48 protein-coding genes and 3 tRNA genes (1 of these 51 running past the window's edge) are annotated in these 57671 nt (G+C 40.5%); 25 read left to right on the forward strand and 26 right to left on the reverse strand.

Translation table 11 applies throughout. The features are described 5' to 3' along the window. Positions 1 to 141: 141 nt before the first annotated feature. Both MSI_RS15135 and MSI_RS15140 read left to right on the forward strand, forming a co-directional pair. On the forward strand, positions 142 to 558 hold the full coding sequence (locus tag MSI_RS15135; RefSeq protein ID WP_009105204.1) for an FHIPEP family type III secretion protein: 417 nt from the start codon (positions 142 to 144) through the stop codon (positions 556 to 558). A gap of 43 nt (positions 559 to 601) precedes the next feature. Next, positions 602 to 1225, forward strand: coding sequence for an FHIPEP family type III secretion protein (locus MSI_RS15140; protein WP_081481362.1), 624 nt, complete (start codon positions 602 to 604; stop codon positions 1223 to 1225). 49 nt (positions 1226 to 1274) lie between these two features. On the opposite strand, the gene MSI_RS06985 is transcribed toward MSI_RS15140, so the two are convergent. Further along, a complete protein-coding gene (locus tag MSI_RS06985; RefSeq protein WP_009105209.1) occupies positions 1275 to 1760 on the reverse strand; it encodes a hypothetical protein in 486 nt (161 codons plus the stop codon). Between the two features lie 182 nt (positions 1761 to 1942). On the opposite strand from MSI_RS06985, the gene MSI_RS06990 reads away from it, so the two are divergent. Both MSI_RS06990 and MSI_RS06995 read left to right on the forward strand, forming a co-directional pair. Continuing rightward, positions 1943 to 3106: a hypothetical protein gene (locus tag MSI_RS06990; protein WP_009105211.1), complete on the forward strand. Its 1164-nt coding sequence runs from the start codon at positions 1943 to 1945 to the stop codon at positions 3104 to 3106. A gap of 11 nt (positions 3107 to 3117) precedes the next feature. Further along, on the forward strand, positions 3118 to 3858 hold the full coding sequence (locus tag MSI_RS06995) for a metallophosphoesterase (RefSeq protein WP_009105213.1): 741 nt from the start codon (positions 3118 to 3120) through the stop codon (positions 3856 to 3858). 1549 nt (positions 3859 to 5407) lie between these two features. On the opposite strand, the gene MSI_RS07005 is transcribed toward MSI_RS06995, so the two are convergent. The 4 genes from MSI_RS07005 to MSI_RS07020 all read right to left on the reverse strand — a co-directional run bounded on the left by MSI_RS07005 (position 5408) and on the right by MSI_RS07020 (position 7299). Next, positions 5408 to 6766 carry a site-specific integrase gene (locus MSI_RS07005; RefSeq protein WP_009105215.1) on the reverse strand — a complete coding sequence of 453 codons (1359 nt, stop codon included), beginning with the start codon at positions 6764 to 6766 and terminating at the stop codon, positions 5408 to 5410. A gap of 225 nt (positions 6767 to 6991) precedes the next feature. After that, positions 6992 to 7066, reverse strand: a tRNA-Arg gene (locus tag MSI_RS07010). A 31-nt stretch (positions 7067 to 7097) separates the two neighbouring features. Next, positions 7098 to 7182: transfer RNA gene (locus tag MSI_RS07015), tRNA-Ser, on the reverse strand. Between the two features lie 31 nt (positions 7183 to 7213). Then, a tRNA-Ser gene (locus tag MSI_RS07020) sits at positions 7214 to 7299 on the reverse strand. Positions 7300 to 7469: 170 nt separating this feature from the next. Here MSI_RS07020 and MSI_RS07025 point away from each other — a divergent pair. The 4 genes from MSI_RS07025 to MSI_RS07040 all read left to right on the forward strand — a co-directional run bounded on the left by MSI_RS07025 (position 7470) and on the right by MSI_RS07040 (position 12316). After that, a complete protein-coding gene (locus MSI_RS07025) occupies positions 7470 to 8060 on the forward strand; it encodes a hypothetical protein (protein WP_009105216.1) in 591 nt (196 codons plus the stop codon). A 120-nt stretch (positions 8061 to 8180) separates the two neighbouring features. Next, complete coding sequence (locus MSI_RS07030) at positions 8181 to 9515, forward strand: SH3 domain-containing protein (protein WP_009105218.1); 1335 nt, start codon at positions 8181 to 8183, stop codon at positions 9513 to 9515. 22 nt (positions 9516 to 9537) lie between these two features. Continuing rightward, positions 9538 to 11520, forward strand: a complete 1983-nt coding sequence (locus MSI_RS07035; protein ID WP_009105220.1) for an ABC-F family ATP-binding cassette domain-containing protein — start codon at positions 9538 to 9540, stop codon at positions 11518 to 11520. Positions 11521 to 11536: 16 nt separating this feature from the next. Continuing rightward, positions 11537 to 12316, forward strand: coding sequence for an SAM-dependent methyltransferase (locus tag MSI_RS07040; protein WP_009105222.1), 780 nt, complete (start codon positions 11537 to 11539; stop codon positions 12314 to 12316). A 183-nt stretch (positions 12317 to 12499) separates the two neighbouring features. On the opposite strand, the gene gltX is transcribed toward MSI_RS07040, so the two are convergent. Further along, complete coding sequence (gltX, locus tag MSI_RS07045; protein WP_009105224.1) at positions 12500 to 14077, reverse strand: glutamate--tRNA ligase; 1578 nt, start codon at positions 14075 to 14077, stop codon at positions 12500 to 12502. Positions 14078 to 14221: 144 nt separating this feature from the next. On the opposite strand from gltX, the gene pta reads away from it, so the two are divergent. Further along, positions 14222 to 15253: a phosphate acetyltransferase gene (gene pta, locus MSI_RS07050; RefSeq protein WP_009105227.1), complete on the forward strand. Its 1032-nt coding sequence runs from the start codon at positions 14222 to 14224 to the stop codon at positions 15251 to 15253. A gap of 172 nt (positions 15254 to 15425) precedes the next feature. Here the strand turns inward: pta and MSI_RS07055 are convergent, their stop codons facing one another. Continuing rightward, positions 15426 to 17555, reverse strand: coding sequence for a SpoIIE family protein phosphatase (locus tag MSI_RS07055; RefSeq protein ID WP_009105229.1), 2130 nt, complete (start codon positions 17553 to 17555; stop codon positions 15426 to 15428). 118 nt (positions 17556 to 17673) lie between these two features. Between MSI_RS07055 and MSI_RS07060 the strand changes: the two genes are divergently transcribed. Next, positions 17674 to 18330, forward strand: coding sequence for a lactate utilization protein (locus tag MSI_RS07060; RefSeq protein WP_009105231.1), 657 nt, complete (start codon positions 17674 to 17676; stop codon positions 18328 to 18330). 165 nt (positions 18331 to 18495) lie between these two features. On the opposite strand, the gene MSI_RS07065 is transcribed toward MSI_RS07060, so the two are convergent. After that, positions 18496 to 19905: an OmpP1/FadL family transporter gene (locus MSI_RS07065; protein WP_009105232.1), complete on the reverse strand. Its 1410-nt coding sequence runs from the start codon at positions 19903 to 19905 to the stop codon at positions 18496 to 18498. 343 nt (positions 19906 to 20248) lie between these two features. On the opposite strand from MSI_RS07065, the gene MSI_RS07070 reads away from it, so the two are divergent. Both MSI_RS07070 and MSI_RS07075 read left to right on the forward strand, forming a co-directional pair. Next, complete coding sequence (locus tag MSI_RS07070; RefSeq protein WP_009105235.1) at positions 20249 to 21529, forward strand: O-acetylhomoserine aminocarboxypropyltransferase/cysteine synthase family protein; 1281 nt, start codon at positions 20249 to 20251, stop codon at positions 21527 to 21529. Positions 21530 to 21554: 25 nt separating this feature from the next. Continuing rightward, a complete protein-coding gene (locus tag MSI_RS07075; protein ID WP_009105237.1) occupies positions 21555 to 24077 on the forward strand; it encodes a homocysteine S-methyltransferase family protein in 2523 nt (840 codons plus the stop codon). On the opposite strand, the gene MSI_RS07080 is transcribed toward MSI_RS07075, so the two are convergent. Together MSI_RS07080 and MSI_RS07085 are read right to left on the reverse strand one after the other, a co-directional pair. Beyond that, on the reverse strand, positions 24074 to 24574 hold the full coding sequence (locus tag MSI_RS07080; RefSeq protein WP_009105239.1) for a hypothetical protein: 501 nt from the start codon (positions 24572 to 24574) through the stop codon (positions 24074 to 24076). The two genes, MSI_RS07075 and MSI_RS07080, sit on opposite strands and share 4 nt — an antisense overlap. Then, positions 24561 to 25457 (reverse strand): ParB N-terminal domain-containing protein, encoded by an 897-nt coding sequence (locus MSI_RS07085; RefSeq protein ID WP_009105242.1) that lies wholly within the window; start codon positions 25455 to 25457, stop codon positions 24561 to 24563. The genes MSI_RS07080 and MSI_RS07085 overlap by 14 nt, the downstream gene beginning before the upstream one ends. 162 nt (positions 25458 to 25619) lie before the next feature. Here MSI_RS07085 and MSI_RS07090 point away from each other — a divergent pair, with 162 nt between their 5' ends. Together MSI_RS07090 and rocF are read left to right on the forward strand one after the other, a co-directional pair. Continuing rightward, positions 25620 to 27551 (forward strand): long-chain fatty acid--CoA ligase, encoded by a 1932-nt coding sequence (locus MSI_RS07090; RefSeq protein ID WP_009105244.1) that lies wholly within the window; start codon positions 25620 to 25622, stop codon positions 27549 to 27551. A gap of 213 nt (positions 27552 to 27764) precedes the next feature. After that, positions 27765 to 28673, forward strand: a complete 909-nt coding sequence (gene rocF, locus MSI_RS07095) for an arginase (protein WP_009105246.1) — start codon at positions 27765 to 27767, stop codon at positions 28671 to 28673. Positions 28674 to 28712: 39 nt separating this feature from the next. Here the strand turns inward: rocF and MSI_RS07100 are convergent, their stop codons facing one another. Then, positions 28713 to 29606, reverse strand: coding sequence for a hypothetical protein (locus tag MSI_RS07100; RefSeq protein ID WP_009105249.1), 894 nt, complete (start codon positions 29604 to 29606; stop codon positions 28713 to 28715). Between the two features lie 80 nt (positions 29607 to 29686). Here MSI_RS07100 and MSI_RS07105 point away from each other — a divergent pair, with 80 nt between their 5' ends. The 7 genes from MSI_RS07105 to MSI_RS07135 all read left to right on the forward strand — a co-directional run bounded on the left by MSI_RS07105 (position 29687) and on the right by MSI_RS07135 (position 37495). Continuing rightward, positions 29687 to 32116, forward strand: coding sequence for a patatin-like phospholipase family protein (locus MSI_RS07105; RefSeq protein WP_009105250.1), 2430 nt, complete (start codon positions 29687 to 29689; stop codon positions 32114 to 32116). Positions 32117 to 32198: 82 nt separating this feature from the next. Then, on the forward strand, positions 32199 to 32789 hold the full coding sequence (locus MSI_RS07110; protein ID WP_009105251.1) for a biotin transporter BioY: 591 nt from the start codon (positions 32199 to 32201) through the stop codon (positions 32787 to 32789). 10 nt (positions 32790 to 32799) lie between these two features. Further along, positions 32800 to 33519, forward strand: coding sequence for an energy-coupling factor ABC transporter ATP-binding protein (locus MSI_RS07115; RefSeq protein ID WP_009105252.1), 720 nt, complete (start codon positions 32800 to 32802; stop codon positions 33517 to 33519). A 53-nt stretch (positions 33520 to 33572) separates the two neighbouring features. Then, a complete protein-coding gene (locus MSI_RS07120; RefSeq protein WP_009105253.1) occupies positions 33573 to 34295 on the forward strand; it encodes a hypothetical protein in 723 nt (240 codons plus the stop codon). A 70-nt stretch (positions 34296 to 34365) separates the two neighbouring features. Next, complete coding sequence (locus tag MSI_RS13970) at positions 34366 to 35841, forward strand: HD domain-containing protein (RefSeq protein WP_009105254.1); 1476 nt, start codon at positions 34366 to 34368, stop codon at positions 35839 to 35841. 16 nt (positions 35842 to 35857) lie between these two features. Next, positions 35858 to 36439, forward strand: a complete 582-nt coding sequence (locus MSI_RS07130; RefSeq protein ID WP_009105255.1) for a hypothetical protein — start codon at positions 35858 to 35860, stop codon at positions 36437 to 36439. A 3-nt stretch (positions 36440 to 36442) separates the two neighbouring features. Next, the gene (locus MSI_RS07135) at positions 36443 to 37495 is read left to right on the forward strand and encodes a GTP pyrophosphokinase family protein (protein WP_009105256.1); all 1053 of its coding nucleotides are present in this window, start codon (positions 36443 to 36445) and stop codon (positions 37493 to 37495) included. A gap of 37 nt (positions 37496 to 37532) precedes the next feature. Here MSI_RS07135 and MSI_RS07140 read toward each other — a convergent pair whose 3' ends face one another. The 12 genes from MSI_RS07140 to MSI_RS07195 form a co-directional block, all read right to left on the reverse strand. Next, positions 37533 to 38648 carry a bifunctional biotin--[acetyl-CoA-carboxylase] synthetase/biotin operon repressor gene (locus MSI_RS07140; protein ID WP_009105257.1) on the reverse strand — a complete coding sequence of 372 codons (1116 nt, stop codon included), beginning with the start codon at positions 38646 to 38648 and terminating at the stop codon, positions 37533 to 37535. A 2-nt stretch (positions 38649 to 38650) separates the two neighbouring features. After that, complete coding sequence (locus MSI_RS07145; protein WP_009105258.1) at positions 38651 to 39175, reverse strand: hypothetical protein; 525 nt, start codon at positions 39173 to 39175, stop codon at positions 38651 to 38653. 60 nt (positions 39176 to 39235) lie between these two features. Next, on the reverse strand, positions 39236 to 39550 hold the full coding sequence (locus tag MSI_RS07150) for a type II toxin-antitoxin system RelE/ParE family toxin (RefSeq protein ID WP_009105259.1): 315 nt from the start codon (positions 39548 to 39550) through the stop codon (positions 39236 to 39238). Beyond that, entirely contained in the window at positions 39550 to 39795 is a 246-nt protein-coding gene (locus tag MSI_RS07155) for a type II toxin-antitoxin system prevent-host-death family antitoxin (RefSeq protein WP_009105260.1), read from the reverse strand. Before MSI_RS07155 ends, MSI_RS07150 begins: the two co-directional genes overlap by 1 nt. 81 nt (positions 39796 to 39876) lie before the next feature. After that, a complete protein-coding gene (locus MSI_RS07160; protein WP_009105261.1) occupies positions 39877 to 40809 on the reverse strand; it encodes a phosphotransferase in 933 nt (310 codons plus the stop codon). 102 nt (positions 40810 to 40911) lie between these two features. Beyond that, a complete protein-coding gene (locus MSI_RS07165; RefSeq protein ID WP_009105262.1) occupies positions 40912 to 41124 on the reverse strand; it encodes a BrnA antitoxin family protein in 213 nt (70 codons plus the stop codon). 1 nt (position 41125) lies between these two features. Next, entirely contained in the window at positions 41126 to 41413 is a 288-nt protein-coding gene (locus tag MSI_RS07170) for a BrnT family toxin (protein ID WP_009105263.1), read from the reverse strand. Between the two features lie 70 nt (positions 41414 to 41483). Continuing rightward, positions 41484 to 41996 (reverse strand): NUDIX hydrolase, encoded by a 513-nt coding sequence (locus MSI_RS07175; RefSeq protein ID WP_009105264.1) that lies wholly within the window; start codon positions 41994 to 41996, stop codon positions 41484 to 41486. A gap of 93 nt (positions 41997 to 42089) precedes the next feature. Beyond that, a complete protein-coding gene (locus MSI_RS07180) occupies positions 42090 to 43754 on the reverse strand; it encodes an AIPR family protein (RefSeq protein WP_009105266.1) in 1665 nt (554 codons plus the stop codon). Between the two features lie 157 nt (positions 43755 to 43911). Further along, entirely contained in the window at positions 43912 to 44601 is a 690-nt protein-coding gene (locus tag MSI_RS13975) for a hypothetical protein (protein WP_009105268.1), read from the reverse strand. A 455-nt stretch (positions 44602 to 45056) separates the two neighbouring features. Next, positions 45057 to 49451, reverse strand: coding sequence for a carbamoyl-phosphate synthase large subunit (carB, locus tag MSI_RS07190; RefSeq protein WP_009105271.1), 4395 nt, complete (start codon positions 49449 to 49451; stop codon positions 45057 to 45059). Between the two features lies 1 nt (position 49452). Beyond that, a complete protein-coding gene (locus MSI_RS07195; protein ID WP_009105273.1) occupies positions 49453 to 50766 on the reverse strand; it encodes a carbamoyl phosphate synthase small subunit in 1314 nt (437 codons plus the stop codon). A gap of 413 nt (positions 50767 to 51179) precedes the next feature. Here MSI_RS07195 and MSI_RS07200 point away from each other — a divergent pair, with 413 nt between their 5' ends. Next, on the forward strand, positions 51180 to 51956 hold the full coding sequence (locus MSI_RS07200; protein WP_009105275.1) for an SDR family oxidoreductase: 777 nt from the start codon (positions 51180 to 51182) through the stop codon (positions 51954 to 51956). A gap of 281 nt (positions 51957 to 52237) precedes the next feature. After that, entirely contained in the window at positions 52238 to 53281 is a 1044-nt protein-coding gene (locus MSI_RS07205; protein ID WP_009105277.1) for an extracellular solute-binding protein, read from the forward strand. 48 nt (positions 53282 to 53329) lie between these two features. Here the strand turns inward: MSI_RS07205 and MSI_RS07210 are convergent, their stop codons facing one another. Further along, positions 53330 to 54307: a calcium/sodium antiporter gene (locus MSI_RS07210; protein ID WP_009105280.1), complete on the reverse strand. Its 978-nt coding sequence runs from the start codon at positions 54305 to 54307 to the stop codon at positions 53330 to 53332. Between the two features lie 58 nt (positions 54308 to 54365). Between MSI_RS07210 and MSI_RS07215 the strand changes: the two genes are divergently transcribed. After that, complete coding sequence (locus MSI_RS07215; RefSeq protein ID WP_192807745.1) at positions 54366 to 55640, forward strand: hypothetical protein; 1275 nt, start codon at positions 54366 to 54368, stop codon at positions 55638 to 55640. On the opposite strand, the gene MSI_RS07220 is transcribed toward MSI_RS07215, so the two are convergent. Continuing rightward, the gene (locus MSI_RS07220; protein ID WP_009105283.1) at positions 55637 to 56344 is read right to left on the reverse strand and encodes an MgtC/SapB family protein; all 708 of its coding nucleotides are present in this window, start codon (positions 56342 to 56344) and stop codon (positions 55637 to 55639) included. The two genes, MSI_RS07215 and MSI_RS07220, sit on opposite strands and share 4 nt — an antisense overlap. A gap of 16 nt (positions 56345 to 56360) precedes the next feature. Continuing rightward, complete coding sequence (locus MSI_RS07225) at positions 56361 to 57044, reverse strand: hypothetical protein (RefSeq protein WP_009105284.1); 684 nt, start codon at positions 57042 to 57044, stop codon at positions 56361 to 56363. A gap of 58 nt (positions 57045 to 57102) precedes the next feature. Between MSI_RS07225 and MSI_RS07230 the strand changes: the two genes are divergently transcribed. Then, positions 57103 to 57671 carry the 5' portion of a dicarboxylate/amino acid:cation symporter gene (locus MSI_RS07230; protein WP_039924518.1) on the forward strand. The gene runs 667 nt beyond the window's last position, so 569 of the gene's 1236 nt are visible here — the first part of the coding sequence; its start codon is at positions 57103 to 57105; its stop codon lies beyond the right edge, outside the window.

The raw sequence follows: 57671 nt of genomic DNA on the forward strand, positions 1-57671 counted from the left end.
ACATACAATGAATTCTTGAGAAATCCAAGAATGCTCGAACAAATTATAGATAATCCAAGGCGAAAAACAGATTGGAATTTTAGGATGAAAAAACAAAAGTATCATAAAGAATATTTCAGAAACATAAGGGAGTTATAAATTATGAAAGTCAGAAATTATGATAATGAAATTTATAAGCGATTTCGTGAAGAATTACCAGATATTTTGGAACTGCGTTTTGGTTCTGCATTACGCCCTCTCATAGAAGGTGAATCACCTTTATTCCGGGAAATTAATTATCTTCGTAATTGGATTCATGCAGAGCTAGGATTTATTTTACCAAAGATTAGAATAAGAGATTGGCTTGCCCTTAATCCTAATGAGTATGTAATTTTAATAAATGGGTTTGAAGTGGCGCGTTATGGAGAAATGGGAATTAATGATTATATGTGTATAAATACTACAGATATGATAAAAAAAGAAATTGCAGGGACAAAAACTAAAGACCCTGCTTTTGACTTGGATGCTATTATTATTACAAAAGGACAGAAAAAGAAGCTGAAGAACTTGGATACGTAGTTTATGAAATACGCGAAATAATAAATTTTCATTTTATGCAGTAATCAAAAAAAATATTACAAGATTGTTAACTCAAAGTATTGTTAATTCTCTTATAAATAAAGTTCGTGAAATGAATCCCGATGTAGTAAATGATGTGTTTATTGAACATAATTTTACGAAATCAAAATTAAAGATTATTCTAAATTTTCTACTTGAAGAAGGAGTTTCTATTAAAAATACGGCTTCAATTCTTGAAACAATTGCAGATAATCTTGATGAAACAAATAAACTTGTAACACTGATGGAAAAAATTCGCGAAAAACAAGCTCACAGTATTTTATCAGGTCTCGCTGACGAAAATAAAACCATTCATATTATAAAACTCTCAGACTCTATTACAAAGATGCTGAATAAAGCTATCTATTACCCAGAGACACAAACTGAGTTACCGTATTTTTTATTAAAGAAACAAAAATATAACAAACTTCGCAAGAAACTATATCTCGCAAGAGAATTATCTTTAAAAAAGAATACAATTCCTGTTTGTATGATAAACAGGAATTTAAGAACCGCATTTTACAATTCGTTTAAGTTATATTTCTATTATTTACCTTGCATCTCAGACAAAGAAATCCGTGAAGCTGGGAATAATTTTACGATTAAGACAGAATATACTTTAGGTTAAATAATATAGTAAATAATTATTTTACCTTTTGTAAAATGATAGTCCGTCATTAATCATCCGGCATTTCTGGATTCTTTGGATGAAAATGTTTTTTGTGCTTAATTGTACAGTTGAAGATCTCAAAATCATCAAAGCAGATTCCTTTATACGTGTCATCATGCTTAAACCAGCCCGTAGTTAAATCCATTTTTACAGTAATCAACCTGTCACATTTATTGAATTCAGCAACAAGTTTTGAAAAATCATTAAACAGATTCCACGGATGCATATATAAATACCTGATTTTAGAGAAGTTATCTATTGGATGTTCAAATGGTTTTTCATTATCGTAAAAAGGATCATTAAAAATAAGTTCCATTACACAGGTCAAATCATGCCAGGGTTTTCCGTCTTCATAATCATAACAGAGAATCGTCTGCAGGTTTTCAAACATGCTGTAAGTGATAACATTCTGACTTTCATCATCAAGAGGAATACCTGAGATTTTTACACCGTATTCATTTCGTAAACGTTCCATCTTATTGTATGAGTCCATAAATGCCTCCTAGATTTGATTTGTTATCATTCTAGCAGTCTAGTCTGTCATTTGATGTTATAGTAATTTTTTTTAATCTAGTATGTCATTAAATGACAGAGTTATTTTGTAGAATAAGTTATGTTTGATTATTTTGAAAATCCTGAAAGGCAGGATGTCAGATTTTTATACGGAGGTTTTGTATGTTCATTAATTCAACTGATAAGCGGGAAATGAAATATTTCATCCGCAAGGAAGAAGCTGACGCAAAATTTGAATGGACAAAAGAAAAGGTTCAAAAATTCAGAGAATTGAATGACGTTCTTACAAAAATGCAAAGTCAGCTGATTGAACAGATGATGCATATTTTTGAAACCTTTTCCTGTTTTGAAAAAGAAGGTTTGTCTTTTTTGCACGGTTTTAAAATCACCGGCACTTATGCTTTTGAAAAGGAAATTCTTTCTAAATATGATTCTATAGAAGATATGACAGCAGAAGAAAAAGAGGAATATGAATTGTGGGATAACATAGGCTATCTTGCTTCTAAGGAACTTAATTTATGGCAACTGATTTTTGATTCAGGGGCCGGCGATTTCCTTCCTCTTTCAAAGGTGAGAATAATGCAGTCTTTTGATTCCTGGCATTTTTCGCTGCCTTCTGAGGAAGAAGATTTTTCTGTCTGCAGTTATCTGTATCATTTTCTTAAATATAACGGGACTATAAGCCTGGAAGATTTTCTGAAGTGTACGGAAAAGGATTTTTATCCGTATGTTCAGGTAACTCTTAACTGTCCTGTTTCGGAGTTCAGGAGTTATCCTTTTTATCATCTGAGGGATGATATGATAGCTGACATTCTGGAAAAGAGAGCTTTAACAATTAATGCTTTTGACTGGAGCCAAGAAAACATACAGAAAATTATGGATGTTAATTCCTGGGTATGGAAAAAGACAGATGAATTGAAATCTTATCTGGCCTTTCTTTCAAAGGCTCTGCAGAAAGCTGCTCGGACTGATCCTTTTTTTGAGAATTGGGATATTGACGGGCACATCGAATATCAGGGTAGCGGTGCAACAGATATTGCCTCGTTTGAAATGCAAAGGCTTATGAGCGAAAGGGCGGATTTTAATCATTACACTCTACGTTGCAGCAGTGACCGACCTGAGATTGATGATTCTATGCATGACTCGGAGGAGAATCTAAACTGGAACTTTGAAGTTTATAAAGAACATTTTACAGAGGAACAGCAAAAGGTTTTGTTTCATTATTTTATGCACGTGGTTTTCATAGATGACTGGATGTATTCTCTTAATGATGTCATCAGAATGCGCGAAGAAGATTTTAAGGTATGTCTTTCGATTGATTTTTAGGAGAAGGTTTTATGATTTACATAACCGGCGATACTCATAATACAATAGATATGTCTAATGCCTCTTCTAAAAATATTAAGTTATGCTGTAAAAAGCAGAACAAGGATTATCACGACATAACAACTCTTATCGTTCTAGGGGATTTTGGGCTTCCTTGGTATGACTGCCCGGTTGATGAAAATGGTATTCATCCGACTGACCCGACAGAAAAATATCTTCTTAAATGGTATAAAAATAAGTCTTTTACAATTCTTTCTGTTATGGGGAATCATGATAATTATAATATGATTGAAAAACTTCCAGAAGTTGAAATGTTTGGCAACAAGGTTTTGAAAGTCTGTGATAATGTTTTCTATCTCAATCGCGGAGAAGTCTACACCATTGAGGATAAAAAGTTTTTAGTGCTGGGTGGTGCAAAAAGCGATGATAAGGCTTATCGTGTACCGTACGAATCCTGGTGGCCGCAGGAAGAATGGACTGAAGTCGAAAAAACAGAATGTGAAAAGAGAATCCAAGATTCTGGATGCCAGTTTGATTATGTGCTTTCTCATACGGGAACTTCAAAAGCAATAGCCTGCTTTAATTCCTCATTCTCAACTTCTGATGATTCAACAGTTGTTTTTAATGATTATATTTATTCAATGATTTCCTATAAGAAATGGTTCTTTGGTCACTGGCATTCTGATTGGGGATTTGAAAATTATGAAAACAGCAAGTTCATTCCACTTTATCACAGAGGAATTGTGGTATAAACAGGAGCAAAAATGGCACCGACTACTATTGAACAATGAATAACTTACTTATGATTTGGATATTGTTGAAGATAGATTAAATAAATATTTACATGATTAAATTCCCCCATGCCCCCTTTATTAGCTACGCTTTAATGAGTTGTTTATAAAAAATAGCAAAACCTGTATCTTCCCCAAGAATGAAAATAATGCGTTGTTTGCAACGCATAAAAAGGCTATGCGTTGCGTAAGCGTTGCTGTATTTGGGCATCTTTGATTATCTTTCAAAACCTTTGAGTGTTTTTGAGTGGCTATTTTATTTAAATTTTTTAAAACAACGCTTTTAAAAGAAAAAATCTTATTTTTTTAAAATAAGATTTATATATATTTAAAAACAACGTATATATGCATATATGCGTTGCTTGAATTTAATGTTACAGAATTAAATTTTTTAGGCAATATTATTGACCGCCGCGTGCGCTCCCCCTGCGAGTTTTGAAAAAAAAATGTTTATGTAAAACATAAAAGGCGAATATATTATTTAGCTAACATTTGTTGATTTCCCCCGTGCCCCCTGTATGCGCTACGCTAAAATGCGTTCTCTTGAAAAAAGTGAAAAATCGACATCTTTCGCAGGAATGCAAATAATGCGTATGTAAGCAACACGTTAAAAGTGTTAGACGTTGCAAAAGCGTTGCTGTTTTTGGTTATCTATGATTATCTTTCAAAACTTTTGAGTATTTTTGAGTCGCTATTTTATTTAAATTTTCTTTAACAACGCATTAAAAAAGAAAATTAAATATATTTTAAATTATATTTAAAATATATTTATAAATAACGCATATTAATTAATATGCGTTGCTTATATTTAAATTAACAAAATGAAATTATTTAAGCAGTTTTAAAGACCGCCGCGCGCGCTCTCCCCGCGGTTTATTTTTTTTATGGCGGACATAGGTGGATTGTCATTTTTTTAAAATCTATATTTTGTCTGAACTTTTGGTGCTATATCATTATCGAGAGTAAGGCGCGGCGGGAGCACAATGATGTGCGACCAGAGCGCCGACAGCGAAGCTGCGTAAAATGACACGAACACTTTTTTAAGATAAATATTTATCAGGTAGGGGCGGCAACATGGACGTTGCCGCCTTGCTGATTGAGTACGGGGGTGACGCTTGCGGCAGCCCTGTGCGAATGAGGCAATATTTTATCACACATATTACGATTACCCATAAGCCGCCTTTGCTAGGTACCCCAGAGCAACTTAAAACGGCAGGACAACTGCAAGTTGAGTAAAAGGGTGCCCCCTTGCCCCCCCAAGAGCGGTTCAATAGCTTACCTAATTTTTTACGAAAGGGGAAAAGGGGGATGCCCCGCGGCGGGGGGAAAGGGGGAACGCTTTTGCGTGCCTGCCGTTTTAAGTTGCGACCTCGCGGAGGGGACGCTTTCACTTTCAGAAAAACTACCGCGCGAACTCACTGTACCTGGCGGCTTAAACAAAAAGATTGCTTACAACAACAATGGGGGCACACTCAGATGCAGTGGGAATACACGGTATAGGCAGGCCAATTTATGCACTTAGAATGTTGTCCCAGGTAACCTGCATTATGTTACGCATATTCTCAAGCTTTTCCTGAGTTTCGTGATTTGAATAATGCTTTGACATGTCTTCACTTCTGTGGCCCATTACTGCTTGTACGGTTTTAAGGTCTGCTCTCTGCCCCAGAATTGTTGCACAGAAGTGACGCAAGCTGTGGAATACAATGTTCCGCTCTTTTCTCTGTTCTTGACTTACCCCGATCTTTTCCAGTGCTTCGTAAAGTCCATCTACGTAATATGATGGCCAGTACGGTTGTTCTGGCTTAACAGGTGAGAAGAATACATAGCTTAAATCGCTGAACTGAGGATTAGTCTTTGCCTGTGCATAAAGCTGAACCAGTGTCTGATGGTCAATTGGCAAATCTCTTTTGTCTGAGTTTTTTGGTAGTTTTAAGCCGTCAACATCACTCCAGCTGTGACGGACGTGGATAAGGTCTGATTCAAGATCTAGATCACAAACTCTTAATCCGCTTATTTCACCGGCACGAAGTCCACAGAATGCTCCAAGTTTGAAAGCAAGTTTATATGCATTGTTGCTCCAGTCAACTTTCAGAAGCTGTCTTACTTCTGATTCTGTCGGGATGCCTCTTTCCAGTTCTTCAGCGTTGAATCGTTCTACACCTGCCATCGGATTAGACTCAATTCTTTTGTTATCATAGAGCCAGCGCATACAGCGGCTACCGCAGTTTATTGCTTTGTTTACGGTTCCGCCTTTTAGTTCCTTTTCTGAATGCAGGTAGAAAAAGAAATCGTCTAAGTCTGTACGGTCTAATTCCTGGATTGTGATGTCATCTCCAAAATACGGCTGCCAGTAATTACGTACAAGTCCAAGCATCATGTCTGTATGTCGTTTTGTCATGCTGTGTCCATAGGCTAGATGACGCTTTATAAATTCAGATTTTTCAAAATTCCAGAATTCCAGTAGATACGGGATTAGTTTGATACTTGCAGGTCTGGCAGCTTTTTTCTGTGGTTTTTGTAAAGTTTTTTCTTCGCCTGATGGCGTGACTGTTTCTGCCTTTGCGTCTGAAATGTTCAGGTTGAATTTCTTTGTAAGTAATGCAATTAGTTCTAGAGCTTCTTGTTTTTCAAGTCTACTTGCAATATTCAGAATGTCTACGGATGTTTTGTCTGATGCTGCGTTGAATTTTCGTGAATTGCTTCGGGCGTTGGGTACACTGTTTTTCAGCCATTCGGATGCCATAACAGCTGCTTCGATTTTGTCTTTTGTGTGAGTGCTTTTACCTACACTGAGAGCACCAGTTTTCGGGTCTACAAAAATAACTTTGTAGTAACCACTGTTGTTTCTTGAAAGATAGAATTGACGCATAAAACCTCCTGAAGACATAACTTGACTTCATGACTTTCTGCTCCGTCCAGTACAACGATTTGTATTAACATTAGTACAATCGTTAGTACAATCGACGGTGAAAGTGATTGGTTTTAACGCCCATTCCAAACAGGTAGGGAAGTTAAAAAATTCTCAAATTGTTTAAAAGCTTATAACATAAGGATTTAAACAAAAAAAGGTTCATCGACAGATGAACCTTGACTTTGAGACTGACACGATTCGAACGTGCGACCCCCACCTCCGCAGGGTGGTGCTCTAATCCAGCTGAGCTACAATCTCATTCATAATGTGGGCAGCAGAGCTGCTTTCTCGGAAGCGACAGGAGTTGAACCTGCCCACCCCTTACGGAAGTGACGGATTAGCAATCCGTTGTATTACCGCTCTACCACGCTTCCAGTTGTAAACCGGAAAGTTTTCCAGTTTTATCGGAGCGAGAGGGATTCGAACCCCCGGTAACTTGCGCTACAACGGTTTTCAAGACCGCCCCAGTACGACCGCTTTGGTATCGCTCCAATAGGTAAGCAACACTATATGTTGTTTAGAAAAAATTGTCAATAGTAATTGCCTTAATATTGAAAAAAAACAGAAATTTTAACGAATTATTTGTCTTTTATTATCATTTTTACAAATATTTATTTGTCAGATACCTGATTTAACTATAGAATAGAAATGAGAGGTTTGTATGAAAAACTATAATTTAGCAATTTTTGGCGGAATTTCACTTTTAGGTCTTCTGGTTTTAATTTTTCCGACATTCTGGATAAATCTTGTTGTTTTTATTGTGGGACTCGGCGCAGTTGCATATGGCCTTTATAATCTTTTAGTTACCAAACGAGTATTTCAGGATTCAATGTACGAAACTGTAATCCTTGTAAAATCTGTATTCAGTATTGTTATTGGTTCTATTTCTGTAATTCTGCCGCTTGCTGTTGCAGATGCAATGTGGAAAACAATGATTTACGTGCTGATTGTATATCTTCTTCTTGCTGCTATCATTGGTTTCTATTCAGTTTCACTTTTAAAATCTACCGAAATTGACCGCAAACGCTTTGTTTTAGAAAATCTTTCTCTTTTGCTGCTTGCAGTAGCCCTCATCATAATTTCTCCAGAACGTCTTGGAATTTTTATTGTAAGACTTATAGGCCTTGCAGCCTTCATTCTTGGAATTTTTATGATTACAATTACTTTGATGTCTCAGAAAAACGTTGTAGATGCTGAGGTTGTTGAAGTTAGAGAAGGTGAAGAAGGCTCTACGGACTCTGAGGAAGAATAATTTTCCGTTTTCTTCTATCAACTGACATTCTTTTCAATATATGTTAATATTCAAAGGCATCGTAATCGGTGCCTTTTTTCTTTTGAGAAGGCATTTTTGAACAGGAGTTCAGTTCTAAATATGAAACGCTTTTTTTCATCATCATTAATAATCACAATTTTATTTTCAGCTTTAATTTTTACATCCTGCAAAGATAAGGTAATGGGCTGGTCGGTGGTTCTCTGGAATATTCCGGATAGCTCTCTTCAGAGCGGAGATGTCGTGCCGGTTTACATCAAGTCAAATATTTCTCACGTTTATGTAATCGGTCTGGAAGATGGAAAAAAGATTGAAGTTCCTCTCTGGCAGCTTACAGAACCTCTTTCAAAGAAAAAAAATCTGAAATCTAAAGCCCGCTATGAAGAATATGCCCACACTTATGCTTCTGTAAAACTTGACGGACTTCCTTGCCGTGCTGAACCTGTTAATACTGCAAAGCAGGTTTACCGCCTTCGCAAGGGTGAAGTTATCAAAATCCTTTATAAAGGAAAGGGTCAGGTTGTAATGGCAGGAAAAACGGCGCTGGAAGGTGACTGGTTCCGCATTCTTACAAAAGACGGAACTCAGGGCTGGTGTTTTTCTTACAATCTTAATCTTTACGAAACAGATGCTAGTGGTAATCAGATTGGCGGAGAAGTGATTGCTGAAGAAGAGACAGAAGATGTGCTCTTTACCGAAATCTCTCAGAAGACCTGGTATCCTGATTATTTTGATACGATGATTAAGTCAAATAATATTGATTTGGCCCGCATGCATCCTTCTTTCAATTTCAGAATTGATACAGAAAACAAAAAGGTAAGTCTTAACACCAAAGATATTCACGAAAACTGGGAATATAAGGGCTACACAAAAAATGATGACCGTGAATTTGCCCTTACAGACATTCCAGTGGTAATTATTTCGCGCCGTTCTAACTTTATCGTTCTACGCTATACTGGCGAAGACGGAAAGCCTCAGGAACTTGATTTTGTTACAATTGATGCTGATTTGAATGAAATTATCGAAAACGAGCGTACCCGCCGTTCATGGTCATATCTCCAGATCTGGTCACGAGGTCCTGTTTACACAAGTACAAACTACGGTAAACTTGTTTTTGATGAAGACGGTTCCTTCCACTGGTCTAATTTCCGCCTGCTTGTACCTTCTGTAATTAAATCTACTGCAAAGAATGCGGGAACAGCACAGGTAAAATACACAATTTCAAAATCCCTTGCACAGAATTATGACGGTGTTGTTACTCTCAAATTTAACGGAATGAATGAGGAAGTAAACTTCCTTTACCGTCTGGAAGATGACGGCTTGCGTCTGGAAGATGCTACAAGTGCAAAAATGGACGGAAATCAGATTAAGGAAAGAAGCGCCAGCCCGATTATTGTTTACTTTAAGCGCCAGTCTTCTTCGGGCTCAGATCAATAGTTTTTAGAATACAGGATTTTTTATGGCTTTTGTTCAATTTTCTAAGGTGTCGCTGGCCTTCGGTGACCGCGATATTCTTAAAGATGTTACTATAAACCTTCAGACTGGAAGCAAGGTTGCCCTTACAGGTGCAAACGGTGCCGGAAAGTCTACCCTTATAAAAGTTCTTGCGGGACTTGTTCAGCCGGACAGCGGTACCCGCGCAGTTCAGAAAGACAGCCGAATTGCTTATCTTCCACAGAGCGGACTTACCCACCACGGATGCAGTCTTCGTGAAGAAGCCGACAAGGCATTTGAATTCGGCTACGAAATGCAGCGCCAGATTGATGAAATTGGCGAGCAGATGGCGGAAAATCCATCGAACACAAATCTTGCAGTTAGACAGGCGGATCTGATTCAGGCTCTTGAAGAAAGCGGATGGCACCGCCGCGAAGCAGCTGCAGAAAGCGTTCTTTTAGGTCTTGGTTTTTCCCGCGCTGATTTTGACAAGCGTACAGAAGAATTTTCCGGCGGATGGCAGATGCGTATTGCTCTTGCCAAGGCTCTTATGCAGAATCCTGATATTCTGCTTCTGGACGAACCTACCAACTACCTTGATATTGAAGCCCGCAACTGGCTGGAAGGCTTTTTGAAAGACTTTCGCGGCGGATTTTTGCTTGTCAGCCACGACCGCTACTTCCTTGACGTAACAATCAACGAAGTTTACGAGCTTTTTGGCGGTGACCTCAAGCGCTACCCGGGAAACTTTACCCACTACGAAAAAGTCCGCGAAGTTGAACTAAAAACCCTGATTGCTGAATACGAACAGCAGCAGCAGGAAATCAATAAACTTGAAGAATTCATCAACCGCTTTGGCGCTAAGGCAACTAAGGCGGCTCAGGCTCAGGAATATCAGAAGCGCCTTGAAAAAATGGTTCGCATCGAAATCCCTGAATCGCTTAAAAAGATACATTTCAGCTTTCCGCCAGCTCCACACGCAGGAAAACTTGTTTACCGCATGAACTCAATCTGTAAAAGCTATGACGGCAGCCACAATGTTCTGGACAATCTTGAACTCCAGCTTGAAAACGGCGACCGCCTTGTAGTTGCAGGTCGTAACGGCGCGGGTAAGTCTACTCTTCTTAGAATTATTGCAGAACAGGACAGCGATTTTACCGGCGAGGTAATTCCTGGTGCCGGTGTAAAAATCGGTTACTTCAGCCAGGATAATGCCGAAACAATCAAAGGAAAACAGACAATTCTTGAATATCTTGAAGGCGAAGCTCCTCTTGAGCTGGTTCCAAAACTGCGTGACATGCTGGGTGCCTTCCTTTTCCGCGGCGACGACGTTTACAAGAGCCTTGATGTACTTTCCGGTGGTGAAAAGGCGCGAATTGCCCTGCTTCAGCTTTTGCTCAGCCCTGTAAACCTTCTTGTCCTCGACGAACCGACAAACCACCTGGACATTCACAGTAAGGACGTCCTCCTCGAAGCCCTTAAATCTTTTGGAGGCACCGTTGTTTTTGTAAGCCACGACCGCGGATTTATCGAGCAGCTTGCCACCCGCGTTCTTGAGCTGACTCCCGGCCACTTCCGCACCTTCCCAGGCAACTACGAGTTTTATATGGAACAGATTGCTAAGGAAGAGGGAAATGAGGATGCACAATCGCAAGCTTTTGCGAAGCAAAAGGTTGGTGCTTCCGTTAGTGCCACCAGCGTTGGTGGTAAAGTTACGACGGAAGCCGGCCCCTCGCGTCCCGAAACTTCAAACGGCCGCTTGTCTTACGAAGAGCAGAAACGTCAGGAAGCCGACCGCCGTAAAAAAGAAAAGCTGGTTGCCAAAATAGAAGCAGAAATTGAAGCTCTTGAAGGCGAAAAATCCGAACTGGAAGCTAAAATGGCAGACCCTGCTGTATATTCCAACGGTGAAAAAGCAAAAGCCGTTCAGCGTGAACTGGACGAAGTAAACTCCCAGATAGACGCTAAAACTGCCGAATGGGAATCTGCCAGCGAAGCTTTAATGTAATTTTATAGAGGATAATATGGAAAATAATCAGAAGGAAAAATCAGAAAAACAGGATTATAATCACGAATTTCCTCTTCCAGAATTGCAGAAGGCCCTCTACCTTATTCCTGTAACTCTTGGCGACACCCCCATTATGCAGGTTTTGCCGGGCTACAATCACGATGTAATTGTTGGAATAAAGCACTTTATTGTAGAAAATATCCGTTCGGCACGCCGCTTTCTTAAAAAGGTCGAAAAATCAATTGATATAGATGAACTCACTTTTTACGAACTCAACCGTCACACAGACCGCAAGTTCATCAGCGAATACTTAAAACCGCTCAGCGAAGGAAAACCCGTTGGAATCATCAGCGAGGCAGGCTGTCCTGCAATAGCTGACCCGGGGGCAGATGTAGTTGCAATCGCCCAGCAGAAAAATTTCCGCGTAGTTCCTCTTGTTGGCCCTTCTTCAATCATCATGTCTGTTATGGGAAGCGGCTTTAATGGTCAGAGCTTTGCCTTCAACGGTTATCTTCCTGTTGAAACTCCACAGAGAATTAAGGCCCTTAAAAAACTGGAAACTAAAATCTACAACGAAGATCAGACTCAGAGTTTTATAGAAACTCCTTATCGAAATGCCAAAATGATTGATACAATTTTGCAGGCGCTTAAGCCTCAGACAAAACTTTGTATTGCAGCGGGAATTACAACCCCTGACGAATACATAAAAACTCTTACAGTCGAACAGTGGAAAAAACAGAAGGATAAAATCCCGGAATTGAATAAAATTCCGGCAATCTTTGTTTTATATAAGTAAGGTTAAATAAAAAAAGAAAATGCGTAGCGTGGGTTCGTGATTTGCGGAGTTTAGAATGCGGGAAGTAAAAGGCTGCTGTAAGCAGGCTTTTACTTATAAATAATTTCTAATCCGCATTCTCGGCGGAGCAAATTACGGTTCCACGCGGGAGCATTTTCTTGTATTTGGCACTTGTTTGTATAACTACAAAGTTGCCAGTGTTCGTTCAATACGTGCCAAAGATTTTTCTTTGCCTAAAACTGCAATTGAACCAATAAGTGGTGGAGAAACGCGGCTTCCTGTTACGGCCATACGAACTGGCATCATAAAGTCGCCGAGTTTAATTCCAAGTTCTTCTGCTTTTGCCTTAGCAAAGGCTTCTGCGCCTTCGTGGTCAAGTTCAAATACTTTAGAAACAAACTCTTTTGCATTTTCCAGAACTTCTTTTGTTTTTGCAGCGTCGAGTTTTTTAGGAATAATCTGCTCTGCAGGTGGAACTGCAGGTTCAGTAAACATAAAGTGAACCATTTCTGCTGCTTCTGTAAGGAACTTAAGACGTTCCTGAATAAGAGGCATAAGTCCCATCAAAGTTTTCTTTACGTCAGCAGAAGACATATTCATAGATTTGTCTACGCAGTATGGTTCGCCGTCTTCGCCAAGTGCAACGCCAGAGAATTCTGGACCAACATTTGGTTTTGGCTGTGGGTTTTCCGGGTTGATTTCCAGAGTTGCATCGCCAGTACCGGTGATGAATGGAAGAGTCCATTTGTAGAGTTCTTCTGTAGAAAGCTGGCGGATGTAGTTTGCGTTGAAGTATTCAAGCTTTTTGTAGTCGAATACAGCTGGTGCCTTGTTCAAATGCTCCAGTTTGAATGCCTTTGCAAGTTCTTCAAGAGTATAGAATTCTTTTCCTTCTTCGTAAGAACAACCAAGCATTGCAACGTAGTTTACAATTGCCTGTGGAAGATATCCGCGTGCACGGAATTCGTTCAAAGAAGTTGAACCGTGACGTTTAGAAAGTTTTTTACCGTCTGAACCGTTTACCATTGGAAGGTGGCAGAATTCAGGGTGTTCCCAGCCGAATGAGCGGTACATCTGAACATGGAGTGGAGTAGAAGGAATCCATTCCTGAGCGCGCATTACATGGCTGATTTCCATCAGGTGGTCATCTACGATGTTTGCAAGGTGGTATGTTGGGAATCCATCTGACTTCAAGAGAACAGGATCCGGAGAAATATCTTCATTTTTCCAAACGATGTCGCCAAGAAGGTGGTCGTGGAATTTTGTTTCGCCTTCCATTGGAACCTTAAGACGGATAACGTATGGTTTTCCTGCATCAAGATTAGCCTTTACTTCTTCTGGAGTAAGGTGACGGCAGTTGCGGTCGTAACCTGGTGCCATCTTGTTTTCTGTCTGAATCTTACGAATGCGGTCAAGGCGCTCTGCATCACAGAAGCAGTAGTAAGCTTCGCCGTTTTCAATAAGCTTCATAGCATATTTTTTGTAAAGTTCAAAACGTTCACTCTGAACATAAGGACCAAAATCTCCGCCTTTAGCTCCGCCTTCGTCCCATTCAATTCCAAGCCATGCCATTGTGTCATAAAGGTTCTGAACATATTTTTCGTCATAGCGTGTGCGGTCTGTGTCTTCAAGACGAAGAATAAATTTTCCGTTCTGAGAACGTGCAAACAAATAATTAAAAAGTGCTGTGCGAACGCCACCAATGTGCTGCATACCAGTTGGAGATGGTGCGTATCTTACACGAACTTCTTTCTCTGACATATAAAACCTCTAAAAAATTATTTTCTTCTATAAAAAGTGTTATGTTATTTTAATGAAAAGAATGATTCTTCGCAACGATATTGAAAAATGCAAATCATAGTTATATTCTATTAATGTAATAATTTTTATATAGAGGTAAATATAATGGCATTTGTTGACGAATTGCTTAAGAAGGCAAAAGCTGCAAACAAAACAATCGTTCTTTGCGAAGGTGAAGATAAACGTGTTGTAGAAGCAGCTTCAAAGATCGTAAAAGACGGAATTGCAAAAATCATTTTGATTGGAAGCGATGAAGATATTAAGGCTAGCGGTTCTAACGCTGATTTGAGCGGTGTTACAATCGTAGATCCTGCTAAAGATTCAAATGCAGACAAATATGCAGAGCTCTTGTTCAAGGCTCGTGAAGGAAAAATCAACAAAAAAACTGGTGCTCCAGAATATGCTGACGTTGCTGCTGCTAAAGCTGCAATTCTTAAAGATCACACAATGTACGGTGCTTTGATTTTGAAAGCTGGCGATGCAGACGGATTTGTTTCTGGTGCATGCCACTCAACAGCAAATACACTCCGCCCAGGTCTTCAGGTTATTAAAACTGCTCCTGGCTTCAAGACAGTTTCTTCTTGTTTCATCATGGTTGCTCCAGAAGGTGGAAACGCTTACGTTCCAGAGGGAGTTGCAGTATTTGGTGACTGTGCTATCAACATTGAACCAAGTGCAGAAGAACTCTGCGACATCGCTTTGGCATCTGCTGATACAGCAAAGAAGATTGCAGGAATTGAACCACGCGTTGCAATGCTTTCTTTCTCTACAAAGGGTTCAGGAAACGATGCAAAATTCTACGACACAGTTTCTAAAGTTCAGAAGGCTACAGAACTTGCAAAAGCTGCAAAACCAGAACTTGCATTGGACGGAGAATTCCAGTTCGACGCTGCAGTTGCTCCAGAAGTAGGAGAACTCAAGGCACCAGGAAGCAAAGTTGCAGGTCACGCAAATACTTTCATCTTCCCTAACATCAACGCTGGTAACATTGGATATAAAATCTGTCAGCGCATGGGCGGCTGGATGGCAATCGGCCCAGTATGCCAGGGCTTTGCAAAACCTTTGAACGACCTTAGCCGCGGTTGTAACGTAGACGATATTGTAGCGACAGTTGCAGTTACTGCACTTCAGGCTTAATTTATACAAAAAACTGGCGAGAGGGAGTAAAACGCAGGGCGAAAACACTCTGAGTGTTGTGACCGCGAGAGCGGTCAATTCTATAGTTTCTTTGCAACACTCAGCGTGTAGCGCGATATCGCGCGGTTTCGTACTGTGTTTTGCGACCGTAAGCCAGTTTTTTTATTTAAACTTAATCACTATCTAATGCTTCAAGGAAGTCTTTGCTGTCTTCGCGCTTAAGCACCATAATCGTTATATCATCTTTGCGGTCTGCTTCAGCAACAAAGAATTTTACAGCGTAGGCAAGTTCATCAACAATGCGGTGAGCGCTCTTTGTGTGGTTATCCCGTAAAATCTGCATAATTCGTTCACGGCCAAAAAGTTCATGCTGAAGATTTTCTGCTTCAGTAAGACCATCGGTATAGCAGACAAGAATATCATCTTTATCCATCTGGCAGCTTACATCACGGAATTTTACTTCCACGTTAAACATTCCGATTGCGCCTTTCTGTTCACCGCCCTCATCACCGGCAAGTTCAATACAAATATCATCTTTTGCACGATAAAGAATAGGGCGAGGGTGACCGGCATTAGCAAAATCAATAGTGCAGGCATCATCTTCATTGAATTCCCTGAAGCGCATCATAATACCGGTCATGTAATTATCAATTGCGCCCTTTGCAACAATCAGATCATGATTAACATCCAGAAGACACTTTGAAATCGGTACATCATAAAAACGGTTTTTCTGGAAGGCATTATAAACAATACTTTTAGAAAGCATTGTTACAAGACTGGCGGCAACACCATGGCCGGAAACATCAAAAAGACTGATACCGTCAAGGGTTGTTCCCAAGCCGTAAAAATCAAAAAAGTCGCCCGAAACTTCACTCAGAGGATCATAAGAAACCGCAATATCCCAACCCTTGTAGCTTTTTCGGGGAGTCTGGAAAAGTCTCTGCTGAACAACCGAAGCCATCTGTAAATCAATATTAGAACGATGGATTCTGTCCATAAGACGTTCATTTGCAACGTGAAGGTTTTCAGTCTGTTTTCTAACTTCTTCCTGAAGATTTTTATTCAGGTATTCATTTGAAATAAGGGCTTTTGCGTGATTATGCGACAGAATAAAGATATAGCTGATAATATTTATCTGCCAGCCGAAGAAGCTGAAGAAAGGAATGGTAGTAATTCCGATTATTCCGCGTACAATAATATCGGCGAGAATGGAAAGTGCAAAAGGAGTAAGACAAATTGTAATTGTAAGAGCCCGCTTTTTGAATTTAGGAATCATAAAGCCGCGGACTACATAGTAAATTACAAGAGCAATATGGAAGCTGGTAAGACAAAGTTCCAGTTTGCAGATAGACATAAGATCATCATAATTTCTTGTACTCATAAGGATTGCAATTTGAAAACAGAGAATAACAGCTCTTATTACCTCAATTAAAGGTTTTTTAGGTAGGGCAATATAATTTCTGGCAAAAGCAACCCATAAGACAAAATTTACAATTCCCGTAAAGCAGAGATTTGTACGGTAAAATTTATAGAAAGGAATGTTCCAGGATTCATAAAAAGGCATGATAGGAACATAAAGGGTTGCACAGAAGAAGATTGTACAAAGGTTCAGAAGAGAGAACCACAAATATTCAGGCTTATGCTTGTGAAGTATAAAAAGGAAGAAGTAGAGGAGCATTGCCGCAAACATTCCGCCCATAAAGAAGGTATAAATAAAGGTGTTCCAGTAGGATTTTCTTTTTTCTGTGTGTTTAACCCAGCTTTGCTCTGCAATAAAAGCTTTTCCTGAAATTTCACCCTTTCCGTGACTGTAGACCTGAATTAGAATTGTGTTTTTTCCTTCCTGATTTACAGCTTCTTTAGGAAAATAATAGGCATGAGAAAGATAGAGAGGGGTACTTTCTCGCGGAGGAAATCTTCCGTAGGAACCGGCAAAGTGTCCGTTAATCCAGACCTTGTCTGCAAAATGAAGATAGGTGATAAAAAGTCCTAAATCGGTGTCTTTTAATTCTTCAGGAATTGTGAATTCAGCTTTAAGCCATACGTAATGCCCTTTAAGGCCGATGAGCTTGCAGATGTTTTGTTTTCCAAATTTAAGAGGGCGTCTGATGGTTGCCATTTCCTCTTCAGACGGATAATTGGGATAGTCAATAAGTCCCCAGGTGAATCGGTCGGCCAGGTTCAGTTCATGAGATGATTGTGTGAATTTTTCATTGTTTACACTCGACATCACAATAAAGCTGGCAGTAATAATAGAAAGAATGATGTAAAGTATGCCTATGGAAAACCTGAATTTTTTCATAAATGCAACTTTAAAATTATAACATAACTTTCTAAAATTTGAAAAATAATTTACTTGGGCTCTCCTACTTTTGTGTTATAATACCCTTGCATATTAATATTTTTATAAGGGCGTTTTTATGGCAACACCAAAAGAATCATTTTATGAAGTTCAGGCTTCAACAATCATTAAAAACCTTGCAAAACGCAAGATGGAAGGCTACTACTGCGCAAATGTAGAAGAGGCAAAAGCAAAACTGGCAGAACTTCTTGCCCGCACTGAGGACGGCTCGCCTGCAAAAAAATCAGTAGCATACGGCGGTTCGATGACTCTGGATCAGAATGGATTTAAGGATGCCGCAAAAGCTGCAGGACATGAACTGATTGTCCGCGAAGATTACAAAAGTCCTGAAGAAATAAAAGAACTTAAGGCAAAAACTGTAAATGCTGATGCCTTTTTGATGAGTACAAATGCCATTACTCTGGATGGTGAACTTATTAATATTGATGGCCGCGGAAACCGTGTGAGCTTTTTGATTTACGGCCCTGAAAGTGTAATTGTGATTGCAGGAATGAATAAGGTTGTTACAAATGTTGAAGACGGTATCCGCCGCGTACGAAACGTTGCTACACCGCCTAACTGCATCCGCCTTGACTGCAAGACCCCTTGTGCCGTTACAGGCAAATGCGGCGAGTGCTTCGGCGACTCAATCTGCTGCCAGTTCGTAGTAACAAGAATGAGCCGCGTTCCTAATAGAATTAAAGTTATTTTAGTTGGGGAAGAACTGGGCTATTAGGAGGGGGAAGTCTCCCCCTGCGCGCACACTTCGTTGTGCGCTACCCTCTCTGCGGGCTCAGACGCCGCCCGCAACGCCCGCTTTGAACAACTTTTTAACGGATAACGCCGTCGCTCCCTAGATTTCGTACTACGCTTTGTGACCGGGAGCCAACTTTTAACTTGATTAGAATAACTTAAGTGTTGCTCCTACCGAGAACATGAACAATTTCTTGCTCAAATCGATATCGTAATTTTCTCCATTTTTTGAAACAGTATAGCTTGTATCAAAGTATTTAACCCATGTACCGCCGGCAGTAATTGTGAGAATCTTGATAGGTTTGATTTCTGCACCAAAGCCAATCTGGAAGCTGTCGAGAATCGGGTTGAATACGTTGTTTGCTGTGCTTGTCGTTCCCTGCTTTCCGTAAGCAAGACCTGCACTTACAAGTACGAAATCATTGATTGTGTAGTCAGCACCTGCAGCAATTTCAAAAGAATCATCATAAGAGTTTGTTCCGATTACTGTGTCGCAGTCAGCTGATTTGTTGAAATAGTAGTTGAAGCTTGCGCTTACATAGAGTGGGTCGATTACGCGGTAACCTACACCAAGGTTCAGGGCTGTTGGAAGGTCTGAGTGGAAAGTAGTGTCTTCTGTAATTCCGCTGTCACCAATCTGACCAGCAATTGTCTTTCCTGTAACTTCATTTACCTTATAGTTCATGATTGTTTTTACCTGAAGCTGAGCAGCGATATCGAGTTTTTCAAAAAGGCGAACGTGTGCACCGAATACTGGGCTTACACCAAAAGCGAAGGATTTACAGCCAACTTCGTTACCTTCTCCACCACTAATTGCGTTGAAATAATCACTTGTAAGAGTAAGTTTCTGATCTCCCTGTAAAAAGCGGATTGCGGCTGAAAGAGACACAAGGTCAAAAAGATTGTAAGCAAGACCAATCTGTTCGCCATATGTGATAGATGTGATTGTAAGGGAATGATCAGCTGCAGTAGCAGCAAGAAGTTTTGCAGCAGCACCAGCCTCCTTAGCAAGTCCTCCATAATATGCAGCAGAGACTGTATCTCCAGCAACAGCATAACTTTCAGCAGCAGCCTTAGCTGCAATTGCACTGTCCAAATAAGGCTTAGCTTTATCCATAAAAGCCAATGCAGTTACGCTTGTTCCTTCTGAATATTCAAGTTTTCCACCGCCGGCATAAATACCAAAGTTTCCGAAGAAGGCAAAATTATTCCATTTGTAAACGATATCAATATTTGGATAGAACCAGACTGTTGTTTCATCATTGTATTTTGTACCATCTTTTAAGTAAATGTTACCGTCAGAACCTTTTACATCTGTTGCCAGAGTATTTGCATACTCTTTGATAATGAACTGGTCACCAACTTCAATGTGAAGTCCGTTTTCCATAAAGCCGGTTCCGGCAATATTATAGAAAGAAGCTTCCGGGCGAGCGGCCTCTACGTTGCGGCTTGGGTTACGGAGGTAACCTGTGCTCATGTTTGTTTTGTTTTCAATTCCGCCTGCAAAAGCGAAAGCGGCTGTAAGTGCTCCTGCTAAAAATGCAATTGATTTTTTCATAGTTTTCCCTTTAATCAGATAAAAATAGATTGTTATTATGACATTTATTGTCTTTATGTCATTATGACAAATAATAGTGAATTTGTCATAATGAAGTCAAGTATATGAAAAATCGAAAATGCTTTCGCGTGGAACCGTGCTTTGCTACGCCAGCTTTTCGCTCGCCGCAAGCTACGCTTGCTCTGTAGGCTTATTTACGCGTTATGTTTCCCTTATCGCGAAAAAAGCTTCGCAAATCACGAACCCACGCTACGCATTTTCTAATCTTCCAAGTCTTTCTATAGTATTGTGAAAATACTTAATTCTCTTTAATATAATTAAAAAAAGAATACGAGGCACATTCATGGAACAGTCTATCAATACAAAATGCGTTCAGGCAGGCTACACACCTAAAAACGGAGAGCCGCGCCAGATTCCTATCGTTCAGTCTACAACTTTTAAGTATGACACCAGCGAGGACATGGGAAAACTCTTTGACCTTGAAGCAAGCGGATATTTTTATTCACGCCTTCAGAACCCGACAAATGATTATGTGGCAGCTAAGATTGCCGCACTGGAAGGGGGCGCTGCTGCAATGCTTACTTCGAGCGGACAGGCTGCAAACTTTTTTGCCCTCTTCAACATCTGCGAGGCAGGAAGCCACATCGTAGCATCCTCTTCGATTTACGGCGGAACCTTCAACCTGATTGCCGTAACCCTCAAAAAAATGGGAATTGATTCAACTTTTGTTTCACCGGATGCCAGCGAAGAAGAATTGAACAAGGCTTTCCAGCGCAACACACGTGCCGTTTTTGGCGAGACAATTGCTAACCCGGCTTTGACTGTACTTGATATCGAAAAATTTGCTAAAGTTGCCCACGAGCACGGAGTTCCTCTTATCGTAGACAACACTTTCCCTACTCCTGTAAACTGCCGTCCTATTGAATGGGGTGCAGATATCGTAACTCACTCAACTACAAAATACATGGACGGTCACGGAGCCGCAGTCGGCGGTTGTGTCGTAGACAGCGGAAAATTCGACTGGATGGCTCATGCCGACAAGTTCCCTGGCCTCTGTACACCGGATGAAAGCTACCACGGAATTACTTATGCAGAAAAGTTCGGACAGGCCGGCGCTTTCATCACAAAGGCAACTGCCCAGCTTATGCGTGATTTGGGTTGTGTTCAGTCACCTCAGTCGGCATTTATTTTGAACCTTGGATTGGAATCTCTTCATGTACGCATGCCTCGCCACGTAGAAAATGGACAGGCAGTTGCAGAATTCCTGGAAAAGCAGCCTCAGGTTGCAAGCGTAAGCTACCCGACCCTGCCTTCGAACAAATATTACAAGCTTGCCCAGAAATATCTTCCTAACGGCGGCTGTGGTGTAGTAAGTTTTGAATTGAAGGGCGGACGTGCCGCAGCAGAAAAATTTATGAAGAATCTCAAGCTTGCAGCAATCGAAACTCACGTTGCAGATGCAAGAACCTGCTGTCTGAACCCGGCAACTTCAACTCACCGCCAGATGACTGACGAACAGCTGGAAGCAGCAGGAATCCCGGCTGGTCTTGTAAGAATGAGCTGCGGCCTTGAAGACAAAAACGATTTAATTGCAGATATTAAAAACGCACTTGCAGCAATTTAAGGCAAGTTGAAAGCGGCGGATTATTATGGCAAAAGCAGTTTTGGCAAAGGACATTTTCAAAAAGGCATACTCGGATTTTGTTTTTATTGACGGTGGATGCGGTTCCATTCTGCAGGCTCAGGGCTTGCAGCCGGGTGAACTGCCGGAAACCTGGAATATTTTGCATCCGGAAATCATTCAGAAAATGCACCGTGATTACCTGCTTGCCGGCGCTAATATTCTTACTTCAAATACTTTTGGTGCTAATATTAATAAATTCCAGCCGGGTGACATTAAGTTCAGTCTGGATGCGGTAATAGGAGCGGCAATAAAAAATGCCCGTCAGGCGATTGCTGATGTGGAAAGCGACCCTGCCACACCGGAAATTGTTCGAAATCAGCCGCATTTTGTTGCCTTGGATATTGGTCCTCTTGGAAAACTTCTTAAACCCCTTGGGGACCTTGATTTTGAAGACGCTGTAAAAATCTTTTCTTATACGGTAAAAATTGGTGCAAAGCACGGAGCCGACCTTGTTTTAATTGAAACAATGAACGACCTTCACGAAGCTAAGGCCGCCCTGCTTGCCGCAAAAGAAAACTGCGAACTGCCTGTTTTGATTACCACCGCCTACGACGAATCAGAAAAACTTTTGACTGGCGCTGACCCTATGACCGTTGTTGCAACAATGGAAGGTCTTGGAGCAGACGCCGTTGGTGTAAACTGCAGTCTTGGTCCGGATCAGATGTTTGGAATTGTTGAGCAGCTTGCCCGCTATGCCAGCGTGCCGGTTGTTGTAAGCCCTAATGCGGGACTTCCACGTTCGGAAGGCGGAAAAACTGTTTATGATGTAGCCCCTGCTGATTTTGCCGCTTCTATGGAAAAAATCGCTGACCTTGGCGCTACAATGCTTGGCGGCTGCTGTGGAACTACTCCGGCCCACATTAAAGCTATGAGTGACGCAGTGCGAACTCACAAGGCACACGAAGTTACTCCAAAAAATGACACAATCATCACTTCTTATACTCATTCTGTGATTTTTGATAAAAAGCCTGTTCTGATTGGCGAGCGAATCAATCCGACGGGTAAGAAAAAGTTTAAGGAAGCCCTGCGTAACCGCGATATGGATTATATCCTGGGTGAGGCGCTTACTCAAAAAGAAAAAAAGGCTGATGTTCTGGACGTAAACGTTGGTTTGCCGGAAATTGACGAGCCTCAGATGATGATTGATGTTGTAAAGGAACTGCAGGCGGTAATTGATTTGCCACTTCAGATTGATACAACAAATCCTGTAGCAATGGAAAAGGCTCTTCGCATTTACAACGGAAAACCGATGATAAACTCGGTAAACGGCAAAGAAGAAATCATGAAGGAGATTTTTCCGCTGGCAAAAAAATACGGCGGACTTATTGTTGCCCTTACGATTGACGAAAGCGGAATCCCTGAAACGGCCCAGGGCCGCGTAGAAATTGCCAGAAAAATCTACGCCCGCGCCGCAGAATACGGAATTAAACCTAAAGATATTATTATTGACCCGCTTGCCATGAGTATAAGTTCTGACCCTCAGTCGGCAATTACTACTCTGGATGCTCTTCGCCTTATAAAAGAGCAGCTGAATGGTAAAACAAGCCTTGGTGTTTCAAATATTTCTTTTGGACTTCCTCAGCGCGATTTTGTAAATGCCAGTTTCTTTACTATGGCAATGCACAACGGTTTGAATGCCGGAATCATGAACCCTGGTTCTCTGGAAATGATGAAGGCCTACTACACCTACTGCGCCCTTCTTGCGGTTGATCAGAACTGTGCCAACTACATTGATTTTGCAACGAATCTGCCGGCAACGGTGGCGGCACCTGTGGCTGCTGCCGGAAGTGCCGGGGGAAGTGCCCCTGCGGCAGCTGGCAGTGGTGCTGTGAGTGCGGCTGCAGTTTCGGCAGGAGGCAGCGCAAATACTTCCGAACTCATAGAAGCAATCAAGCGTGGTTTAAAAGACCGCGCTGCTGCCCTTACAGGCGAATATCTTAAATCAAAAGATGCTCTTCAGATTATCGACGGCGAACTTATTCCGGCTCTGGACATTGTAGGAAAAGGCTTTGAAAAAAAGACAGTCTTTCTTCCTCAGCTTTTAATGGCCGCAGAAGCTGCCAGTGCCGCCTTTGGAGTAATTAAGCAGACTTTAGCCGCTGCCGGTGGTGACCAGCAGAAAAAAGGCAAAATCGTGCTGGCAACCGTAAAAGGCGACATTCACGACATCGGAAAAAACATTGTAAAAGTTCTCCTGGAAAACTATGCCTACGATGTAATCGATTTGGGAAAAGACGTAGACCCACAGCTGATTGTAGAAACTGTTCAGCGGGAAAATATCCGCCTTGTTGGATTAAGTGCTCTTATGACAACCACTGTTCCTGCCATGGAAGAAACAATTAAGCTTTTGCGCGAAGCTGGAAGTCCTGCAAAAGTAGTGGTAGGTGGTGCCGTAATGACCCAGAACTACGCAGACATGATTGGCGCCGACAAATACTGCCACGACGCCATGGAAACAGTCCGCTACGCAGAAGAAATTTTCGCTTAATTGCCTAAATTCTTTTTAATTTCTGCTGCCCGTTCAATAATCTTTTCTTTCCAGTCATCATCCTGGGCATTCAGCTGGTAGGTGTTGTAGCCGTACTGCTGTCCAAGGGTGCAGACAATTGTTTCGTCATCAATATGCAGGGAAATTCTGTATCGGTTTGGCAGTTTTTGAGGCAGAATAGTTTTGTTATCCCTCTGAACTTCAGCAAGATGACGCTGGGCGTTTACAATGCCGTCAAATCGTATGTGATAAAGTTTGAAAAGTTTTTTAATGTAGCTTTGAGTGCGGTAAGAGGACGTATAAACCCAGACTTCGTAGCCAAGTTCCTGTAGTTTGTTTATCAGTTCCGTGGCACCGAATCTGACGCGTTCTTTATACATTACACTGAAAGGAAAAATAGGTGGTTTTTCTATCTTATGAGTCTTGGGAGATACAAAAAGCACCTCATCAAGATCAAAAGAGATGCGCATTTTTTCAGTCTGATTATTGTTCTTCACTCTTAGCCATCTCCTCAATTATTTTAATAACTGCTTTTGACCAGCCGGAAGATGAGTCGATATTGTGTTCGTGGAAATTTCCGGTAGCCGTATCAATCTGAAGAACTAAATCATTGTCGATATGGAGGGTCTTTTTGTATTTCTCCTTAAGAAGGTTGTCGTAATTTCCTTTTCCCTTATCCTTGCGTTTTTCTGTACCGGTTACGATTCCTGTAACATTCACGTGATATTTATGGAAGAGGGCTTTTATATAATCATTTGAATAATATTTTGCGCTGAAAACCCAGATATCATAGCCGTTTCTTTCAAGAATTCTGAATAGGGCAGGAATTCCAAGTCTGAGCCGTTCCTTGTAAAAGCGGTTGAAAGGGAAGCCAAGTGATTTTTCTGCTTTGTCCTGGGCTGTGTTATTTTCATTAAAGAATACAACTTCATCCAGATCCATGGTTACCCGCTTATCATGCTTTGAATTACGGATGATTTCCTTAATTTCTGCTTCATGGGTCATGTTAACGATATTTACGTTGATTTTCTTCTTTTTAAGTTTGAAGGCAGCTGCCCATCTGTGGTGACCGTTTAAAATTCTGTATCCGTCAGGGTAAAGCTTTTCTACAATCAAAGGCTCCTGCTGGAAAAAATAGTTACCGGTTACTTCATAATTGTGTACAAATTTCTGTGTGTATTCAGAAATAACCCTGAAGCTTGGGCCTACTTCCGGATGTGTAAATTCATCATCAGGATTCATGTGGAGTTTTTTACAAGGGAGTTTTTTTATCAGAAGCCGCTGAAGTAATCCGGCTTTTACTGGCATAGAAATACCGCTGTATTTTGCAATGTCATCCGCAACGTATTTAGTTAAATCAAATGTATCATCAGCTTCCATAAAGGTCTCCTGCTGTAAGTCTTACATTCAGTATAGCAGTGAAGTTGCAGGTGTCAACAAATTCTAATTTGGCAAAGAAGTTGATAATACATTTAAATCGCAATATAATTAATTACTTAACATTTTTTATAAAATTGTCATTTTACTTTAAATGAGGTAATTATGGTATTTGAGGAAAACTACACTGTTGCAAAGATGATTAAGAATTCGGCTGAAAAGTGGCCTGAAATTCCTGCACAGTATCGTCGCCTGAAAAACGGTGATTTTGAACCTATCACATACAGAACAATGTACCAGACCGGTCTTGATTTTGGTGCCGGACTCCTTGATTTGGGATTGAAGCGTACCGAGCCTATCGGTTTGATTTCTGATAACTGCCCGGAATGGCAGCAGGCTGATATCGGCGTTATTTCTATTGGTGCGGTTGATGTTCCACGCGGCTGTGACGCAACTTTAATCGACCTTGAACAGATTCTTGCAATCACTGAATGTAAATTCTGTATTGCCCAGAATAATTCTCAGGTAAAGAAAATCATGAGCCTTAAGGAAAAGCTTCCGGCTCTTAAAATTATTATCGCTCTTGAAGATGATATTAAGGATGAAGTTCGTGATGCCTGCAAGTCTGGCGAAGTTGAACTTTACACCTTTACTCAGCTTGTAAACAGCGGTAAAAAATGGCGCGTTGAGCACAAGGATGAAATCGAAGCTGAAGTTGAAAAAGGTACAGGCGAAGATCTTGCTACTATCATCTTTACTTCGGGAACAACAGGAACTCCAAAGGGTGTAATGCTCACTCACAAAAACTTCCTTGCCCAGCTTGATGAAATCCCAGAGCGAATTTATATCAACCCTGGTGACCGAGCCCTCAGCGTTCTGCCGGTATGGCACGTTTTCGAACGCGAAGTAGAATACGTAATTTTGATTCAGGGTGGAGCAATCTGCTATTCAAAGCCAATCGGTTCAATTTTGCTGGCAGATTTCAAAAAGCTCAATCCTCACCTGCTTCCAGCCGTTCCCCGCGTTTTTGAAGCTGTTTACGACGGCGTTACTAAAAAAATGCGAAAAACCGGCGGACTGGTTCTTAAACTTTTCAATTTCTTCGTTGGCGTTGCAAAAATCCATAAGGCAATGCAGCGTAAAATGTTTAATCAGAATCCTTGCTTTACAGCTTACCGCCCGGTTCTCTGGTGGATTCTCTTCATCCTGCCTTGGAGCCTGATGTGGCCTCTTTACTGGCTGGGTGATCTGCTGATTTTCCGCAAGATTAAGGTTATGCTTGGCTCTAACTTCCGCGTTGGTATTGCCGGCGGTGGAGCTTATCCTAAAAATATTGATGAATTCTTCTGGGCTATTGGTGTTGAGATTGTAGAAGGTTACGGTCTTACAGAAACAGCTCCAATCGTTGCAGTTCGTCCGATTGCGGCTCCAATTTACCGCACAATCGGTTCTCCAATCCGTGGAGTTCAGGCCCGCATTGTTGATATGGACGGTTATGTTCTTGAACGCGGTCAGCAGGGAATCCTTCAGATTAAGGGTCCAACTGTAATGAAAGGCTATTATAAACGCCCTGATTTGACAGAAAAAGTTATGACTGTTGACGGCTGGCTGGATACTGGCGACCTGGCAGTATTTACAATTCACAATGAACTTCAGATTAAGGGACGTATTAAAGATACAATCGTTTTGCGCGGTGGAGAAAACCTTGAGCCTCTTCCAATCGAAATGAAGCTTTCTGAATCTCGCTTTATCAAGCAGGCAGTTGTTCTTGGTCAGGACAAGCGCTATCTTGCTGCCCTGATTCTTGTTGATGAAGATGAAATCAAGAATTACGCCGCAGAAAACGGAATCCAGTACGATACTTACGAAAATCTTCTTGCATCGAACGGAATCCAGTCCCTTTACGAAGGTGAAATTGCAAACCTTATCAGCTCAAAGAACGGATTTAAGATGTTCGAGCGTATCAACAAGTTCACTCTGATTACAAAACCATTTGAAGTTGGCGTTGAACTTTCTGCTAAGCAGGAAATCATGCGCTTCAGAATCAATGAGATTTACAAGAAAGAAATTGAAGCTATGTTTGTGGAAGAGGATTAAAAATCTTTCATATTATAAATAGTTTCCCCTAAAATAATGGCTCCCGGTCACAGAGCATGGTACAAAACCGCGCGATATCGCGCTACACGCTGATTGTTGCAAAGAAACCATTGAATTGACCGCTCATGCGGTCGCAACAATCAGAGTGTTTTTGCCCCATGCTCTGTTCCCTCGCGCCAGTTTTACCTAAATATTTTCTAACTGGAGTTTTTTATGAACGTTCATATTCTAGAAATGCCGCTGGACTTTGGTGCCAGCCGCCATGGTTCTGATATGGGACCTTCGGCAATCCGCTTAGCCGGAATTAAAGAAAAAATTGAAAGCCTGGGACACAAAACTTTTGAACATTCTTCAATTTTTCAGGTAACAACTCAGGAATACGAAAAAATCGGAAATCCTAAGGCAAAATACCTTGAACCAATCACAAAAGCCTGCACAAACCTTGCTGCCCTTGTAGAAGAAATAGCTGATAAAGGCGATTTCCCACTTACAATCGGAGGCGACCACTCCATTGCGCTGGGCTCAATTGCAGGACTTTCAGCCAGTGCCAAAAAACAGGGCAAAAGGCTGGGAATCCTCTACGTTGATGCCCACGGCGATTTCAACACTACAGAAACAACCCCAAGCGGCAACATCCACGGAGAATGTCTTGCAGCGTCGGCAGGCTATGGAATCCCGGAACTTACAAACCTCTACTATGACGGACAAAAGGTTGACCCTAAAAACATCTGCTTTGTTGGTCAGCGTGATTTGGACGAAGGCGAAAAAAAGCTGATGAAAGAAGCCGGTGTTACAGTCTTCACAATGAGTGACATCGAGCGTCAGGGCTTTTCTGCAATCCTCAAGCAGATTGTATGCTTCTTCCGCTCCCGCGTAGATATAATTCACGTCAGCTTTGACATGGATGTTCTTGACCCTATGTTTGCCCCGGGAACCGGTATTCCTCTTCCAGGCGGACTCACAAACCGCGAAGCCCTGCTTTTGATGGAAGAAATGGCCGCTACTAATATGGTAAAATCTGCAGAAATTGTCGAAGTAAACCCGATTCTTGATATAAGAAACCAGACAGCAATTCTTGCTGTAAGCCTAGCCGCAAGAATTCTTGGCGAAACCTTGTATTAAAAAGAAAAAGCATACGACTAAAAGGCCGTATGCTTTTTTTTATTTTTCCTGCCACTGCTTAAAATAAGGTGCAAAATCCGGGTTTTCTTCTACGAATTTCTGGGCAGCAATCAGATAGTCTTCCCAGCTGGAATAGAAAAGCTTGATTACGCCGGGAAAGCTGGTGAAATCACCTGGAACTACATAGCGGTAGTTGATGTTTTTTTCTATAAAAAGCTTCTGAATTTCTGTAACATTATGCATCAAAATATAGGCAATAAAGGTTGAGCAGACGAATTTTTTAGGTGTTCGCTTGGGATTCAAATCTTTATAGATGTTATAGCTTTTTTTTGTGAGTTTTGGGCTTCCGAATCCCTGATTTTTTTTCAGAGTAAAGAATTTTCTTTTGATGTTATAGCAGGTATAGGGGAAATTCTGCATAACAGAATATTTTACGGTTACATTATCTAAAAAAAACTGAACCATTTCCAGCGAAGCCTGATACTCTGAACGCGGAACTTTCATTGCGTAAACCCATAGCTCAGATGAAACAGGGTCGCATTTTCTCATATACGGATTGTTTGAAAGGTCTGTGCAGATTTCAAGTTTTAGCTGCTGTTTTCCGCCCAGGGTAACTCCGTAAAAATCATCATTCAAATCAAAACCTATTGCGGCGTGGCTAACAAAAATATCGCTGAGGTTTGTTGTACTGATTCCGAATTTCAAGAGGTTTGTAACGTTGAGCGGACTTGAATAGCAGGGGTTGTAAAGTCGGAAAAAAATATAGGCCTCATCTTCAGTTGCGGCAAGTTCCGGCGCTTCTATTGTAACTTTTTCTTTGTAATCATCAAAAATCTGAACCGTGCGGGTTGTACGACAGCCGTAAGCAAGAAAAACGAAGAGGGCAAGAATTGATATTCTAAAAAATTTTTTGATTTTCTCCGAGTCAAACATAACGTTCTGATATTATGCTCATTTTTAAGGTAAATTTCAATTAAGGGGCAAATTTGAAAAAAGCGTGTTATTATAGAAGAATGAAAAAATCTATTCTTTTATCGATAGCTTGCTTTTTTGTTCTGGCTGATTTGTTTTGCGGGCCTCATATTGCTGATGAAAAATTGCCTGCGGGTCCCAAGCCTGAGGGACGTCCTTCTGTTGCCCTGGTTCTTGCGGGCGGGGGTGCTAAGGGCTTTGCCCATCTTCCGGTAATTGAACTTATCGAAGAGCTTGATATCCCGATTGATATGGTGGTTGGAACGAGTATCGGCTCTATTATAGGCGGCCTTTATTCTGCGGGTTATACTCCTCAGCAAATTGATAAAACTTTTCAGAATGTTGACTGGTCGCCGATTTTTTCTGATGTTGCTTATTCACCTTATGAGCGTACTCTAAAGGAGCACAGCCTTTATAATTATCTGCTTTCCCTTAATCTTGGTCTTGATTTTTCCCTTAAACTGGGAAAAGGCCTTTCAAACGGACAGAAAATCTATGAAATGATAAAAGAGCGGGTTATCAAATATCCTTCTGATATGGATTTTAATAAATTTCCCCTTCCTTTCCGTGCCGTCACCACCGATATGCTTACCGGCGAGGCTCTGGTTTATGATGAAGGTGATATTGCGGAAGCAATCCGTGCAAGTATGAGTATTCCTTCAGTTTTTGAACCTATGGAAATTGACGGAAAATACTGCATTGACGGCGGCGTTCGTTACAATCTTGCAATTAATGTTGCCAAAAATATGGGCTACGACATCATCATTGCGATTGATATTTCGCAAAAACCTCGTGATAATCCAGATACTTTTACGGCAAATCCGGGCGTTGCAATGCTGGAAACAATTACGATTGCCCAGTACACGGCGACAAAGGCTATGTATGAATATGCTGATTTGATAATTACGCCGGAAGTCGGAAAATACGGAACTATGGATTTTAAAAAATCTTCTGTGATTTATGAGGAAGGAAAAAAAGCCGTAGAACAGTATAAGGCCGACCTGGAACAATTGCGCAAAAAAATCTATCCAAAGGATTATGATTCAAATGGAAATAGGATTTCAAAAGAAGGCCTCTCCAAAAAGCATTTCCGCTATGATGTAAAACCAAATCTAGTGATTAATTCTGTTGAGGCAGAAGGCCTGCTACCAGCTGATAAAAAATATCTGGATAAGGAAAGTAAGGCTGTTCTTGGAAAGCAGTTTACTCCGGAAGTTTTTACCAGTTTTATGGAAAATATCAAGCTTACCGGTAACTATAAGAATATAAAGGCGCGGGTTTTTGAAGGTGAAAATGGCTCTAAGCTTCTTTTGAAAATGAAGCAGGAAGAGGCAAAAAGTACAAAAATCTGTGCTGACATTGATTTTACCCAGATTGTTTCGACCAGAACCACTGCCATGCTGGATTTTATTCTGGGACTTCAATTCCGCGGACTTACGGGGCGGGGTTCTGTTATTTCTTTCCGGGGAAAAACGATAAATGATTACGGTGCTGACCTTTATTACCTTCAGCCGATAAATACCAATCTTTTTGCTGATTTAGACCTGAATGTGGAGGATACCCGCTATCCTCAGCTGCCTTTTGATTTTAAATCTAATGATTATTCTGAAAATTCTTCCTATAAAACTTTTAATGCCTGGGCTTCAGTTGGTTCCCGAACAGATTTAGGCCATACTGTAAAGCTTGGCGGATATTTTAAGCGTTATTCAACCGACTCTTTGTTTGGAATAGACTATTTTGATGATAAATTAAGTGAAGATGTCAGGGAGGAGGCAAAAAGACGAGGTCTGTCTCCGGCGGAAGTATTAGATGACGTGCTTGAACTGACTACAACGGCAAACAGTATGGGATTTTTCTTAAATTATGAAATATTCAATCTTGATTCCATGGTTTTTCCTAAAAAAGGCTTTTATTTTGATTTTAATGGCCGTTACTCATTTCCCTTTAAAGACGGCTGGGAAGTTCAGAAGAGACTGCTGATTTTAAGTGCGGAAGGAAAAGCTGTAATTCCAATGGGCCCTCATATGTCTTTGAGTACTTCGGCACTTTTGGGAACTGACGTTTTGAGAAATCTTTCTGATTCAAGATATGCCATGCTGACAGAAGGCTTTACCAATTTCAACAGGATTTACTATCCGCAGATTTGCAGTCCTAATGTTTATGGAAGCAATGTTCTTGCAGGCTCCCTTATGCTGCAACTTATGCCTTTTCAGCAGCTTACAATTCTTGGCGGAGATTTATTGTTTACTCTGAACGGGACTTTTGGAAGCATAACTCAGGATTTTACAAAGCTGATTCCAACTGATTTTGATAACTGCAGCAGTCATTATTTTCTCTGGTCTTGCAGCGGTGGAATGGCTTTGAAGGTAAAGGCTTCCTACAGTATTTATATGAGAGTTGGTGCGGGAACAACCTTGCAGAAGACTGTTGCGCCATTTTTCTCTCTTGATGTAGGTTCAATCAGTTTCTAGGTAAGGGTGATAAAAATATTGTAAACTTATTTATAAAATACAGGTTTACAATCTTTTTAATTTGCGATAAATTCGCATTATTATGAAAAGAAAAAGTTTACTTCCTGCTTTTATTGCTTTGTTTGCGGCAGTGATTTGTGTTGGCTGCTTTATTATGATTCCTCTTGGACCTGTTCCAATCGTACTTCAGAATGCCCTTTGCATTTTGACAGCGGTTCTTCTTGGCGGTCTTTTTGCCGGCGCTCCTGTAGCTTTATTTTTGCTGGCAGGTTTAATCGGCCTTCCGGTTTATTCTGGTGGTAGCAGCGGAATCGGGGTCTGGATGGGACCAACCGGCGGATTTTTGCTGGGCTATCTCCTTGGCGCAATTGTTTCCGGTTTAATTGCAGGAAAACCTTCTGTTACAGATAAAAAAATCACTTTGGGACTGGCTCTGCGGGTTTCGCTTGCTATGATTGCCGGTATGGTGATTTTGTACATTCCTGGTGTAATTCATTTTGCAAAATGGGCTGTCGGCGGCGGACGGGTTCCTGCTGAAAAATCAGTTATGGCTTATACAATGGCGGCCTGTGTTATTCCATATATTCCGGGTGATATCATTAAGCTTGTGATTACAATTCCTGTGGCGCTGAAAATCCGCCCTGTTATTGCCCAGTATCTTTACGCTGATTAAAATAGGTTTTATGGAAAAATTATCGGTAAAAAACATCTGCAAAGGCTTTAATACTCTGAATGGACGCCGGGAAGTTCTTAAAAATGTCAGCTTTGAGCTGGAGAAGGGAACTTTTACCGTAATCGGCGGGGAAAACGGCAGCGGAAAAAGCCTTTTGATGTCGATTATCGCGGGGCTGGAAACTGCTGATTCCGGTAACGTAGAAAGCTTTGGCCGGGCCGGGCTTGTTTTTCAGGAGGCAGAAACTCAGATTTTAGGTGAAACTCCCGAAGAAGATATTGCTTTTGGACCGAAAAATCTTGGCTGGAGCCGGGAGCGGATAAAAGCCGCCGTAGCCGATGCCCTTGAGAAAACCGGTCTTACCGCCAAAAAAGATTTTCCTGCCCGCTTTTTGTCCGGCGGTGAAAAACGTCGTCTTGCGGTTGCCTGCATGCTGGCCATGGATTTACCCCTGATAATTCTGGATGAGCCATACGCCAATCTTGATTTTGGTGGCGTTCGTCAGGTCAACGCTCTTCTGCGTGATCTGAAGGCTCAGAAAAAAACGATAATTCTTCTTACCCACGAAATTGAAAAATGCCTGGCTCTTGCCGACCGTTTTATCGTACTTTTCCGCGGCGAAAAGGTTTTTGATGGGACGCCTGAGGAGATAGTTGGAACTGATGTTGAGCAGTGGAACATACGTAATCCGTTTAATTCCTATAAAAAGGTAACGGATTTATTATGGTAGACATAACTGGCGCGAGGGCGTTACACGACCGGGAGCCATTGTAAGGATATACAATGATTAAAACAGGTAAAAACAGTCTTGCCTTCTCTTACAAAGCGGGAAATAGCCCGCTGCACAAAATGCCTGCCTGGCTCAAAATCCTTTTGATTCCAGCCCTGAATATTCTGATTTTTAATCTGCCTCTCCAGTTTGCGCTTGCTTTTATTCTGCTTCAGGCAATCCTGGCCTTTGCCCTGCATTTTACCCCTCGCGAGCTCTTTGCCGATTTACGTCCAGTTTTATATTACGCAGTGATTTTGTACGCTACAAGCTTCATTGCTACCTTTTTTGCCGCCTGTCAGGGGGGCCTTGCAAACCCGCAGACCACGACTTTTACGTTAGTTGACAGCCTAAAACTCTCTTTATCATCATCCTTCAAAAATACCTCAACTATCAGAATGCTTGTAAAACTTTTCTGTATCCTGCAGTCGGCATCAATCCTCTTCAAAACTTCTACCACCCTGCAAATCCGCGAAGGACTAGGGGCAATTGAAAGTGCCGTACGAAAAATTCTTCCGGTATCAAAGAAAAACCGCTTTACCCCTACAGCCTCGCTTTTCATCTGTTTTATCCCAATGGTTTACAAAAACTGGGAGCTTTCCAGAAGAGCCTGGCTTGCACGCGGAGGAAAAAGCGGTATCAAAATGCTTAAGGCAATTTTTCCCGTTTTTTTGAGTGTGGGAATCAAACAGGCCTACAACGCAGCCCGGGCACTTGCAGTAAGAAGTCATGAATAGTTAAAAACATTATTCTAACAGAACGTTTTTTTCGTGCATTTTTCAATTCCTGTGTTATCCTTTAACATATATGATGAAATTACTTGAAGAAGCAATTATTTATGCAACGATAATGCATCAGGGAAAAACTCGAAAACTGAATAAAATCCCTTACATTTTTCATCCTCTGGAAGTAGCACAGATTCTTGCTACCCTGACTGATGATGAAGAAATCATAACAGCCGGAATCCTTCATGATATTGTTGAAGATACAGACGGAAGTATGGAAGAAATTGAGAGCCGTTTTGGAAAACGAGTAGCTCTGCTTGTAGCTTCTGAATCTGAAAAAAAATATCCGGGCGAAGATAAAAGCCTTACCTGGCAGCGAAGAAAAGAGGATTCAATTCTTGTATTAAAAAACAGTACGGATATTGGAGTTAAAATGCTCTGGCTTTCCGATAAGCTTGCAAATATCCGTTCGATTGCCCGGGCCTATTCTGAGCTTGGTGAGGAAATGTGGAAAAGTCTTAACCAGACTGATCCGGAAAAACACCGCTGGTACTATCAGTCTATTGCGGAAACCGTAGAGCTTTCGCTTAATAAAACCGGTGCCTTTAAGGAATTCATCAAGCATATTAACTTTATCTGGCCGGGAACCTTTGACTCTGAAAAGACAAGATACAAAAAATACAAGGAAGTTTCGGTTGAAGGCTGTAAGATTATCGGGCGGGGCGCTAAGGGCGAAGTATACCGCTATGATGATGAGCTGGTAATTAAGGTTTTCAACGAAAACAACACTTATCACGATGTTGAAATGGAAATCGATTTAAGCCGAAGGGCTTTTATCCTTGGAATTCCTACAGCAATTTCTTTTGGTATTGTGTCGGTTGGTAATAAGTATGGCGCTATGTATGAGCTTGTTGATTCTGAACCGCTTTCTAATTTTATAGCCCGCGCTCCAGGTCAGGTTGAAGTTTATGCAAAGATGATGTCAGATCTGGCTCATACAATTCATGATATCAAGATTGATAATTTTGTTTTCCCTCTTGTTTCTGAAAGGTTTAATTCCTATCTTGACGGCGGCCTGATGATTGAAAATGAAGGGCTTGGTAAAAAATGCAAGGCACTTATTGATAGACTGGGAAATTATAAAACTGTACTTCATGGCGATTTCCACACAGGAAATGTCTTCCTGCTTAAGGGCGAGCCGCTTTTGATTGATATGGGAAGAGTTTCTCAGGGCCATCCAATCGCGGAAATCAGTGATGTATATTATTTCTATGTAAGTCTTGGACTTGATGATCCGTCCAATGTTGAAAAATTCATGGGATTTTCTTATGCGACTTCAAAAAGATACTTTGATTTCTTTTTAAGTCAGTATCTGAATACGGATGATGAAATAATTCTTAATGAAATAACCGAAAAAGCTGCAATTTTGTGTTATATACGTCTGATAAACAAGTATCACAAAAAAGGCAAGCCGACGGCTTTTGAGCAGAAGCGGATTTCGGAATTTATAGAAAAAATAACCAGTTTGTTAGAAAAATACGACACGCTGGAGTTTTAATACAGGCAGGTAAAATATGAAAATTACAACAAAAGAGAATGGAAAAGACTTCCTTGATTTGATTTTGCAGGAATGCGAAATGGCTGCAGCAAATGCCAAACTTACTGAAAAAGAAACAATGCGGCTCAGATTGATTGGCGAGGAACTTGTTGGAATGCTTCCTGAACTTCTTAGCTTTACTAACGGTGAATTCTGGATTGAACCTTATGGGAAAAAAATTGAATTGCACCTTTCTCTTGTTCCGAACGAAAACCTTGATTTTGAAAAGCGTGAAAAAATACTTGCAATTTCTTCTGACGGAAAAAATGCTTCTGCAAGTGGAGTTATGTCAAAAATCAAGATTGCAATTGAATTTATGCTGATTGATTATGAAAATACTGTAAAAGTTGCAGCACCATTCTTTGATTATGGTTTTACAAGCGATACAGTTCCTGCCTCTCCTATGTGGACTTTGATTAACTACCGCGACAATGTTAATAAAGAAAAAGACGAAAAATGGGATGAGCTTGAAAAATCAATTATCGCTAATATTGCTGATGACGTGACCGTTGGTTTGCAGGGAAATAAAGTAGAAATTACTGTAAAAAAGAGCTTTTAGTTTATGAATGCAAAAGAACATTTGATTATGGCAGAATATCGGGAGGCAAAACCCGATTTCGAAAAGCTTGAAAAAGAGGCTGTTGCCGTTTTACAGGATATTGCTGACAGTTGTAACATTCAGATTTATGCCATAAATCACCGAATTAAGGAAGAAAAAAGTCTTGCGGGAAAACTTGAACGCAAGGGCGATAAATATTCTTCTCTTTCTGATATTACAGATATTCTGGGAACACGTGTTGTCTGCTTTTTTTCTGATGATGTGGATAAGCTTGCGGCCCAGATTGAACAGCGCTTTGATGTTGACTGGAATGAATCAATTGATAAGCGAAAATATCTGAATGTAAATACTTTTGGATATCTTTCTGTTCATTACATCTGTTCCTTAAAGCCTAACGGAAAGTATGCTCCGGAATTGCTTAATAAGCGCTTTGAAGTTCAGATGTGTTCTCTGATGCAGCATATCTGGGCGGTTATGGAACATGATTTAGGATATAAGACTAAATTTGGTGTTCCGACTGCTGTAAAACGAGATTTCTTCCGTCTTGCGGGGCTTCTTGAAATTGCTGATGAGCATTTTGTAAGCATCAGGGACAGAGTTGCTGCCTATACAAAGGATGTTCACGAAAGAATTATTGCAGATACGGCAAATGATATCCCGATTGATTCAGTTTCTCTTGAAGAATACATGAATAACAGCAAGAGCATGCAGAGTTTTCTGCGTACAATTTCCAATGTCTGCGAGGCTGAAATTTCTCAGGAATCGCCGGATAATTACCTTGAGCAGCTGGACTGGCTTAAGAAGCGGAATATCGGTGATTTACAGCAGATGCTGACGGAAAATTATTCTCTTGCCATGCAGATGATAGAAAAACTTCTAGCCGCTTCTGATATTGATATTCTTTCTTCTACGGTTGCCCTGCGCTTTTTGTGTCATGCCGAGCTTGTAAACAAACGTTACAGTAAGGAACTTATGGTAGATTTCCTCGTGATTTCGATGAAGAACAGAGAGCGGGCAGAAAGATATGCGGACAGCCTGATTAAGGAATACTTTTAGTCTGCCTTACAGTTTGCAGACTACCCCCCCCCGGGCTTTATCCTGTAAAAGACTCTGATTTTAGGCTGACTTCGCCGGAAATCAGAGTTTTTTTTGTTCCGTCGGGCAGCTGAACTACAAGGGCGGCGTTCTGGTCTATATCGACTACGGTTGCCTTGTAAATACCCTGGACGCTGTCAATTAAAGTATGAACTTCTACTTCGCGGCCAATGATGAAAGACAAGGCCTTGTATTCATGAATGACGGTTTCTGCGTCTTCCGAGAGTACCTGCAGGGTTTCGCCTGCAATCTGAGCGGCCAGCTGGGCACGGGTGACGGAGCGGGAAGAAGGGTTGACTGTCGGGCGTGTACCCCCTGCCTTTGTGTTAGTGCCACCTTCCCGGGCTGCAGTGCCTCCTAAAAGTCCGCCTGCCACTTTTGAAAGTTCCCCACCAAAAGCTTCTGCATTATCTTCTATATTTACTCCAATTCCGATAACGGCGGCTTCTATAATCCCAGTTTCAAAATTAGTTGTGCCTTCGGTCAGAATTCCGCAGATTTTCTTTCCGTTGTAAAAAATATCGTTTATCCATTTGATAGACGGCTGAATGTCATAGAGCTTTTTGATTGCCCGGCAGACAGCAACTGCGCTGAAGGCCGTAATTTTGGCCGGGTCTGTAATGCCGCCTTTAGGAGCATAAATAACTGTAAGGTAGATTCCCGTTTTGGCCGGAGAAACAAAGCTTCGGCCGGAACGTCCGCGGCCGGCTGTCTGTTTTTCTGCAACGATTACAGCGTTGCTGTAATTTTTTCCTGCCGGGGTAAGTTCTCCGTCTGCAGTTCGCAGGGAGCCGCATTCAGAAAGCCATCTTTTTGCCTGCGAAAGGGTTGAGTCAATTTCCTTAAAGCATTCGATTCTGGCGCCTGCAAACTGGGGGAAAGTGGAGTTAAAAGCTGATGATACAGCCTCGGTGGTCAAAACATCGCTTGAATCAAGCACGTAGCCGCCGTTAGTCGTACCGGTAATTTCAAAGCCTTCCTCACGGAGAGCGTTAACTGCCTTCCAGACCGCAGCCCGGCTCACCCCGCACTGCTGGGCAAGCTCTTCGCCGCTTACAGCCGCCCCGTCTTTTGAAGAAGATAATATTTGTAATATAGTAGATTTTGTACTCATTATTATTTCCCGAAAAGTTTTTTGTTCAATGCGCTAAGACCCGTAAACTTATTCCAGATACCTTTTCCCTCAAAGGTAATCGCACTGGAAAGCCCAGCGTGCCACATCTGATGGCGGAACTGAGCCAGAATCAATTCCAGCCGCGAATATTCGCAGCCCTCCGGCTTTTGCAAAAGCGCCTCTGCAGTCAGTCCGTCAAAATATTTTTCAATCTTATTTTTCACAAAGTCAAAATAGGCCAGAAGCTTTTCCCGCGGAATTACAATGGAAGGGTCATCAACATAACCGTCTCGCTCAGCATCAATTACGCTGAGATTTTCCGCAATACCAAAAAGCCTTTCCCCTTCGTAAACATAGTCATTAGGATTAATAAAAAAGCGGTCAATCGAATGCAGATTATGAAAAATATATCGCGAGGCACTTACCCCGTCGTAAACCGCCTCCAGCTCCGCCACCTCAAGCTGATCCTTGAGATTGATAAAATTAATTTCCGTCTGATTTTTTATTTGAGAGATAATTTCGTCCATAAAAATCCTTTTTAATTTTTTTTCGGGCGCATCCGCCTGCGGCGGTCGGGCTTTGTATAATTATTTATTTTCAAACAAGATTCTTACAAAATCTCGTTTCGAATATAGTATTCTTATAACTCTTACAATTTTTTTATCGATCCTATAAAAAATTGAATAATTATTTGACAGAACAAATTTATAATCAGTTGGAAATGGAACATATCTTTCTACCGGAATGCCTGCTTCTGCAAGGGTAGACAAGTTTTCATATGTTTCTACGATAGTTTTGATAGTATTATTTGCTGCAATTGGATTTTGAAGTTCATTTTCTATGTAATTTTTTATTTCGAGTAAATCTTCTGCTGCTTGTGGAGTAATCTTCACTGTAAACATTAAAGACCTACCATTTTTCTAACATCAGCAGGATCCAACCAGCCATTCTTTGCAGCAGAATCTTCTCCTTTTTTTAATTCTGCAAAAAGAGTTTTTGTTGCGGTTAATCTTTCGTAATCTTTGATTGTGATAACGGCATAGGTGCCTCTTCCATTTTTTGTGAGGAAAACAGGAGATTCGTCTGCGACATCCTGTAATACTTCATTATAATTTCGTAAATCAGAAACAGGTTTTATTGCTATCATACGCACCTCTAATATTCGTAATATTTTACGAATATATTATCTTAAAGCATTTCTTAACTGTCAAGTAATGTTTAGAACTAATTAATATTTTAATTTTTCATAATAATTATCAAATATTTTTATTAAATGATTTTTTTCATGGTTAGTAACAGAAATCGGAGTATTTTTATTAAAACTCGTACCTTTCTCTGACATGAAAATAATACAGAAAATAAGAACATATAATTCTGTTACTTTTTCCTGCTTTTTATTCAGATTCATTTCGTCTTTCAGATAATCTATATAATCTAAATCAGCCTTCATACTTAATAGAGCCATTGTCGTGAGGCTAAGGAAATAAAGCTGATCTCCAAAAGTAATCCAATCCAGATCAATTATTCCAGAAATCTTTCCTTTATATATAAGCACGTTTTTTGTTGATACATCATCCAAAAACGGTTGTGGTTTTATAGTTGAAAAATATTCTCTAAAATCAGGAATCAAATCTCGAACTTTCGAAACATATTCTGTGGGAAAAATATTATTTTCCTTTATGCCGTTTTCGGCTCTTTTGATTTCACTTAATATAAAGTCTTCCCAGGTATTGAATAGATTTTCATAATCTTCATAAGCATTAAGAGAACCAAAACCTCTTGCCATAGGAAGTTTCTTAATTTCCTGCTGATAATTGATAAGCTTTTTTGCAATATTTTTCTTTTGATCTTTTGAAAGTTTTGAATAAACAATACCCAGATCTTTTCCGGAAATAAAAGTCATTATAAAATAATATGGAGATGTAGAAGTGTTTTCTGTAATTATTTTTGGAGTTGGAATATCCAGATATTTCATTTTATCCAACCAATAGGTAGACCCAGAAATTATATTTTTATCATCAGAAATTTTTAATACGTATTTATCGCCACAAATCTGGACTGTATAAACATAGCCTGCTAAACCAACGTTATTTCTTATGATTTTAGTTGGAAGCGTGTGGAAAAAAGTATTACATATTTCATTTACAATTTTATTTGTCATTTTTCCAAATTACCAGCCCAGTGGCCTGTCGCCATAACTACGCACTTAAACGGGGGCGGGCGCAGACCCGACATCCGATTTGAAGTGCATGTTATGTGATTTTTATTTACTGAACGCTACTTCCAGGTGTTTCTTTTCTTTTACACAGTCCAGAAGATAGTAATTTATGATATTCTGATAAGGCATCCCTGTTTCTTCTGCCATATTTTTGAAGTATTCAATAACCTGGTCATCAAGACGGATTGTTATCTGTTTCTTGAGTCTATCTGCATAAGGATTTTTTATTCCGTTTGAAAAATCGTAGTGGTCTCTCATATTATCTTCCTCCATATTGAGCGGCTTCAAACGTATCTGCTTTTCGTGCCGAAATGATACGAATTCTGTCATTTTCTCTGTAACAATGACAGACAACCAACATATGTAACTCGGAACTAAGTCCAAGCATGATAAATCTGTCTTCATCCATACTTGAATGGTCTGGATCCGCAATTAAGATTGCATTTTCATCATAAAAAACACTTTTTGCTTCCTCAAAAGTTACTTTGTGTTTAGTATAATTCAATTCAGCTTTTACTGGATCCCATTCAAAGATTATTTCATCCATAATTATATTATAATTACACGTTGCCACTTTTGTCAAATAAAAGGGCGGGCTTGCCCCGCCGTACTAAAAATCAGGCTTGACCTGATTTTTTATCGTTTAAGATTTTTTTTAGTTCGTTTAATGCAAAAAATTCTCTTCTGTACAACCCATAATCTGCAATGTTGGTTTTATGAAAAGTCTCATAGTTTCCAAATATTTCTATAGCCTTATCTAATGGAATCCAAACTGTCTTATACCCAGCCTGTTTTTCATTTTCTGTAAGATGGAATGTACCTGTATCTTCAATGATTTTACAAACAAAATAATGATTAATATGTCTCCAATCTAAGAATAACTCTTCAATTTCTAGATAACAAGGATTTGTTTTTACAATCATCCTAGTTTCTTCTAAAAGTTCCCTTTCACAACATTGTTCAAGAGATTCATTATCCTCTTGTCCACCACCAGGAATAATGTACTTACCTTCATTTGATTCATAACACAACAAAACATTTCCATTATTTATAACAATTCCTCTACAAGCATGCCGAAGATTGTTTACATAGCCTTTGTAATCATCATTTTTTAATTGAATTGTTTTCATTTCGTTTCCTAACAGCGCCCCAATGCGGGCGTCCACATAACAATTGCTTAAACCGCAAACCGGCTTGACCGGTTTGTCGGCTTTGAAGCTTTGTTAGGCGTTATTATAAATAACTTCAAAACTATCATCAGAATGTCTTATTATAGATTTCTTATGATCTGTTAAAATTTGAGTATACATAGATGTACAAAATTCTTTATTTTTAAATAAATTTTTATAATCAAAAAAGGAATTATTTTCAGATTTCTCATTAATAAATGCATTAAAATCTAAAACCACCAATTTAAATAACAACGTAATGGCTTTTATGAATTTTTCCCTTAATTCATTCGTTAAGAATTGTTCAGGTTTTTCTAGAATTTCTTTACCTTTTGTATCATTTTTGAGAATAATTTCCATAATTGTAAGTAAGGAAAATTTTGCTAAACCATATACACGAACTGCCTCATTTTCAATTAATGAACTATTATCTTCTATAACTTTATAAACAAGATATGACATATATATATAATGGCAAGTTATTGCTTTAGAAAAAATCGTTCCATATTCCTCACCGAAAAAACTAGTTTTTAAGTGAGTTTTATAAGATTCTTCAAATTTGAAAGCTTTAATTAATTGACCTGCAAAATCTATTTTTATGTATTCTTGCCCACCAGATGCAATTTCTCCTTTTTTAATATTATAAAAGATTGAATCCCCATAAAATTCTTTAAATGATGATTGAAGATTAATTTGAATTTTATCGTTTGAACGTAAATCTTTAAGACTTATTGCATTTTGATTATTTGAGTTTTTTGTAATTTTTTTTACAAAATCTGAATCTGGATTATCAATTTTTATTATTTTGCATAATATTTGTATTTTATCGGTTAATAATTCTTTGTGTTGAAATAATGTCATTAATGACTGGCAGCCATTTATAACTTGATATCCTGATATATTAAGAGTTTTATCTTTATAAGTATATTTACTACAAATAATAGATAAACCATTATGGTATAAGAAAAATGATTCATGTTCTTTTGTTACTTTTAATGTTTGAACCAGATCTTTATTAACGCGAGTGTTACCTGTATATAATCTGACATTTCTAGAAAATAAAGATTGGTCTTGAATTCCTTCCAATTTTATTAATTCTAAAGCAGGTATAGATAAAACAATAGCTTTATCATCATAATTAATTATTGTATCATTTGTAACTGATAAGGAAATTGGATTTTCTTTTATTTCTGGCGCTGAACTGAAAGAGTAGTATTGAAGAATTTTGTTATTATCATAAGCTTCAATTTTTAATTGCGATAAAAATTCCTTTGCATTACTATCAAAAATTTTATTTGTAACATAAATAAAACTGACTTTGCATCCGTTAGCAATTTTTTCAACAAGTTCTAAGTTTTCTATTTTACTCTTAAGTTCTTCGTTTATCGAACTATTTCTTAAATTTTGAACTGTATCTGCATTTGAAAACCAATTAAAAATACCTGCAAATTCTCGGATTTTTGTATCTCCTGCATTCTTATCATCTGTTTGTGAAAATTCGGATTGAAAAATACAAATTTTTTCATCAGTTTCATCAAACCATATTGCATCAATACCTTTATCATTTGGGCCATCACATATAGCATCAATACTATCTTGTTCTGATAAACAATAGATATTTATAAGAAACCATATTAAAAAGGCGGAATTGTCATTTCTAAATTTTTTTAATTCTTCAACTTCTCTTCTTACTTTTGCATTATACTCATTTCGTGTCATTTTTTTCTCCTAACATACTTTTTAATGTATTATATTTTTCGTTTTCACTTTCTTAAGCGGGCCAATAGCCCGTCCGCCTAACTACGCGCTTAAACGGTGGCGGGCGCAGACCCGACATCCGATTTGAAGTGCATGTTATACGATTTTTTCCCAACCTTTAATTTTTTATTATCAATGATAAAGAATTTTTCATATCATCTATTATAATTGTATCAGCTATTGAAAATAAAAACATTTCAATTTGATAATTTTTTATATCCTTTGCATTTTTTGAAATTTCATTGATTAGTTTGCAGTATTCAAAATAAGCATCATTGTTCGAATAATAATTAATTTTCCTTTTTGAAAGATTGAAAATAGTTTTCTGATCATATTCTGTCATTGCAGAATTTCTGCTTGCAGGTTGTGGAAAATAATTACTTTCTAGGTTATTTTTAAAAATAAGCCAATTTAATGAATAAATTACTCTTGAATCGTAAATTGAATATTTTTCAGGACAATAAAAGGAGGCAATTTTTGAAAGTGAAGAAATAATACTAAATTCATCCTTTGTAAGATTTTCTATGTTTTTATCCAACTTATTTTTAAATTTCTTTAGCCGATTTTTATTATTTTCATTTTCTTTTAGTGGAATACCGCCCCATGAATTAATAATCCAGTATGCAATTTTTTCAAAATTTTCTTCGTCTATTATTTTATGAAGATTTTCTTTAAGAAATAGATTTTTTTCATAATTGGACAAATGCTTTGGAATTTCAATTGGCAAGTTTTCTGGTAATTCCCAAGAATAATTGTTTCCTACTTTTGAATATAAGTCTAAAACAATTTTTAAAATTTTTTCATACATTTTTCTTCCCAGCGGAGCTCTGCGCCGTCCGTATAACAAAATTTATACGTATCCTGCATAAAAGTCTTATACTGCAAAAAGTGTCAGTATAAGCTGGTATGGCAGATATATTATATGTCGATTATATAACGAGTTATGAAAAAGTAATAGATTTTTATGCGGATATCGTAGCTGGACTCAAGAAGATGTGTTGCAAATGAATGTCGGAAGGTATGGCAGTACTACCTTTTGAACTTTATCGCTGGAAAAAATTCGGCAAGCCTAAATTTCAGGACTTTGCACTTTATATTGTAGTTTTCCCCCGGCGCGAGCGTGGAGGGTGGCGAAGCCAGTCTTGCGAAGCAAGACCGACCGTAGGGGAGCCCGGAAGGCGACTGGGAAAGAGATATTTCGCCCAAAAAAATCCCGGCAACATCCACTTTTACGGAAGTTGCCGGGGTATTTTGCGGTGGAACTTAAATCTCCACCTCGCCTTCGTAGCAGATGCTTGTATTTCCACTTAAGAAGACTGTCTTGCTGGTGTACTTTACAATCAGGTTGCCGCCGCGGACTTTTACGGTGATGTTCTGGTCTACGGGGCTGAAGCCGTTCAAAACTGCGGCAACTGCGGCTGCACAGGCACCTGTACCGCAGGCAAGAGTTTCGCCGTTTCCGCGCTCCCAGGTGCGCATTTTAAGTTCATTTGGACCTACAACGCGAACAAACTCGACGTTGGTTCGGCCAGGGAAGGCTTTGTGGTGTTCGATTTTAGGGCCGTCTTCGCAAACTGGCTCTTTGTCTACGAACTTACTGAAGATTACGGCGTGAGGGTTACCCATGCCGATGCAGTTTACCTTGTAAGTTTTGCCGTCTACGCGCAGAGCCTGATTCAGAATTGCCTGTTTTGGAAGCAGGGCTGCCGAGGCGGCACTTGCATTGAGTTCGCTTGCAGAAACGTCGGCCAGCTTTAAGGTTGTAGGCAAAGTTTCCGGAGCAAAGGTCGGCTCGCCCATATCAACAGTTACCGAAGTAACTTTTCCGTTCTGCTTGTAGAGGATAAGGGTTTTTACGCCGCTTCCGGTTTCAATTGTGATTGTTTCGGTAGCGTCGGTTTTCTTTCCGTATTTTTCGCAGATTCCGTTTACGTTGTAATCGTAGAGATATTTTCCTACGCAGCGGATGGCGTTTCCGGCCATTTTTCCTTCTGAACCGTCCAGGTTGAAGAAACGCATTTTTGCATCGGCGCAAGTGCTGTTTTCAATAAGAACAAGGGAGTCTGCTCCGATTCCGCCGTTTCTGCGGTCGCAAAGGCGAACTGCAAGGCCGGCAGGATTTTTGATTTCCTGTTCCATTCCGTTGATGACGATAAAGTCGTTGCCGGTTGAATCCATCTTTGTAAAGCGGATTTTCTGCTTTTTGTCGCGCAGCTGGTTGATATCAACAAGTTCAATGTTTTCTGCCGAATATTTTGACTTAAGACAGTTTGCAATTGCGTTTGCAGTATCGATTGCTGTAAGACAAGGGATGTCGCGTTCTACGGCGTGGCGGCGCATTTTTACGCTGTCGGCACGTGGGTCGCGTCCCTTTGCAGAGGTAGAAATTACGTAATCAATTTTGCCTGAATCAAGCAGGGTCAAAAGGTTATCATCAGGATTTTCGTGAATCTTATTTACAACTTCAACTTCCATTCCAAAATCGCGGATTGTTTCTGCGTTTCCTTCGGTTGCGTAAAGCTTAAAGCCCATGTCGTAGAACTTGCGGGCAAGGTCAGGAAGTTCGTAGCGGTCAGTTTTGCGGACGCTGAAGAGAACTCCGCCGCCGTTTTTGCCTTCGCTGTCTCCGTCAGAAGCAGCATCCCCTGCACGCTTCATGTTGTAGCCGGCACCAATCAGTCCCTTGAAGATTGCCTCTTCCATTGTCGAAGCAATTCCAAGAACCTCGCCGGTAGACTTCATTTCAGGTCCCAGGTGAGTATCAACGTCCATCAGCTTTTCAAAGCTGAAAACCGGAACTTTTACGGCAAAGTATGGAGGCAGGCGGTAAAGTCCTGTTCCGTAGCCCATATCGCGGATTTTTTCTCCCAGCATTGCGCGGGTTGCAAGTTCAACCATAGGAACGTTTGTAACCTTAGAAATGTAAGGAACAGTTCGCGAAGAACGAGGGTTTACTTCAATAATATAAAGGTCGTTGTTGTAAATCAGGTACTGAATGTTTACAAGACCCTTTGTACCAAGCTTAAGTGCCAGGTCAGTAGACTGATTGATGATTTTTTCGCGCAGAACGTCGTTCAGATTCCAGCTAGGATAAACCGCAATCGAGTCGCCCGAGTGAATACCAGTTCGCTCAATATGCTCCATGATTCCAGGAATCAAAACATCCTCGCCGTCACAGATACAGTCAACTTCAAGCTCAGTTCCCATCATGTACTGGTCAATCAAAACCGGATTTTCAATTCCCTGGGCAAGAATAATCTTCATGTATTCTTTTACGTCGGCATCGTTGAAGGCAACAATCATGTTCTGACCGCCCAAAACGTAAGAAGGACGCAGCAAAACAGGGTAGCCCAGCTGCTTTGTTGCAGCCAGAGCTTCTTCGGTATTCATGATTGTAAGTCCCTTAGGACGCTTGATTTTGAGTTTTTCGCAAAGCTCTTCAAAACGCTCACGGTCTTCTGCCAGGTCGATTGCGTCAGCACTTGTACCAAGAATCGGAATTCCCTGCTCAGAAAGGAAGTTTGCAAGCTTGATTGCTGTACCGCCGCCAAAGGCAACTACAACTGCAACCGGCTTTTCTGTGTTGATAACGCCCATAACGTCTTCCGGAGTGAGCGGCTCAAAGTAGAGGCGGTCTGCAGTGTCAAAGTCGGTAGAAACGGTTTCCGGGTTGTTATTGATGATTGCAACCTCGTAGCCAAGCTTTTTAAGGCTCCATACGCACTGAACGCTGGCGTAGTCGAACTCAATTCCCTGACCAATTCGGATTGGACCCGAGCCAAGAACGACGATAGTGCCCTTAGAGGCGGGGAAAGTCTTCCCCTCGCTGCGACCGCCTGCGGCGTTCTCCGCTACCCCTTCGCCTAGGTGGCTGCCGCCCCCTAAAACCCCTGCGTGTAAATTGTTCAGGAAAATCTCAGCTTCGTTTTCCTCATCATATCCTGCGTAGAAATACGGAGTTTCCGCACTGAACTCGCCGGCACAGGTATCTACCATTTTGAAGGTGCTTGGAATGTGAGTAACTTTGCCGGCAGCGCGAAGCTCGGCCAGCTTTTTATTGTTAGCGTCGATTGTGTTCGCGGTAGAAGCTTCGTTTTTGTCGTGTTCAATAACGCCGGTGCTTCCCGGAATCTTTACGCCGGTCATATCTTCAATTACCTTGTCAGGATAGCCCATCTTTTTAGCTTCCAGATAAAGTGTCTGATTAAGTTCTTTCTTTCCAGCCTTGATTTCGTCAAAAGTTTTTTCCATCTGAACAAGAAGATTCATCTTGTTGAGGAACCATTCGTCAATCATTGTTACGGCGTGGATTTCGTCAACGCTCATAATTCCGCGTTTAAGAGCCTGGAAAACGGCAAATACGCGCTGGTCGGTGCAGTCTGCAACACGCTCTTTGATTTTTGCGTCGCTTTCTTCAGCAAAAACTTTAAGATTCAAAGAGTTTACACCAATTTCAGCACCGCGGGCAGCTTTCATCAAAGCTTCTTCAAAAGTACGGCCGATAGCCATAACTTCGCCGGTTGCCTTCATCTGAGTTCCCAGTTTGCGGGCAGCGTAAACAAACTTGTCAAAGGGGAACTTTGGGAATTTAACAACAACGTAGTCCAGAACAGGTTCAAAGCAGGCAGCAGTCTGTTTTGTAACAAAGTTAGGGATTTCATCCAGGTTGTAACCGATGGCAATCAAAGCCGCAACCTTTGCAATAGGATATCCTGTTGCCTTAGAAGCCAGTGCCGAAGAACGTGAAACACGAGGGTTTACTTCAATTACGGCATATTCAAAAGTTTCAGGGTTCAAAGCAAACTGACAGTTACATCCGCCTTCCATTCCCAAAGAAGAAATGATGTTCAAAGATGCCGAACGCAGCATCTGATATTCTTTATCACTCAAAGTAACAGCAGGCGCAATTACAATAGAGTCACCGGTGTGAACGCCAACCGGGTCAAAGTTTTCCATTGAGCAGACAGTCATTACGTTTCCGCTGTGGTCGCGGACAACTTCAAACTCAATTTCCTTCCAGCCCGAAATACATTTTTCTACCAGAATCTGGTGAATAGGAGAGCGGTGAAGACCGTTATGAGCAATTTCGTCAAATTCTTTTTCGTCGTGGGCAATACCGCCGCCGGTTCCACCCAAAGTAAAGGCAGGACGAATAATTGCCGGGAATCCGATTCCGTTTTTTACAAAATCAAGGGCGTCTTCGTAAGTTGTAACAACCTTAGAAGGAATACAAGGCTCACCGATTGCTTCCATTGTATCCTTAAACATCTGGCGGTCTTCTGCCTTATCAATAGTTTCCGGTTTTGCACCAAGCAGACGAACATTGTGACTTTCAAGAAATCCCGATTTTGCAAGCTCCATACAAAGAGTCAAACCAGTCTGTCCGCCAAGAGAAGAAAGAATGCTGTCCGGTTTTTCCTTTTCAATAATTCTCTGAACAGTTTCAACAGTAAGCGGCTCAATGTAGATGTGATCAGCCATACTGTGGTCAGTCATCAAGGTAGCCGGATTCGAGTTTACAAGAACAACCTCAAGTCCCTGCTCCTTCAAAGCCTTACAAGCCTGGCTTCCCGCATAATCAAATTCCGCAGCCTGACCAATAATAATCGGACCCGAACCGATAACCATTACTTTATGAAGATCTTTGTTTAAAGGCATACTATGCATTCTCCTTAGTAGCTTTGATTGTACTTGCAAAATATTTAATCGCATCCACGCGCTCGAACTCAGCTTTGAAGTTTGTGAAGTAGTTGTGGTCATTAATCAGCTTTACAAACTCGTCGAACAAAAAGCTTGTGTCCAGCGGGCCGGAACATGCTTCCGGGTGGAACTGCACGCTGAAGGCCGGAACGTTGGTGTAGGCAAGGCCTTCGCAGGTTCCGTCGTTTGTGTTTACAAAGCTGAGGACTGCGCCTGCCGGCAGAGTGTCATTTTTTACAGCGTAGCCGTGGTTCTGGCTGGAAATGTAAACGCGGCCGGTTTTAAGGTATTTTACCGGCTGGTTTCCACCGCGGTGACCGTACTTCAATTTCATTGTTTCAGCGCCGCTTGCCAGAGCCAGAAGCTGGTGTCCAAGACAGATTCCAAAAATCGGAATACCAGTTTTCAAAAGCTTTTTGATTTCTGCAATAATTCCAACATTTTCTGCAGGGTCTCCAGGACCGTTACTGAGCATAATTCCGTCAGGATTCAGGGCTGTGATATCTTCTGCAGTGTAAGTGCTAGGCACAGTTACAACTTCAAGACCGCGTTTCAAAAGCTCGCGGCGGATATTTGCCTTTGCACCAAAGTCCCAGAGAACGACCTTTTTACCCTTTCCATCTTTCATAGCAAGGTCAGGGTCGTTGATTTTTGTTCCGTCAGCCTTAACCGGCACAAAGCGGTATTTTGCAGACTCGCTGAAAACTACATCAGCTGGTTCTTCAACACCGGTTGCGCTTCCGGTTACAGAAGCAACTGCATTTATAATAGAATATTCTTTAATCTTTTTAAGAAGTTCAGCCTTTTTGCCTTCATCATTCAGAGCCTGGAATGCGGCTTTTGCTTCGTCGCCTTGGCCCGAAATAATCATTCCGTTCATAACGCCGGTTTCGCGCAGAATCTTTGTGAGTTTTCTTGTATCAATATCGTAAAGACCGATTATATTCTGAGATTTGAGGTAAGAATTTATGTCGCCGCCGCAGCGGAAGTTAGAAGGAGTTTCGCACCATTCGCGTACAATGTAGCCGCGAAGATTACATTTTGCACTTTCATAATCTTTTGAAATGTCGCCATAGTTTCCAATCAGCGGGAAAGTCTGAGTAACAATCTGACCGTAATAACTTGGGTCTGTGAGTGTTTCAAGATAGCCGTTCATACCGGTTGTAAAGACTGTCTCCCCGATAACACAGCCTTCAGCTCCAAAACTTTTTCCTTCAAAAACCATGCCGTTTGCCAAAAGCAGAACAGCTCTTTTTTCGCTTTCCTTTTCCACAATCTACCTCACTTTTTCCAGAAAATAGCCCGAAAGCCCTCTTTTCAGCCCTTGGGACTTAAAAAAAAGCTGAACTCGAAAAAATCGAATTCAGCTTTGTAAAATTCAAAAATAATAATAGAAAAAATAGCCGTCGCAACAAAGTGTGTGTTTCAGTAAGTTTTGTTTCGCCAGATTTTTCATACTGAAACCTTATTATAAAGGAATATTAAAACTTATTCTACCAGTTTGTCCAAAAAAAGCGGGTCCCAGCGACGGCGAAAAATGAGGTCTCACCCCGTCTGCGGTCCCCCCTCATTTTCCGCCTGCGTCCCACTTTTTTTGGACACTTTTGCATTGACAAGTAAAAATTACTTTACTAATTTAATTATAGAAGTATTTTATAAGAGCAAATCTTTTTTTCGAGGTACTATATGTCTAAAAATTATTTTGATTTATCAGGTCAGGTTGCAATTGTAACCGGATGTTCTACAGGTCTTGGTGTTCAGATGGCTAAGGCTCTTGCTAATCAGGGAGCAAAAATTGTTGCTATTGCCCGCCGCAAGGAAATGATTGAAGCAGTTGCTAAAGAAATTGCAGATACTTATAAGGTAGAAACTCTTGCTCTTCAGTGTGATATTACTGATACAGAAAAAGTAAACGCCGCTGTTGATGAAGTTATGAAAAAATTCGGCCGCATTGATATCGTAATCAACAATGCCGGTACAGGTGCTGTTGCTCCTGCAGAAGACATTACAGATGATCAGTTCAACGGCGAGCTTAACGTTGACTTGGGCGGAACTTTCAAGGTTGCCCGCGCCGTTGCTAAAAAAGCAATGATTCCTGCTAAATATGGCCGCATCATCAACATTGCTTCTATGTACGGTCTTGTTGGAAACAAAGTTGCTCCTTGTTCACCTTACCACGCCGCAAAAGGTGGTGTTGTAAACCTTACACGCGGCCTTGCATCTGAATGGGGAAAATACAACATCAACGTAAATGCAATCTGTCCTGGCTATTTCTACAGTCCTCTTACAAAGGAAACTCTGGATTCAGATTTCTTCCAGCAGAATGCCCAGACAATGATTCCACTTTCACGCTACGGAAACGAAGGCGAACTTGATACAGCCGCAATCTTCCTCGCAAGCCCAGCTTCAAGCTATGTAACAGGTGTAATTCTGCCGGTAGATGGCGGTTACACAAGTATGTAAAATTGGCGCAAGGGAGCAGAGTAGGGGGCAAAAACACTCTGATTGTTGTGACCGCGAAAGCGGTCAATTTTATGGTTTCTTTGCAACAATCAGCGTGAAGCGCATTATTGCGCGGTTTTGCTCCCTGCTCTGTGACCGGAAGTCAATTTTCATAATATTGTAACAAACACTTCTTTCGTGCTAAAATTGCATATTCTAAAGCGGGTCGTATAGGCCCGCCAAATTTTGGGGTATAACCAACAATAAAATTTTTTAGGACGCACGCGTCCGGGAGTCTTCAATTGAAAACTTTCTACAAATCACTTCTGGCTGTAACTTTTGCAGCTTCCCTTCTGTCGCTTTTTTCTTGTTCTAAGAAAAAAACTCTCTACCTTTACAACTGGACTTATTACACTCCTGATGAAGTAATTGCAAAATTCGAAGAAGAATTTAACTGCAAAGTTAAACTTGACGTTTATGCAACTTGTGATGAGATGTATGCAAAACTTAAAGCCGGTGCAAAAGGTTATGACCTTGTAATTCCTTCAAATGACTTTGTTTCTATCATGTTGAAACAGGGAATGATTCAGGAAATTGATCAGTCAAAATTTACAAACCGCGATAAAATCAATCCGGTTGTTACAGAAAAACTTACTTTTGACCCTGATATGAAATACTGTGTACCTTACGCTTTCTCTGCAACTGGTGTAATGGTAAATAAAAATAAAGTAACCGGTGATTATCCACGCGATTACAGCATTTTCGAAGATCCACGCTTTGCAGGCCACGCAACTATGATGGATGAAATGCGCGAAGTTCTTGGCTGCGCTCTTGTTCACCTTGGTTACGATTTGAACAGTCTTAACGATGCAGAACTTGCAGAAGCTGAAGCACTTGTAAAAAACAAGTGGAGTCCAAACCTTGTAAAATTTGATGCAGAAGGTTTTGGTAAATCTTTTGCCAGCGGAGACTTCTGGCTTTGTCAGGGATATCCTGAAATTGTTTACGGTGAAGTAGACGAAAGCCTTTGGGAAGATACAATTGAATTCTTTATTCCGCCGGAGGGTGGTCCTGCAACAATGGACTGTATGGTAGTTCTTAAGGATGCACCAAATCCAGAGCTTGCAAATGAGTTCATCAACTTTATTCATCGCCCTGAAATGTATGCTATCTTCATTGATACCTTCCGCTATCCATGTATTGTAAACACAGAAGCTTTACAGTACACAACAAAGCCTTCTATGTATCCACCAGAGCAGGCAAATACCTGTACTCTTAAAGAAGATTTAGGTGACAGCGTAGAAAAATTCTACAACATCTGGCAGCGAATCCGCTTTGCTGACTAAGGAAATCTGACCAACAATAAAGGCTGTCCTTTTGGACAGCCTTATTTTTTATCTTACAATTGCAAATGTCGTTGCCCCAATATAACAGGCTAGCATTATTATTCCTTCCAGCCGCTTAATCGAACGGCCTGTAATAGAAAAGAAAAGCGTCATACAGCTTACAAAAATCAAAATCGCCATATCATAAATAGAAGCTGCGTTTACTGTAATAGGGTGAATGCTTGTAGAAACTCCCAGAATAAAAAGAAGATTAAAAAGGTTCGAACCGACAACGTTTCCAACGGCAAGAGAAGTTTCTCCTTTTCTTGCAGCAACTATTGAAGTTACAAGCTCCGGAAGCGACGTGCCGAGAGCAACTACCGTAAGACCAATCAGGGTTTCAGTCATACCAAAAAATCTTGCAATATTCTGGGCAGAGTAAACAACTGCTTTTCCGCCGGCAATAATCAAAATCACACCAATCAGAATAAAAAGAAGAGCCTTCCAGAGGGGGATGTCAGAAATTTCTTCTTCTTCCACAGGATGTCTGATGGCATCAAAAATCAAAAAGAGGATATAGCCGATAAAAATCACAAGAAGGATTATGCCGGTTACGCGGGAAACAAGCCCTGCGTTATCTGCCATTCCCAGGGTAAAAAAAGAACCGCCCGAAATAGTCTGCCAGCCAACAGCCAGCAGCAGCCCCAGAGTTACAATAATTGAAAGAGGAAAATCGCGGCGAATGATAACTTCGTCTACCGGAACAGAGTGAATAACGGCACAGACACCCAGTACAACAAGAAGATTAAAAATGTTGGAACCAATTACATTACTTAGGGCAATTTCGTTTGCACCCGCCAGAGCCGCAGTGGTACTTACTGCAAGTTCAGGAAGCGAAGTTCCAAGTGCCACAACCGTAAGACCGATAATTACACCCGGCACTTTGAAAATTTTAGCCAGTGCAGAACTGCCGTCTACAAAAATATCAGCACCCTTTACAAGCGCTACAAAACCTAAGACCAGAATTACAAAATCTAAAAATATCATTATTTTAAAATATATAATGAGATATGGAATGTCAATTAAAATGATGTATAATAGAGTTATGAGTAAAAAGTCAAAGAAATCAAAGAAGAAGACACCTAAAGCAATTATGTTTTTTAAGAATTGCGGGGCTTTTATCTGGAGTAAAAAAATAATTTTTGGCTCAGGGCTTCTGGCAGCCTGTGTAATCGCTGTGATAGTTTCCCTTTGCCTGCGTCGTGCTAATTCTGCAGCCCAGCAGAACGTAAATGTTGCTTTCTATAATATTCCGGAAAAGCAGGCCAAGGTGCTTGAAGACAACATCAAAAAAGTTGAACTTGGAAAGGTAACCTTTAAGAATGTTACCCTTGATGATTTGAATAAGGATAAGGCAGATAAGACTTACGACCTTTTATTTACCTACGAAGGTCTTGCTTCAGAAGCTATAAAGGCAAAAGCTGCCAATATTTCTTCAAAACTTTTTAATTACCTTCCAACTTCTCTGCGTCGTCAGAACGAGCCGAATGACCGAAAGTCTATTCCCCTTGTGCTGGACCATTTTGAATTTTCTTACAGCAAACCGGTTGAAGCAAAAATCGGGATGGAAAATCCTCAGAATTTTGACGAAATGCTGACCTTCCTTGAAAAGGCAAAGAAATACACCTTTACTCCGTTTTTTACCAACGGTGGAGATGATGAAATTCTTTTAGGATTGATTTCTGCAATTATTGAAGCAAAGGGCGGTTATAATGCCTACAGCACTTTTGTCGAAGCCGCTAAAAAAAATCCTTCTGCCGAAAAACTTTTGACTCTTAATCTTGGAAACGAGCTTACTTTACAGTCTGTGCTTGATTTGTTCAGAAGCTGGCAGGAAAGCGGCATAGTTCATCCTAACTGGTTTCACGCAAAATACCGCGATATTCTTGCCTTTGTAGAAGACGGACAGGTTGCCCTTCTTTTTACAAAGCTTTCTGTTCACAGAACTATTCCATATAAGTTGATTCGTGATTTTTCTACAGAAAGAGCGCCTGTTCTTTCTGGGCAGACAGATCATGCCCTTATTGCACCTGCTCTTTGCACAGTAAAACTTTCTAAAAAGTCAGTAAATGATAAGGTGATTCAAAAGCTTTTGACTGAAGAAACTCAGACAGCCCTTTCTATGGGAACTCAGCTGGCGCCGGTTGCCCTCCGCGGTGAAAGCTTTGACGTTCAGGCTGATGATGTACGCTTTTTTGCCGCAAGCTGCCGTTATGGTGCCCGCACAGATCTGCTTTCTGCAGCTTTTATGCCGGATTCAGAAGCAGCAAAAAAACTCTGTCAGGAAATCCGCCGTTACCTGACAACAGGAAGAATTTAATCTATATCGCCCTGGGTGATGCTGAAGGCCCGGACATTTTTGATTTGACGGATTTTCTGAGAAAAATCTGAAAAATCAAATTTGTTGGGCTTATAAACCTTGTAGGCGATAGTAACTGTTTTATTTTCAATATCATAATTGAAGTTTTTATCTGCCAGCTTTAATTTGCATCTTTTAAAGATAACTTCAATTTCGCTTTCATCCACCTGGTCATCAGAAAAATCAATTTTTACAAGTTTTGCAGTTTCCGGCGGGAATAAAACATATTCCAGTCTTTCAACTATCGTCATAACGATAAGGCAGAGGGCAAGAGTTATTAAAACCGGAATGTAAAGTCCGTCGGAACAGGCAAGTCCAAGGGCAGAAGCCATAAAAATAATTGCCGCGGTAGTGAGTCCGTGAATATTAAAGCCCTGTCGGAAAATAACACCGGCGCCCAAAAATCCGATTCCGCTTACAACTCCGGCTGCAATTCTGGTGGTATCTCCAGTCAAAATATTTTGTTTTGCCATTGTGATGGACGTAATGCCAAAAAGGCAGGAAGAAAGGCTGAGAAAAACCAGAGTTCTGATTCCCACCGGATGCTTTTTGATTTTTCGTTCCAGTCCAAGACAGAAACCGCAGAATACGCTCAAAAAGGCGCGCATAAGAAAAATCAAAATTGTGCTGTTGAATAAGCTGTCCTGTAAATGGAAATCAATCATAAGTTATTTTTGCCTCTTATTTGAAAAATGGAAATCCTGATCCAACTTTTCCGCCGGCCTTAATCCATGCAGCCGCCTGTTTTACGCTCTGTTTCTTTTCAGCAATTTCACTCAAAGCCTTTGCAGCCCACTCTCCCAGCGCCTGCTCTTCTGCCACTGCTTCAGTAGCCCCGCTGCTTTTTGCAAGGAAAACCCGCAGGTAATCGCGTTCGCCTACATTCTGGGCAAAGTTTTCTGCCAGCTGACAGAAAGCTGCTTCTGCAATCTTAACGATTCCGCTTGTCTGCTCAGGTTTAAGATTTTTTACTATAAAGCCTGTGCAAAGTTTGTTGCGTTTCTGCTCTGCCCGTCTTAAAAGTTCAGCAGTTATATATAGAAAGGAAGTTGTCATTGTATCGATGGCAGTAGAAATTTCATCCGTACTGTTATCCAGAAATCGGGTTGAAAGATAGTCTGCATCGAAATAAAAAATAACGTTTTCTATTGTTTCAAGCTTAGTTTCAGCCTTAATTAAAAGCGAATGAGCCGAAATTGCCGACGATTTGTTCCAGGAAGCGGTGTAAATCCTGTCGTTATAGTCGCTGCTGTCTGTATTTGAATCTGATTCAGCGCAAAAAACTTCGCTTTCACTTCCCGCAAGGCCTTTTGCAAAATCATATCCTTCGGGAATATCTTTTCCAATTAATAAAAACTTAGCCATAGCCTAGATTATACATCACAAATTGCGGACTTTCTAGTTTATGTGTTATAATCTGACTATGAAACTTTGGATAAAATACTTACTTGCAATTTTACTTGGCATTCTTGCAGCCATCCTTCTTCCGGTTAATAATCCCGTTTTTTCTTCATTCATTAATTTTGTAACTGAATTATTCGTGCGATTTGGCCGCTATCTTGTAGTGCCTCTTGTTTTTTCTACAGCAATCGTTTCAGTAAACAAGCTGCGCTCTTCAAAGCTCTTTTTTAAGACTGCCCGCTGGACTGCAATCGTAATCCTCTGTTCAACCTTCATCATGACAATTGTGGGTATGCTTTCAATTCTGATTGTAAAGCTTCCTCGAATTCCTATCACAGTAGATACAAGCACAGATTTCTTTAAGCTGGATATTGCAAGCCTGATTTTGTCCCTCTTCCCGACTTCAGCTTTTGCTGCCCTCACAGAAGGTTCCTTCCTTCTGGTAAGCTTTATTTTTGCCGTGCTGATAGGATTTGAAAGCGCTACAGCCGTAGATACTCCGTTATTTAAACCCGTTTATCAGCTTTTCGACTCACTTTCTAAACTTTTCTATAATATAGCTCAGTTCATCACAGAAATCATGGCCTTTAT

This window comes from Treponema sp. JC4 (assembly GCF_000260795.1).
GTDB lineage: Bacteria > Spirochaetota > Spirochaetia > Treponematales > Treponemataceae > Treponema_D.

Coding starts and splice junctions, on each gene's coding strand:
- MSI_RS15135 (WP_009105204.1), top strand. CDS start 142: ATGAAAGTCAGAAATTATGATAATGAAATTTATAAGCGATTTCGTGAA.
- MSI_RS06985 (WP_009105209.1), bottom strand. CDS start 1,760: ATGGACTCATACAATAAGATGGAACGTTTACGAAATGAATACGGTGTA.
- MSI_RS06990 (WP_009105211.1), top strand. CDS start 1,943: ATGTTCATTAATTCAACTGATAAGCGGGAAATGAAATATTTCATCCGC.
- MSI_RS06995 (WP_009105213.1), top strand. CDS start 3,118: ATGATTTACATAACCGGCGATACTCATAATACAATAGATATGTCTAAT.
- MSI_RS07005 (WP_009105215.1), bottom strand. CDS start 6,766: ATGCGTCAATTCTATCTTTCAAGAAACAACAGTGGTTACTACAAAGTT.
- MSI_RS07025 (WP_009105216.1), top strand. CDS start 7,470: ATGAAAAACTATAATTTAGCAATTTTTGGCGGAATTTCACTTTTAGGT.
- MSI_RS07030 (WP_009105218.1), top strand. CDS start 8,181: ATGAAACGCTTTTTTTCATCATCATTAATAATCACAATTTTATTTTCA.
- MSI_RS07035 (WP_009105220.1), top strand. CDS start 9,538: ATGGCTTTTGTTCAATTTTCTAAGGTGTCGCTGGCCTTCGGTGACCGC.
- MSI_RS07040 (WP_009105222.1), top strand. CDS start 11,537: ATGGAAAATAATCAGAAGGAAAAATCAGAAAAACAGGATTATAATCAC.
- gltX (WP_009105224.1), bottom strand. CDS start 14,077: ATGTCAGAGAAAGAAGTTCGTGTAAGATACGCACCATCTCCAACTGGT.
- pta (WP_009105227.1), top strand. CDS start 14,222: ATGGCATTTGTTGACGAATTGCTTAAGAAGGCAAAAGCTGCAAACAAA.
- MSI_RS07055 (WP_009105229.1), bottom strand. CDS start 17,555: ATGAAAAAATTCAGGTTTTCCATAGGCATACTTTACATCATTCTTTCT.
- MSI_RS07060 (WP_009105231.1), top strand. CDS start 17,674: ATGGCAACACCAAAAGAATCATTTTATGAAGTTCAGGCTTCAACAATC.
- MSI_RS07065 (WP_009105232.1), bottom strand. CDS start 19,905: ATGAAAAAATCAATTGCATTTTTAGCAGGAGCACTTACAGCCGCTTTC.
- MSI_RS07070 (WP_009105235.1), top strand. CDS start 20,249: ATGGAACAGTCTATCAATACAAAATGCGTTCAGGCAGGCTACACACCT.
- MSI_RS07075 (WP_009105237.1), top strand. CDS start 21,555: ATGGCAAAAGCAGTTTTGGCAAAGGACATTTTCAAAAAGGCATACTCG.
- MSI_RS07085 (WP_009105242.1), bottom strand. CDS start 25,457: ATGGAAGCTGATGATACATTTGATTTAACTAAATACGTTGCGGATGAC.
- MSI_RS07090 (WP_009105244.1), top strand. CDS start 25,620: ATGGTATTTGAGGAAAACTACACTGTTGCAAAGATGATTAAGAATTCG.
- rocF (WP_009105246.1), top strand. CDS start 27,765: ATGAACGTTCATATTCTAGAAATGCCGCTGGACTTTGGTGCCAGCCGC.
- MSI_RS07100 (WP_009105249.1), bottom strand. CDS start 29,606: ATGTTTGACTCGGAGAAAATCAAAAAATTTTTTAGAATATCAATTCTT.
- MSI_RS07105 (WP_009105250.1), top strand. CDS start 29,687: ATGAAAAAATCTATTCTTTTATCGATAGCTTGCTTTTTTGTTCTGGCT.
- MSI_RS07110 (WP_009105251.1), top strand. CDS start 32,199: ATGAAAAGAAAAAGTTTACTTCCTGCTTTTATTGCTTTGTTTGCGGCA.
- MSI_RS07115 (WP_009105252.1), top strand. CDS start 32,800: ATGGAAAAATTATCGGTAAAAAACATCTGCAAAGGCTTTAATACTCTG.
- MSI_RS07120 (WP_009105253.1), top strand. CDS start 33,573: ATGATTAAAACAGGTAAAAACAGTCTTGCCTTCTCTTACAAAGCGGGA.
- MSI_RS13970 (WP_009105254.1), top strand. CDS start 34,366: ATGATGAAATTACTTGAAGAAGCAATTATTTATGCAACGATAATGCAT.
- MSI_RS07130 (WP_009105255.1), top strand. CDS start 35,858: ATGAAAATTACAACAAAAGAGAATGGAAAAGACTTCCTTGATTTGATT.
- MSI_RS07135 (WP_009105256.1), top strand. CDS start 36,443: ATGAATGCAAAAGAACATTTGATTATGGCAGAATATCGGGAGGCAAAA.
- MSI_RS07140 (WP_009105257.1), bottom strand. CDS start 38,648: ATGAGTACAAAATCTACTATATTACAAATATTATCTTCTTCAAAAGAC.
- MSI_RS07145 (WP_009105258.1), bottom strand. CDS start 39,175: ATGGACGAAATTATCTCTCAAATAAAAAATCAGACGGAAATTAATTTT.
- MSI_RS07150 (WP_009105259.1), bottom strand. CDS start 39,550: ATGTTTACAGTGAAGATTACTCCACAAGCAGCAGAAGATTTACTCGAA.
- MSI_RS07155 (WP_009105260.1), bottom strand. CDS start 39,795: ATGATAGCAATAAAACCTGTTTCTGATTTACGAAATTATAATGAAGTA.
- MSI_RS07160 (WP_009105261.1), bottom strand. CDS start 40,809: ATGACAAATAAAATTGTAAATGAAATATGTAATACTTTTTTCCACACG.
- MSI_RS07165 (WP_009105262.1), bottom strand. CDS start 41,124: ATGAGAGACCACTACGATTTTTCAAACGGAATAAAAAATCCTTATGCA.
- MSI_RS07170 (WP_009105263.1), bottom strand. CDS start 41,413: ATGGATGAAATAATCTTTGAATGGGATCCAGTAAAAGCTGAATTGAAT.
- MSI_RS07175 (WP_009105264.1), bottom strand. CDS start 41,996: ATGAAAACAATTCAATTAAAAAATGATGATTACAAAGGCTATGTAAAC.
- MSI_RS07180 (WP_009105266.1), bottom strand. CDS start 43,754: ATGACACGAAATGAGTATAATGCAAAAGTAAGAAGAGAAGTTGAAGAA.
- MSI_RS13975 (WP_009105268.1), bottom strand. CDS start 44,601: ATGTATGAAAAAATTTTAAAAATTGTTTTAGACTTATATTCAAAAGTA.
- carB (WP_009105271.1), bottom strand. CDS start 49,451: ATGCCTTTAAACAAAGATCTTCATAAAGTAATGGTTATCGGTTCGGGT.
- MSI_RS07200 (WP_009105275.1), top strand. CDS start 51,180: ATGTCTAAAAATTATTTTGATTTATCAGGTCAGGTTGCAATTGTAACC.
- MSI_RS07210 (WP_009105280.1), bottom strand. CDS start 54,307: ATGATATTTTTAGATTTTGTAATTCTGGTCTTAGGTTTTGTAGCGCTT.
- MSI_RS07215 (WP_192807745.1), top strand. CDS start 54,366: ATGAGTAAAAAGTCAAAGAAATCAAAGAAGAAGACACCTAAAGCAATT.
- MSI_RS07220 (WP_009105283.1), bottom strand. CDS start 56,344: ATGATTGATTTCCATTTACAGGACAGCTTATTCAACAGCACAATTTTG.
- MSI_RS07225 (WP_009105284.1), bottom strand. CDS start 57,044: ATGGCTAAGTTTTTATTAATTGGAAAAGATATTCCCGAAGGATATGAT.